Below are 57,671 nucleotides of genomic sequence, written 5' to 3' on the forward strand. Positions count from 1 at the left end.
GGTGACGATCTGCAAGTCTTTGACGCTTTTTCTGTAAAGCTTCAATTTCTGCATCAACACGTGCAATTTTTTCTTCGATAGTGCCATGGTACTCTTCAAGAAGTTCATGTGCTTCTTCTTGACTCGTTGCCATAGGTGCACCACCTGTAAGTGGTTTATTTGCAGTTTCTTTAATATAAACAGCAGTAATAACACCAATTATCCCAAATACAATAAGGTAATATGCAGGAATCATTGGGTTTTGTGTATATTCAACTAAAGTTGCGCTGAGTGTTGGTGTTAAACCTGCAATAACAATTGAAATATTAAATGCAATGGCTAACGCACTGTAACGTACCGCTGTTGGGAATAAAGCAGGCAAGGTTGATGCCATAACCCCAATTAGCATATTTAAAGACAATGCAAGAATGATTAAACCACTAAAAATTAAAGCACTCGTTTGTGATTGTAAAAGTAAAAAGGCAGGGATAGATAAGAAAATTAAGGCAAAACTACCCGCAAAAATAAATGGACGGCGTCCCCAACGGTCACTTAACCAACCAATCAGTGGTTGCACAAACAACATACCCAACATTACAGCAATAATGATTAAATCACTTTCGCCACTCTTGTAGTGTAAATTATGCGTAAAGTAACTTGGCAAGTAAGTAAGTACCATGTAGTAAGTCACGTTAGTACATAAAACAAGACCAATACACACCAATAGGCTACGTTTGTGTGTTGCAATAATTTCTTTAAATGAAACTTTTTTAGGCTCTGTTTTTGCAGCATCTTCACTGTGTTGCTGATAAGCAGGTGTTTCTTCAAGTGAATGACGTAAGTACATTCCCACTAAACCCAATGGAAGCGAAAGAAGAAACGGAATACGCCAGCCCCAATCTGCAAATTTGGCTTCACCCATTGCGTAAGTAAGTAAAGAAACTAAACCTGCACCAAGTAAGAAACCTGCGATAGAGCCAAAATCTAACCAACTGCCCATAAAGCCACGTTTACGGTCTGGTGAGTATTCAGCAACAAAAATAACAGCGCCCGAGTATTCACCCCCTACAGAAATACCCTGAAGAATTTTGACAAGGAGTAATAAAATAGGTGCCCAAATACCAATCGTTTCATAACCTGGAATTAGACCAATTGCACAGGTACTTAAGGTCATTAAAATAATGGTCGTGGCTAGAACTTTTTGACGTCCGTATTTGTCGCCTAAACGCCCAAAGATAAGACCACCTAACGGTCTAAAAACAAAAGGAATAGAAAAAGCACCTAAAGATGCAATAAGCTGCACACTTGGTGAGACATCAGGAAAGAAGATTTTACCTAAAATATAGGCAACATAACCGTAAACACCAAAATCGAACCACTCAATGGCATTACCAAGAGCAGCTGCAGTAATGGCTTGTTTGGTTTTATTATTGTCAATGATGCTAATGTCATCAATTGCAATAGGTTTCCTTTTTTTTCTAAAACCGCGCATGTAAAAATCCTAGTATAAAAAATAATCAATTAAGCATAAAATGATTGGGCATTTATGCAAATACGAAAAAGCGTACAAAAGAACAATTTTTTAACATAGCAAGAGAAAATAAACGTGGCAAATTTTACCTTGTAACATTCATTTTTTCTTGCGATTAAAAAAATATAAATGTTTTCAATTAGTTATAATTATATAAGATACGCAAATATACTGTGTTGGGCTTGCGAAATTTAATGTACTAATAATGTTTAATTTTGTATCATTATCTGATTGTTTTAATTTTTCTTGACATAATAGAAAAAGCAAATTTTTGGGCAAAAAATATAATAAATAAAAAAAGCCCCGATAAATCAGGGCATTTAGCTTATTTTTGGTTTTCAAGTAGTAAAAATTCAACGAGTGCTTTTTGAGCATGTAACCGGTTTTCTGCTTCATCCCATACCACTGCATTAGGATGTTCCAACATATTTTCCGAAATTTCCTCGCCACGATGTGCAGGTAAACAATGCATAAATAAACAATCAGAATGTGCTAAAGACATCAAATGCTCATTAACTTGGTAGCTTGCAAATGCTTGTTCGCGAATTTTTTGTTCTTCTTCTTGACCCATAGAAGCCCAAACGTCAGTGACAATTAAATTGGCATTTACAGCTGCATCTTCTGCTGTATCTACAAGTTCTACACAGTGCGCAAACTCTTTAAGAAATTTTTCTTGTGGTTCATAACCTTTAGGTGTAGCAATTTTGAGTTTAAAACCCCATTGATGTGCAGCTTCAATATATGAATTACACATGTTGTTGCCATCGCCAACCCAAGCAACAGTTTTTCCTTTAATACTACCGCGATGCTCAACAAAGGTTTGTATATCTGCTAAAAGCTGACAAGGGTGGTGATCATCGGTGAGTGCATTAATTACAGGTACTTTAGAATAAGAAGCAAAACGCTCTACAATCTCATGTCCAAAAGTACGAATCATCACAATATCAAGCATGCTTGAAATGACACGTGCAGAATCTTCAATAGGCTCACCGCGTCCAAGTTGTGTATCGCGTGATGATAAGAAAATAGCACTACCACCAAATTGAGTCATTCCAGCTTCAAATGAAATTCGAGTACGTGTACTTGATTTCTCAAAAATCATTCCCATAACCTGCCCAACAAAAGGTTGGTACACTTGTCGGGTATGTTGCAAGCGCTTTAACTCTTGTGCACGTTCAATAATGCGGTTTAATTCTGCCGAAGATAAGTCTCTTAAAGTAAGAAAGTGACGTAGAGCCATTTTACTCCACCAAAGTTAGTTAAACAAAACACTATACTACAATGTTAAACAAGCCAAAAGCCTTATTGGTATTGATGTGCTTTTAGAAAAAAATCAACGGTATACTGAATATAATCTTCTATTTCTTTGAGGTTTTTGGTGATCGGTAAGCCCATCAGTGCTTGCCATTCGTAATGCCATAAACAGCCTAGAAACATTTTGGCAGAGTTTAAGGGGTGGTCGCAAACAAGTTGTCCGTTCTTTGTCGCCCAATGAAGTTTGCGCGCTAAATCTTTTACAATATGTTCGGGACCTTGTTCGTATAAATAGGCTGCAAGTTGTGTATCATGTTTGGCTCTTTCGAGCATTAAGCGCAAAAAATTAATATTTTCTTCTTCAGTAATATGGTTGTAAAAATTCGTTAGAATAACAGTCAAAAATTTTCGAATATCGTTTGATTGGCAGTTAAAATTTTTATAAAGCTCTTGTAAAAAAATATCGCGTCGATAGTCACAAATTGCAGTAAACAGACCCTCTTTACTACCAAAAAATTTATACAAAGAGGCTTTAGAGCCTCCTGCATATTGTACAATGTCATCCAAAGAAACGGCGTCATAACCCTTTTGTAAAAACAGTGTTGTTGCGGCATCTAAAAATGCTAAACAACGTTCCGTCCCCCGTTTTGTTTGAGGTTGGGCTGTTGAGTATGTTTCTCTGTGTTCTACCATGCCAATGAAAATTTATTCAGAATTTAATTGAGTATAGCAAATTCTATAAGTCATCATCATCAGTTTCAATGCCAAGTTCTTTTAGCTTACGTGTAAGGGTATTACGACCCCAACCTAAAAGTTCGGCAGCTTGCCGTTTACGCCCTTGTGTGTGTTGTAATGCAACTTGAATAAGTGTTGTTTCAAATAATGGCGTTGCAGAATCTAAAATTTTGATTTCACCTTTGGTGAGGGCATCTATTGCCCAATGCTCAAGGTGTTCATACCACTGTTGTTTTTGCTGCGGTACAATACGTTCAACCGTGGTGGCTGTACGTTGTTTTAGTTCGTTGGGTAAATCTTCAGGATAAACCTCACGTCCTGTAATCATTACGGTGAGCCAACGGCAGGTATTTTCTAGCTGACGTACATTGCCTTGCCATGGCAGTTGTTGCATATAAGCAATGGTTTCGGGGCGTAAAACTTTAGCACTAACATTGAGTTCTTTGCCTGCTTGGTTTAAAAAGTGTTGTGCAAGCATTGGGATGTCTTCGCTGCGATGGGCAAGTTTTGGAATATGAATCCGAATAACATTTAGACGGTGATAAAGATCTTCTCGGAAGCGCCCATCTTCAACCAATTTCTCAATATTTTGATGCGTGGCTGCCACAATGCGTACATCAACTTTAACAGGAATATGTCCACCAACACGATAAAACTCACCATCAGCAAGTACACGAAGCAGACGTGTTTGTGTGTCAAACGGCATATCGCCAATTTCATCTAAAAATAATGTACCGCCATTGGCTTGTTCAAAACGCCCATGCCGTTGTGTGGTTGCTCCTGTAAATGCCCCTTTTTCATGTCCAAAAAGTTCAGTTTCAATTAAATCTTTTGGAATTGCTGCCATGTTAAGAGCAATAAATGGTTTTGCTTTACGTGGAGAGTGGCGATGTAGTGCATGTGCAACAAGTTCTTTCCCGGTACCTGATTCACCATTGATTAACACGGTAATATGGGATTGTGCAAGACGACCAATCGCCCGAAAAACCTCTTGCATGGCAGGTGATTCGCCAATAATCTCAGTAGATTGTATAGGGGTGGCTTTGGTACTTTCTTGTTGTTTATTGAGATGTAAAATCGCACGGTGTACTAAAGCTAGTGCTTCATCTATATCAAATGGTTTAGGTAAATATTCAAATGCTCCTGTTTGGTAGCTCGACACCGCAGATTCTAAGTCTGAGTGTGCGGTCATAATAATAACAGGTAGGTCAGGGTGGTGGTTTTTGACTTTACTTAAAAAGGTCAGTCCATCAATTCCGGGCATGCGAATATCAGTTAAAATTACATCGGGTTGTTCAAGTGCTAATTGATCTAGTGCACTTTGTGCTTCTTCAAAGCTTGTAACATCTAAGCCTTCTTCTTTAAATGTTTTTTCAAGTACCCAACGCATTGCACGGTCGTCGTCAATTACCCAAATTCTATGGTTCGACATGGTGTTACTCCCAAGGTAAATATAGACTAAAAATTGTTTTTTTAGGTACAGATTGACAAGCAATCATACCGTTGTGTTGATGCATAATATTTTGAGCAATACTTAAGCCTAAGCCGGTACCTTTTGCACGACTAGTCACAAGTGGATAAAAGATAGATTCCAGCATTTCTTCAGGAATACCTATACCGTTATCTTGAATATCAATCCGAATAGCAGAACGGTGTAAAGTCCCGTTAATGGTGACAAGACGTTGAATTCGGGTTTTGAGCGTAAGTTTAGGTTTATGATGGGTAAAAAAATCACTGTGTTCGAGCATGGCTTGAACTGCATTTACACTAATGTTTAAAAAGACTTGAATCAGTTGATCACGGTCGGCTTGAATCTCAGGGAGTGATAGATCGTAATCACGTATCACCGTAATTTTATTTTTTGTTTGGTTAATAATAAGAGAATGCACACGCTCTAAGGGTTCATGAATATTCATGTTTTGGTAGCTTGGTAATTGCCGTGAGCCGAGCATGTTGTCTGCAAGCTTTCTGAGTCGGTCAACTTCGCTGATAATAATATCTGTAAATTCTTGGTATTCTGCATCAAGATTACGAGCGAGTAGTTGCGTGGCACCCCGTATCCCACCGAGTGGATTTTTGATCTCGTGAGCCACACCTCGAATAAGTTGCCGGGTCACTTGATGTTGTTGCGTTAAACTTTCCTCTTTAGAAATTTTACGCATACGTTCAATTGGATTAAGTTCAATAAGTAACCAGTTTTGTAATAAACTAACTGAATAATCGACATACATATCTTTGTGATTTATATAGATCAGTGCTTCACGCCGTGTATAAGCTTGTCCTTTTTCTAATGTTTCTTGTAGTGCATTAAGCGTATCGAAGCTATCATTAGGAGATTGTAAAAAATGCGTTGCATTTAAACCTTTGGCACGCAAAAGACTAATGTCAAACAATGCCTCACAAGCAGAGTTCAAATAAAATATATTGAGTTCTTGATCAACCAAAAGTATCGCTGTTGTTAAATTATCGACAAGTAAGCGGTAATCAATGGGTGGCGTACAATCCATGATATCATCCTTAGAGTTCACTTGTGGCTAAGCAATTTACAAGCCAACATCAGTTTATCTAAAGAGCAATAGCATGATTTAAGAGAAGTTGCACTCTTTTGGGGCGATATATTTTTGTGTTAAAACGTAAGCAACCTTTTGGTGCATTGTAAAATGATTGTTGCCAAAACCTATGCTTTATTCACGAAACATCATACAATACGCGCAATCTAGTGGAGTGCAGAGTTTCATGAAATCCCCCAAAGTCGGTTTTGTTTCTTTAGGTTGTCCTAAGGCGTTGGTCGATTCTGAACGTATTTTAACCCAATTACGTACCGAAGGTTATCAAGTAGCATCAGATTATGATGGTGCTGATCTTGTTGTTGTTAATACTTGTGGCTTTATTGAATCAGCGGTTCAAGAATCGTTAGATGCCATTGGTGAAGCAATGAGCGAAAATGGCCGTGTGATTGTAACAGGCTGTTTAGGTAAAGATGAAGATAAAATTCGTGATATGCATCCTAATGTACTGAAAGTAACAGGTGCAGCGGCATATCAAGACGTAATGGAAGCAGTACATGAATATGTACCTGCACCACCTAAGCATAACCCATTTGTGGATTTAGTTCCTGAACAAGGGATTCGTCTTACGCCAAAGCATTACGCCTATCTTAAAATATCTGAAGGCTGTAATCACCGCTGTACATTTTGTATTATTCCAAGCATGCGTGGCGATTTAGTATCGCGCCCTGTAGGTTCTGTATTAGAAGAAGCTGCGGCATTAAAACGCTCGGGTGTGAAAGAAATTTTGGTTATTTCACAAGATACGTCTGCGTACGGTGTCGATACCAAATACAAACTCGATTTTTGGAATGGCCAGCCTGTTAAAACCAAATTCTTTGATATGTGCGAAGCACTAGGTCAACTTGGGATTTGGGTGCGTTTACACTATGTTTACCCGTATCCACATGTAGATGCTGCGATTGATTTAATGGCACAAGGTAAAATTTTACCGTATTTAGATATTCCTTTTCAGCATGCAAGTCCGCGTATTTTAAAGCTGATGAAGCGTCCTGCGCATAGTGAAAACACGTTAGAGCGTTTGAAAATATGGCGTGAAAAATGCCCTGATTTAGTCATTCGTTCTACATTTGTAGTGGGTTTTCCAGGCGAAACAGAAGAAGATTTTGAAATCTTACTTGAATGGTTAAAAGAAGCAAAACTTGATCGTGTGGGCTGTTTTACCTATTCGCCTGTAGACGGTGCAACTGCAAATGATTTACCTGATCATGTACCAGAAGATGTAAAACAGTCTCGTTACGAGCGTTTTATGGAAGTACAGCAAGCTATTTCAGCAGAAAAACTACAACAACGTATTGGTCAAACAATGACTGTGCTTGTCGATAGCCTAGAAGATGAATTTCCTGTAGCAGTGGCACGTTCATATGCTGATGCACCAGAAATTGATGGTAACGTTTTTGTTGAAGATATTGACAAAACACAAATTAAACCTGGCGCTTTATTAAAAGTAGAGATTACGGATGCAGATGAATACGATTTATTTGCAAAATTAATCGATATTATCTAATTTTTGGAGAAAGACATGGCAGATACAAATAGCCCGCGTTACTCACGAATTTTATTAAAATTATCAGGTGAGGCACTGTCAGGAAATCGTGAAATGGGCATTGATGCTCAAGTTCTCGATCAAATGTCATTATCGATTGCACATCTTGTTGGCTTAGGCGTGCAAGTGGGGATTGTTGTTGGTGGTGGTAACTTATATCGTGGTAGCCAATTACAAAAAGATGGTTTGGTTGGACGTGTAACAGGCGACCAAATGGGTATGCTTGCAACCGTAATGAATGGTCTTGCTATGCGTGATGCGTTAGTACGCCGTAACATCAAAACACGTTTAATGTCTGCATTATCAATTGGTACCGTGGTAGAGCCTTATTCAAGTCGTGATGCAATTCGCCATTTAAATAATGGTGAGGTATGTGTATTTGTAGCAGGCACAGGTAACCCATTCTTCACAACAGATACAGCAGCATGTTTGCGTGGTATTGAAATTGAATCAGATCTAATTTTAAAAGCGACCAAAGTTGACGGCGTTTATAATAAAGATCCAAGTAAGCATGATGATGCTGTAAAATATGATACATTAACATTTGATCAAGTGTTAGATGAAAAATTAGGTGTTATGGATTTAACGGCAATCTGTTTATGTCGTGATCACAATGTGCCATTACATGTGTTTGATATGAATAAAGCAAATGCATTGCTCTCTGTTGTGATGGGTGAAAAAGAAGGCACACACGTAACCAACTAAATTTTAAAGTAAGGAAAATCACATGATTAATGATCTTAAAAAAGACAGTGAACAGCGAATGCAAAAATCGCTTGAATCTTTAGAGCAAGGTTTTGCTAAGGTTCGTACTGGTCGTGCCCATCCTTCTATTTTAAATAATGTGATGGTGCCTTATTACGGTTCAGATGTACCGTTAAATCAAGTGGCAAACGTGGGTGTTGAAGATTCACGTACGTTGCTTGTGCAACCTTTTGAACGTCAAATGGTGTCTGCTATTGATAAAGCCATTCGTGAAAGCGATTTAGGTTTAAACCCAATTACAGCAGATGCCATTCGTGTTCCACTTCCTGCCTTAACAGAAGAAACACGCCGTGATATGCAAAAAGTAGCACGTACTGAAGCTGAAAATGCAAAAATTGCAATTCGTAACATTCGTCGTGATGTTTTAGGTGATATCAAATCATTGCAAAAAGAAAAAGAAATTTCTGAGGATGATGAACGCCGTGCAGGTGATGATATCCAAAAAATGACAGACAAATTTGTTGCAGAAGTAGACAAGCGTTTAGCTGCAAAAGAAGCTGAGTTAATGAAGGTATAATAAATGACGACTGATTTCAGCGTTCATTTACCTCAGCATGTTGCCATCATTATGGATGGCAACAATCGCTTTGCAAAGAAAAAGCAAATGCAGACAGGCGATGGACACAAAGAAGGTAAAATCACATTAGACCCAATTGTAGAGCATTGTCGCAAAATAGGTGTTAAAGCACTCACTGTATTTGCTTTTTCAAGCGAAAATTGGAAACGTCCTCAAATTGAAGTAGATTTATTGATGTATTTGCTTGAACAAACAATTCATGAGCAAATACCTCGTATGATGAAATTTGAAATTGCATTACGTTTTATTGGGGATTTGGCAAAACTTCCACAGCATTTACAAGAACTGGTTCAATACGCAGAACAAAAAACAGCACATTTCACCCAAATGACGTTAACCATTGCGCTTAGCTATGGTGGTATGTGGGATATTGCAGATAGTGCAAAACGTATTGCACAAGATGTTGTTAATCAAAAATTAGATATAGAACAGATTGATGCAACATTATTTGGACAGTATGTATGTTTAGGGGATTTACCACCTGTTGATCTACTGATTAGAACGGGCGGTGATTATCGAATTTCTAATTTTTTGTTATGGCAATGCGCTTACGCAGAGCTTTATTTTACACCATTACTTTGGCCAGAGTTTACTGTAGAGGAATTACAGAAAGCATTCAACGTGTTTTCAGCACGCGAGCGTCGTTTTGGTAAAACTACTGAACAAATCCAACAAGAGAACGATTAAATGTTTGAGCGTATTAAAACCGCATTGGTTTTAGTGGCTATCGTACTAATTTGTATGTTTGCAACAACATCACATTATCCAATGTATGGCTTAATGGTATTGGCAGGAACAATTGCTGGGTATGAGTGGTCAAAGTTAATGCCACAAAACCAAAGTGTACATGCCTACTTAAATGCAGGATTAATGTGTGTTGTTACAGTAATTGCCTTGTACTATTCAGATGTATCTTTATTATTTTGGGCAGCTTCTATATTAGTATGGGGGTTTAGCGTATTTTGGACCAAAAATTTTCCTGAATATGATGGGTGGTACAATAAAGCCTTATATTTAATTGGTGTGGTTTTAATTGCTGCGGCAGTCACGGCAATTTTCTCTGTATGGTCAGTTTCACCTTGGTGGTTAATGTATTTATTTGTACTTGTATGGGGTGCAGATAGTGGTGCGTATTTTGTTGGACGTAAGTTCGGACGGCGTAAAATGGCACCAAGTGTCAGTCCAAATAAATCCATTGAAGGTTTATTTGGTGGCTTAATATTAACATCGCTCATTATTGTAGGCGTACAAAGTTATTATTTACATTTAACTTTAATCCAGCATGTTTTATTTTTTGTATTGTCCTTTATTACGGTTTTAGGTTCAGTACAAGGTGATTTATTTGAGTCTATGATCAAACGTCGTGCAGGGGTAAAAGATTCTGGTAGCATTTTACCAGGTCACGGTGGTGTGTTAGATCGTATAGATTCTTTATTGGCAGCAGCCCCAATTTTTGCGACGGGCATATATTTATTAAAATTAATTGGTGTAGATTTATAAATGTCTCAATCTGTTTGTATATTGGGTGCGACTGGCTCTATTGGCGAAAGTACGTTAAAAGTTTTGCAACAACATCCAGAACAATATTCAGTGTTTGCTGTAACAGCTTATAGCCGTATTCAAAAACTCGTAGAAATATGTAAACAGGTTAAACCAAAAATCGCTGTCGTTCCTGCATGTTATCAAGATGAGCTCGCTATTTTATTAAAACAACACCAACTTGATGTGGAAATTTTAACAGATGACGTAGGCTTACAAACTGTAGCACGCCATCCTGATGTTGATATTGTAATGGCTGCTATTGTAGGGGCGGCGGGACTTTTACCTACACTTTCAGCTGTGAAAGCAGGTAAACGTGTTTTACTTGCTAATAAAGAAGCACTAGTTATGTCTGGTGACTTAATGATGCAAGCTGCACGAGAGCATAAAGCATTATTATTACCTGTCGATTCAGAACATAATGCTATTTTTCAGTGTTTACCGGAGCAGTATTTAAATTTAGATAAAACAGGTAAACCACAACTTGGTGTATCGCAAATTTTATTGACAGCATCGGGTGGTCCATTTTTAAATACACAAAATTTAGATGCAGTGACGCCTGCACAGGCATGTAAACATCCAAATTGGTCTATGGGGCAAAAAATTTCTGTTGATTCTGCAACTTTAATGAATAAAGGACTAGAACTAATAGAAGCATGTCATTTGTTTTCAATTTCAGAACATTTTGTTACAGTTGTTATTCACCCACAAAGTATCATTCACTCTATGGTTCAATATATAGATGGTTCGACTTTGGCACAAATGGGTAACCCTGATATGTGTACGCCAATTGCACATGCGCTTGCTTGGCCACAGCGTATTCATGCGCCTGTATCTGCACTTGATCTATTTAAAAATAATCAGCTTAATTTTGAAGCGCCCGATTTAAAGCGTTTTCCTGCACTACAATTAGCGAGAGATGCAATGAAAACAGGGGGGACAGCACCTGCTATTTTAAATGCAGCTAATGAAATTGCGGTAGAAGCATTTTTAAATCAAAAAATAAAATTTACGCATATTCCGACTGTGGTAGAACATACTTTAAATAAACTTGAGCATAGTGTTGCGTCTGATTTAGAGATTATTTTACAAGCAGATCAACAAGCTCGACATATTGCACACCAATATGTAGGGGAAATTGCTTGAATATTTTATTTATGATTTTAGCCGCAATTTGCTTACTAGGACCATTAATTGCAATACATGAATTTGGACATTATTGGGTAGCACGTGCAGTAGGTGTAAAAGTCCTAACTTACTCTATTGGGTTTGGGCCAAGAATTCTGAGTTGGACATCAAAAAAAACAGGCATTGAATATCGCCTAGCGGCATTACCTTTAGGCGGTTATGTAAAAATGCTAGACGAGCGTGAAGGAAATGTTAAATCTGACGAATTACATCAGGCGTTTAACAGACAATCTGTTTGGAAGCGTATCGCAATCGTTGCGGCAGGTCCTATAATTAATTTATTATTTGCAGTGTTGTTGTTTTGGATCTTGTTTTTGCCTAAGCAAGAGGAATTAAGCACAGTTGTTGGTAAAGTATTTGATCATACCCCCGCGATGCAAGCTGGCTTAAAAGAAGATGATAAAATTATTAGTATTGATGGCAAGCCAACTTCAACTTGGGAAACACTTAATTTTGCCTTAGTTGAACGTGCAGGAGAAACTGGACATATTAATATTCAGGCAGAACACAACGGACAATTAAAGCAATATAGTTTGTCTATAAAAAACTTCCTTAAAGATCAAAATCAATCCGCGTTAGAACAGCTAGGTTTTGTACCTTATCGACCAAAAATAGAACCTATTGTTTCTGTACTAAGTCCAGATGGTGCTGCAATTCGTCAAGGGATGCAAGTAGGCGATAAAGTTATAAAAATTAACAGTATACAAACACATGATTGGTTTGATGTTGTAGATATTGTGCAACGGTCTCCTGAAAAATTACTTAAAGTAGAAGTATTACGTGGTCAAAATATAATTATTCTAGATGTAATGCCTCAGGGTAAGTCTGATGGTATGGGACATACTACTGGAATGCTAGGTGTCCAAAGCAATACCAAATTTATAATACCTGATCAATACAAACAAACGATTCAGTACACACCCGTGCAAGCACTAGAAAAAGCGTTGACCAAAACAACAGATGTTTCTAGTATGATTTTGGGTTCTATGACTAAAATGGTCAAAGGGCTGATTGGTTTAGAAAACTTGTCTGGTCCTGTAACTATTGCTAAGGTTGCAGGGCAAAGTGCTGCGTTAGGTTGGCAAACATTTTTTTCGTTTATGGCTTTAATGAGCATTAGTTTAGGTATTTTAAATCTTTTACCTATTCCAATGCTTGATGGTGGTCATTTATTTTATTATTTTATTGAAGCGATTAGAGGAAAGCCAGTTTCTGAAAAGATTCAGATGATTGGATTTAAAATCGGGATGGTATTGCTAGGTAGCATGATGTTCCTTGCTTTATTTAATGATTTTATGCGTCTATAACAGGATTAATATTCAACTTAGTGGAAAGAATAGGCATGCGTCATACACATATTTTTATGCCTTTGGCACTTGTAAGTGCGATGGCAGCAGTACAACAAGTCTATGCGGCAGATGATTTTATCGCACGTGACATTCAGTTTGATGGTTTAGTGCGTTTAACTCCTGCAAATGTTGCAAGCATGTTGCCAATTAAAACAGGTGACCGTGTCAATGAAATGAGCTTGAATAATGCCATTCATATTTTATATGACACAGGTTTATTTGATGATATTCAAGCTTCAGAACAAGAAAATGGAACGTTAATTTTTAAAGTTGCAGAGCGTCCTGTTATTTCAAAAGTTGAATTCAAGGGCAATAAACTCATTCCAAAAGAAGCTTTACAAGAAGGTCTCAAAAAAATGGGACTTGCTGAAGGTGAAGTTCTAAAGCAAGCAACATTACAAAATATTGAAACAGAGCTTGAGCAACAATATATTCAACAAGGTCGTTATACGGCTGATGTTAAAATTGAAACAACACCACGCCCTAATAACCGTGCTGATGTAACAATTAATTTTGTAGAAGGTAAAGCTGCAAAAGTCATTGATATTAATGTAGTTGGAAATAAAGTTTTTAGTGATAGTGACATTAAACAAGCATTCGCATTAAAAGAAAAAAAATGGTACTCTATTTTATCAAGTAGCGATAAGTTTGCTAAAGAACGTATGGCTGCAAGTTTAGATGCAGTGCGTGCACTTTATTTAGACAATGGCTATGCAAACTTCGCAATTAATTCTTCAGACCTAAATATCAGTAAAGATAAACAAAAAGTTATTATTAACTTATCTATAAGTGAAGGTGAGCAATTTAAAGTAGGTACGACTAAATTTTTAGGCGATACTCTCTTTAAACCAGAAGAGTTGACGTCTGTACAAGTTTACAAAGAAGGCGAAATTTATTCGCAGGCAAAAATTGATGCAGTAAAAAATCTACTTTTACGTAAGTATGGTAATGCAGGTTATTATTTTGCCGAAGTAAATGCTGTACCACAGATTGATAACGATAATAAAGTTGTAAACGTGGTTTATTATATTAATCCGGGACAACAAGTTACGATTCGTCGTATTAATTTTACAGGTAATACAAAAACAGCAGACGAAGTATTGCGTCGTGAAATGCGTCAAATGGAAGGTGCTTTAGCAAGTAACGAAAAAATTGAACTTTCTAAAGTACGCTTACAACGCACAGGTTACTTTAAAAATATTACCATTAAACCTGTTCGTATTGCTAACTCATCTGATGCGATGGATTTAGATGTAAATGTTGAAGAGCAACATTCAGGTAGCAGTACATTAGCTGTAGGTTACTCACAAAGTGGTGGTATTACATACCAAGCGGGAATTAACCAATCAAACTTCTTAGGTACAGGTAACAGTATTGGGTTTGATTTTACACGTTCATCGTATTCAACCTACTATAACTTATCTGTAACAGATCCATATTTTACTATTGATGGTATTAGTGCAGGTTATAATGTTTATTACCGTGAAACAAAACCCTATAGCGATTATCATGTAAGCGACTACTACTCTAAAGCATTAGGGGCAAGTACAAGTCTTTCCTATCCAATTGATGAGAATCAAAGTATTAGTGGATCTATAGGTATAGAACAAAATAAAATCACCACAGATGCATATGGGTCTGTAGCTTACGGTGGTTATCTAATGAACCACGATGGTAAGCAGAGCTCTGATGATGGTGTACCAATTTATTCTGGAACATATTTAAATTATTTAGCTAATTTAGGTTGGTCTTTTAATACGTTAAACCAACCCTTGTTTCCAACATCAGGTCAACTGCATTCAGTAAACTTAGAAATTGCAACACCAGGAAGTGATGCAGATTATCAAAAACTAACATACAGTGGGCAGTTGTTTTTCCCAATTGGTAAAGGTTTTGGGTTGCATGGGTATGGTAAGTTAGGTTATGGACATGATTTACCATTTTGGAAAAATTTCTATGCAGGTGGTTGGGGGTCTGTACGTGGTTACGAAGATAATACTTTAGGGCCACGCTATCCGGGGCAATACTATAGTACTAATCAAACTTCAGATTCTAACAAAGATGCAGTAGGTGGTAATGCGCTTGTTCAGTTTGGTGCTGAGCTAATTTTACCTGTACCTTCTAAAGGGGATTGGGCACGTAACTTACGCCCTACATTGTTTGTAGAGGGTGGGCAAGTATATGACACAGAGTGCAAAAATATTTCAGACTTCTACGATGGCACTACATTAGTAAATGGTAAATCTTACTGTAAGCAGAACAACGAGTTTGATTTGAGTAACCTGCGTTATAGTGCAGGTGTTGGGTTAACGTGGAACACGATGATCGGACCTTTATCAATCAGTTATGCTTATCCATTAAATAAAAAGTCTAATGATGAAACCCAAGCATTCCAATTCCAAATTGGTCGTACTTTCTAAAAAGGATATAAACGTAATGAAAAAATTATTAGTTGCAAGTGTATTGGCAGCAATCGGAACGATAGCATCGGCAGCAAATTACGGTATTGTAGACATGCAACGCGTTGTTGAAAGTAGTACATATTTAAAACAGCAAAATGCAACACTACAACAAACAGTAAAGCCAAACGCAACACGCGCGGAGCAGCTGCAAAGTGAATTACAAGCATTGCAAGAAAAAGCCGCTAATGCAAAACCAAATGAAGTACAACAGCTAAAGACACAGTATGAAGCTAAAGTGCGTGAAATGAACATGTTAGAACAAACTGTACAACAAAAAGTACAGCAAACTTCTCAACTTACAAGTCAAAATTTTACCACTCGTGTACAGCAAGCTGCTGATCAATTACGCAAAGAGAATAATCTTGACCTTGTTTTAAACAAAAATGCTGTACTTGCATATGACAACACAAGTGATTTAACTGATAAAATGATTCAAAAGGTGAATGCAACTAAGTAATCTATGAATCAACAACCACAAAAGTTACAAACGCTAGCTCATCTTGTAAAAGGTGAGTTAGTGGGTCAATCAGACTTTATTGTGCATGGTCTAGCTAGTTTAGAACATGCAACAAATCGTCAAATTTCTTTTGTAAATGGTCAAAAATATATTGATCAAGCAGAAGCATCTCAAGCAGGGGTTCTTATTATAACGAAAGAATTACAACCTCTACTAAAACAAAAAAACTTTATCATTGTAGAAAATCCCTATTTGGCTTTTTCGATACTTACACATATTTTTGAGCTTAAAAAAACTCAAACAGGAATTGAAAGTACTGCAAAAATTCATCCTTCTGCCATAATTTCAGAAAGCGCCTACATTGGGCACTATACAGTAATAGAAGAAAATGCAGTTGTTGGTGATCATACATACATTGCGGCGCATGTAAAAATTGATCAAGGCGTTGAAATTGGTCAACAATGTTTTATCGACTCAAATACTGTGATTACAGGTTTTACAAAAATTCAAAACGAAGTACGTATTCATGCAAATACGGTGGTAGGTGGTGAGGGTTTTGGCTTCGCACCTTATCAAGGACAATGGCATCGAATAGCACAATTAGGATCTGTTAAAATAGGCAATAAGGTCAGAATTGGATCGAACTGTAGTATTGACCGTGGTGCATTAGATGACACAATTATAGAAGATGGGGTTATTATTGATAATCTTATACAGATTGCACATAACGTAAAAATTGGTGCAAACACTGCAATTGCAGCTAAATCGGGCATAGCGGGTAGTACAATAATTGGAAAAAATTGTATTTTAGCTGGTGGCTGTGGTGTTGCTGGGCATCTGAAGATTACAGATAATGTTACATTGACAGGTATGACAATGATAACAAAAAGTATTACAAAACCAGGAACTTATTCTTCAGGTACTGGCTTCTTAGAAAATAGACATTGGCATAAAACTGTAGTTCGTTTAAAACAATTAGCAGATGTGCCATTGACTAAGTTGAGTGAACGCTTAGATCATATACAAACTCAGATTGAGTCAATTGAATCAACATTAAAAACGCGTAAATAGTACTATGACTGAATTAAAAACTCCTGAATTACCAATGCATATCCAGCAAATTCGCGAATATTTACCACATCGCTATCCATTTTTATTGGTAGACCGTGTAACAAATATTGCAGATAACCAAATCGTTGGCTATAAAAATGTATCTATGAATGAAGAGTTCTTACAAGGACATTTTCCAGAATATCCAATTATGCCAGGTGTTTTAATTATTGAAGCCCTTGCTCAAATCTCTGGCATTTTAAGTTTTGTGATGAATGGTGTTAAACCAGAACCAGGTTCACTCTTTTTATTTGCTGGTGCAGAAAAAGTGCGTTTTAAAAAGCAAGTTGTACCAGGTGATCAATTAGAGTTGAAATCTGAATTGGTTATGCAAAAGCGCGGTATTTATAAATATAGTTGTACAGCATCAGTAGATGGAATTGTAGCAACTACAGCTGAAATTATTATTTCTCATCAAAAAGTATAGAGTAGGCATGAGTAATATAAACAATATTCATCCCACTGCCATTATTGACGAGTCTGCTGTAATTGCAGCAGATGTGACAATTGGTCCATATTGTATTATTGGTCCAAATGTAGAAATTGGTAGGGGTACTAAATTACATGCACATGTAGTCGTTGCAGGATATACACGTATTGGAAAAAATAACGAGATTTTCCAATTTGCAAGTATTGGTGAAATTTGCCAAGACTTAAAGTATAAGGGTGAAGAAACTTGGTTGGAAATTGGGGATAATAATATTATCCGTGAACATTCAAGTTTACACCGTGGTACGGTACAAGATGAAGGCATTACACGCATTGGAAACCATAATTTATTAATGGTGAATACGCATATTGCTCATGATTGCCAAGTAGGTAGTCATAATGTGTTTGCAAATAATGTGGGTGTTGCAGGTCATGTACATATTGGTGATTATGTTATTATAGGTGGTAATTCAGGTATTCATCAATTTTGTAAAATTGACTCGTATAGTATGATTGGTGGTGCATCACTTATTTTAAAAGATGTTCCTGCTTATGTTATGGCATCTGGTAACCCAGCGCATGCATTTGGCTTGAATGTCGAAGGTATGAAACGTAAAGGCTGGTCAAAAGAAGTAATTTTAGCATTACGTCAATCATTTAAATTGGTTTATAAAGATGGTTTAACAACCAAAGAAGCGCTTGAACGTATTCGAGAAGAGGTTTTACCCAAAGCCTCTGAAGTACAACTCTTTATAGATTCTATCGAACAATCAAAACGTGGTATTGTCCGATAAATAGAAGAAGCTAAACAGTTAATGTTTAGCTTTTTTATTTTAAATATCCTGCTTCTTGTGATTTAGGATAGTTTTTTAAGAGTTGCTGTTTGTATAAGTTTGCTGAAACAGTATTTTGATCTACATCTTTTTCTATACTGTACAGTTGGTATAAAGCATGAGGTGCTTTAGCCGATTGAGGGAAATGCTTTACAACAATTTCATAGTTCTTTTTTGCTTCATTATAATCTGCGGGTGTAATCGCTAAATTAAATTCTGCTAACCAAAAATGTGCATTACCAATGTAAGGGCTTTGAGGATAATTTTGTATAAATCGTTTCATCGGTTTAATTGCCTGCTCAGCTCCACCTTGTTTATAAGCATCTAATGCAACGGTATAAGCATCTTTTTCTGAAAGCGGTTTCTTTTCGTTTGCTGTTACTTTAGCATTACCTGCATTACCTGCATTACCTGCATTACCTGCATTACCTGCATTACCTGCATTACCTGCATTACCTGCATTACCTGCATTACCTGCATTACCTGCATTACCTGCATTACCTGCATTACCTGCATTACCTGCATCTGCTTCATTGATATTTTCTGAGTTTTCTTCAGGTTTTTGTTCTAAAAGTTGTAAGCGTTGGTCTAAATCTGTGTAGTGGTTTTCTAATTCTTTTTTGAGTTGGTCAATCTGTTGATCGTGTTCTTCTAACGTACCACGTAGTTTTCTTATATCTTCTTCTAATTTTTCATTTTTTTGCATTAAATCCCAATTTAAATTAGTTGGAGCTGTAGGGGTAGCAGTTGTAATTACTTGAGAAGAATTTTCACTTAAATTAACATTTTCAATAGGTGCTGCATGTGTAGTTGTAAAGATAAAAGCAAGTAAACCAAGGGTATTATATTTTAAAAATTGCATAGAGTTATCCGAATGTGCGGCATTACAGGTTGATTTTATTCTATAAGCGTCAGTTGTTTTTTACAAATTGTAAAAGTTCGATTAAGTGTTGCATTAATAGCCAAATAACTTAAGTTTATCTTGCAAAGAAAAACAAAATCTTTATACTTGGCGTTGTAATGATGATCCTGCTGGTTATCTCGCAATTGTACTTTGTGAACCCCGCCAGGACCGGAAGGTAGCAACGGTAGCAAAACTATGATGTGCCGAGTTTTTGCTAGTAGGGTCATCACCATTCTAATTCTTCTAAATTAACTACTTTCATAATAATATCTAAATCAAAACCTCTATATTGTAAAAATCTCACTTGTTTAGCCTTGAGTTTTGGATCTTTAGTCGCTTCCACACCAAATTTTTTAATTTTTAACTTATAGGCTTCTTCAAGCCAATTGGTTTGATTAAGCTCATCAGCCACATAGTCAAGATTAATAGATTTCTGTTGTAAAGTTTGTCTAATACGTTGTGGTCCCTTACCTTTACGAATTTGGCTTCTTACAACCATTTCAGCTACACGTTCATCACTCTGATAATTATATTCAGCTAATTGCTCAACAAGTTCAATGACTTCGTTTCGATCAATTGCATATAAACAAAGTTTTTCAATAAGCTCTGCTTTTGAATACTCACGTTTTGTAAGTACGGCATAGGCGTATGAGCGAAGTTTTGACCCCGTAAGCGTAGGGATAATATCTTTAGGTTTTTTCATCATAGTAAAAAACGCCCCGTAGGGCGTTCTCATTTAATTTTCAACAAACTCAGCTGGTTCACTTTCAGTTTCTTCAATAATGACAGGTGTAAGTAGTTTTTCACGAATAAGCTTTTCTACCTCTTGGGCAATCTCAGAATGTTCTTCTAAATGGCGAATCACATTATTTTTACCTTGCCCAATTTTATTACCTTGATAAGAATACCAAGCTCCTGCTTTATTAATAATTTTCTCTTGAACTGCTAGATCAATTACTTCGCCTAAATGGTTGACACCTTTACCGTATAAAATTTGGAAAAGTGCTTCTCTAAAAGGAGGCGCCATTTTGTTTTTCACAACTTTAATTTTGGTCTCAGAACCAATAATTTCATCAGCTTCTTTGACTTGTCCAATACGACGAATATCTAGACGTACAGATGCATAAAACTTAAGTGCATTACCACCTGTTGTGGTTTCGGGGCTACCAAACATAACACCAATTTTCATACGAATTTGGTTAATGAAAATGACCATACAGTTAGAGCGTTTTGCATTACCTGTAATTTTACGTAAAGCTTGGCTCATTAAACGTGCATGCAGACCCATATGTGAGTCACCCATTTCGCCTTCAATCTCTGCACGTGGGGTAAGGGCTGCAACAGAATCGACAACAATTAAATCTACCGCACCAGAGCGCACCAGCATGTCTGCAACTTCAAGTGCCTGCTCACCGTTATCAGGTTGTGAAACGAGTAAGTTATCAATATCTACGCCGAGCTTACGTGCATACTGTGGGTCTAGCGCATGTTCAGCATCGATAAAGGCACATGTACCGCCAGCTTTTTGGCATTCTGCAATGGCTTGTAATGTCATGGTTGTTTTACCTGATGATTCAGGACCATAAATTTCGACAATACGTCCTTTGGGTAAACCACCAATACCTAAAGCTAAATCAAGCGTTAAAGAACCTGTTGAGATTGCTTCGACTGCTTGAACGGTATTCTCGCCTAAGCGCATTACTGTGTTTTTACCAAATTGTTTTTCAATTTGGCTTAAAGCAGCACTTAGAGCTTTACTTTTATTCTCATCCATTTAACAACCTCAAATGTTCATGTTTTATGGTGCTTATATTGACAGATTTACTTGAGTTTCTCTAGCCTATTTTGAACCAATGCGACAGTTTGTGTCGCACTAAATATCATCACTATATGTCCAATTATCTTGTTTAAATTTATGAATTTGGCGTCTATCTTTTTTACTTGGACGATAGTCTGGTTTTGCTAGATTATGAAGTTTACGCTCAGATGCCATAAGCTCTCGTTTTGCAATACTTTCAGTTGTTTCTTCATATAAGGTTTGAGCAATAGGAGCTGCCCCACGTTGTGCACTCAAAGCTAACACAGTGACAGTTTTTTTATCAAACCCTTGCTGTATAGTAAATTGCATTCCGATACGCACTTCTTTAGATACTTTTACTCGATCATTATGATGGTGGACTTTACCGCCTTCTATAGCTGCTTTAGCAAGTGAGCGAGTTTTAAAAAAGCGGGCAACCCATAACCATTTATCGATACGTTGTGTTTCCATATTACTCCTTTTATTTACTTGCGAGTTCAAGGCAAGTGGTTGCATATTTTTCGGCAAAATTTTGGCTAAGAAGTTGTTTATCTTTTTGCTGAATAGGTTGTTTATAGGCAGCAACAATAATATCGTTATGTAATTTTTGTACATCAGCATTTTTTTGCTGATAAACGGGTGTTAAGGCTTTACTGATTGGTACACCATCTTGACGAGATAGCATAACCTTTTCTGCTAAATCATAAATTTTAGAGCAAATTTTCATTTTTTCTTGAATATTTGATGGTGCAGCAAACACAGAAGTTGGAATCAAAAGAAGAAAGATTAGTTTTTTCATTTTCTATTTTACTTAAATTGCGTTTATATTAATTTAACAGAAAGCGATGAAAAATTAACTATGTTTAGCCCAGTTTTTAAACCAAATGATGATTTTATTGTCCAAATTCAAAAATTATTAGAACAGGCATCTCTTATAGCTTTACAGCATTATCAAACATACAAAATAGGAGCAAATTTTAATATTTATGAAAAATCAGATTTATCACCTGTGACACAAGCGGACTTAGCGATAAATAAATTTCTTTTAAAAGAACTTCAAAAATTAACGCCTTCTATTCCGATTATTTCTGAAGAAGAAGATAATCAACAACGGCAAGATTGGAAAAAATGTTGGTTATTGGATCCTTTAGATGGTACGAAAGAATTTTTGGCGAAGCGTGATCAATTTACAATTAATTTAAGTTTAATTGAAAAAGGAAAAACTATTTTTTCAGCGATTATGATTCCTGTAGAACAGACATTATACATTGGATATCAACAGCAAAAACCATTTAAATATAACGATGGGCAGTGGTTTGAGTTTGATGAATTAAAGCAAAACGAGAAATTGCATATTGGCATTAGCTACCGTAGTGTAAAAGATCAGTATGACAAATTTATTCAAAATTTAAATGAGCCCGTAGAACTGATCAAAGCAGGCAGTGCTTATAAATTTTGTTTGATGTTAGAAGGAAAAATTGATATTTATCCGAGGTTTCATCCAACCAGTGAGTGGGATACGAGCGCGGGTCAAGGGTTGCTTGAAAGTATTGGAGGGGGCTTAGTCAGCTTACAAAACGAACCTTTTATATATAATCAAAGAGATACATTGCTTAATGCAGGGTTTATTGCATATTGTTCAGAAATCCAAAGAACAATTGCATTTAACGCTTTACATAAAAAAAGCCTCTAAAAAGAGGCTTTTTTCATACTACAAATTATTTAGCTAATGCTTTAACTTGAGTATTTAAACGGCTCTTATGACGAGCAGCTTTGTTTTTGTGGATGATGCCTTTATCAGCCATACGGTCGATTACAGGTACAGCTTTGTTGTAAGCTTCTGTAGCAACAGCATGATCACCAGCAGCAATCGCACTTAAAGTACGTTTGATGTAAGTACGAACCATAGAACGCAAGCTTGCGTTATGTTGACGCGCTTTAACGTTTTGACGCGCACGTTTTTTTGCCTGAGCAGAGTTTGCCACTCTTGCACTCCTTGAATTAGATTGGTCTGGGCGGGCTGAAAACTACTTAATTCGTTTTAACCAGCCCGTAAACAAGTGCGATATTTTGATGAAACATCGCGTTGAAGTCAACCCTTATCAGGGTTTGAACGTGTTGAGATGCTAAAAAAAGTATAGAAGATTTAAATAAAAAAGCAATACGCATCATTTAATCAAAATTGTAGTGGTTAGTATTTATGCTAAATCTGATGTGATTCAAAAGGGAGCATGGTACTATCTAGCGATAGTCTTTAAATTAAATCTTGTATTTATGTTTGAAAAACAGATTCAAGCCCTTGCGCTTAAACAGCTTAAAAATAACGAAAAACGTTGGGTAGGTGGACTAGTCGGTTCGGCAGGGTCACTTTTTTTTAAAGAAATTGCTCAAAATACTTCACAGCTTTTAGTGATGGTGGCAAAAAATAATCAACATTTAGCACAATTAGAAAGTGAACTCAGTTTTTATGGTATAGAGCCTACCGTTTTTCCAGATTGGGAAATTTTACCTTACGATCGTTTGTCACCCCATCAAGATATTATTTCTGAGCGTTTGGCAATTTTATCGAATATGCCAACTCAAGGCGTATTATTAGTGACAGCAAATACGCTCATGCAACGTGTTGCGCCTTATAGTTGGGTAAAAGGGGCACATTTTGACATTCAAGTTGGGCAAAAATTTGATTTAGAACAACAAAAAAGACAACTGATTCAAGCGGGCTATCATCTTGTTGATACAGTTTATGACCATGGTGAGTTTGCGGTACGTGGTAGCATCATGGATGTGTATGCATCAGGGCAAGAAGCACCTATCCGTATAGATTTGTTTGATGATGAGATTGATACGCTTAAGTTTTTTGATCCTGAAACACAGCGTACAACACAAAACCTTGATGCGTTTAAAGTATTACCTGCCAAAGAGTTTCCGTTAAAAGAGGGACGGTCTACATTTAGAGATCGTTATGCTGAGCAGTTTCCACGTGCAAATCCTAAAAAAAACCCAATTTATCAAGATGTACTTGAGGGTATTTCGTCATCGGGGATTGAGTTTTATTTCCCGCTTTTTTTTACTGCACAAGAGATGACACAAAGTTGTCTTACGGCTTATTTGCCTGTTGATACGATGATTGTCAGTCATACAGCGTTAGAAGACACTTTGATGCAGTCTTGGCAAGAGGTGCAAACGCGTTATGAGGATCGTCGGCATAATGTAGATCAACCTATTTTGTCACCTGATCATTTATTTCTACAACCGCAAGATACGCTTGGACAACTAAATACATTTAAACGTATTGTTGTGTCTGAAGAGAGTTTTGACGATCGAGCAGGGGTTGTAAACTTACCTACACAGATACCACAAAAATTTCCTGTTGATGCAAAGCTAGATGAACCATTTGCCAAATTAGAGCAATATATTAAACAAGCTCAGCAAGCTGTATTGTTGGTGGCAGAAAGTGCAGGACGTAGAGAAACGCTTAAAGATGCATTGCGTAAAAGTTTAGGGGATATTCCTCAAGTTACTTCTTTTAAAGAGTTTATCAGCTCTAAAAAGAAATTAGCGATTACAAGTGCCCCTTTAGATCGTGGTTTAGAGATTACTGATCAACTTTCGGTAATTTCTGAAAATCAGTTATATGAACACCGAGTTGTGCAACGTCGCAAAAAACGTCAGCAGGAAATTTCTGAAGAGTTTTTGGTTAGAAGCTTAACTGAACTGAGTATTGGTGCACCTGTGGTACATATTGATCAGGGGGTTGGGCGTTATGCAGGTTTAATGACGCTGACCATTGATGATCAAGAACATGAGTTTTTACAACTCAATTATGCTGATGATGCGAAAGTCTATGTACCTGTTTCTAACTTACATTTGATTAGCCGTTATAGTGGTGGTGACCCTAATCTAGCTCCACTTCACAAATTAGGTACGGAAGCGTGGAGCAAAGCCAAGCGTAAAGCCTTAGAGCAAATACATGATGTAGCAGCCGAGCTTTTACATATTCAAGCACGCCGTCAGTCTAAACCAGGATTTGCGTTTGAAATTGATCAAGAGGCGTATCGTCATTTTGCGAATAGTTTTGCTTATGAAGAAACACTAGACCAAGCCAATGCCATTGAAGCCACATTGTATGATATGCAACAAGCACGTCCAATGGATCGCTTGGTCTGTGGTGATGTTGGTTTTGGTAAAACTGAGGTGGCGATGCGTGCGGCATTTGTTGCTGTGCAAAATAGCAAACAAGTGGCAGTGCTTGTACCAACAACATTACTTGCCCAACAACATTATGAGTCGTTTAAAGACCGTTTTGCCGATACTGCAGTACGTGTGGAAGTCTTGTCACGTTTTGGTTCGAATAAAGCCCATCAACGTGTAATAGAAGATTTAGCTGATGGTAAAGTTGATATTGTAATTGGTACACATAAAATCTTACAAGAAAATGTGCAGTTCAAAGATTTAGGTTTAATGGTTGTCGATGAAGAACACCGTTTTGGTGTGCGTGATAAAGAGCGTATTAAGGCGTTGCGTGCCGATGTAGATATGCTGACCCTTACAGCAACGCCAATTCCTCGTACACTCAATATGTCGTTTAGTGGGATGCGTGATTTATCTATTATCGCGACGCCGCCTGCACGTCGTTTAGCGGTTAAAACATTTGTGCAAGAACAAACAGATGCCACCGTAAAAGAAGCAATTTTACGTGAGTTATTACGTGGTGGTCAGGTCTATATTTTACACAATGAAGTGGATAGCATTGAACGTACTGCTGAAAATATTCGTCATTTAGTGCCAGAGGCGCGTGTTGCTGTGGCACATGGGCAGATGCGCGAAAAAGAGCTTGAGCACATCATGCAACAGTTCTATCACAAAGAGTTTAATGTATTGGTGTGTTCTACTATTGTAGAAACAGGGATTGATGTGCCTAATGCCAATACCATTATTATGGAACGTGCCGATAAGTTAGGTTTAGCACAGTTACATCAGCTTCGTGGGCGTGTGGGACGTTCGCACCATCAAGCATATGCTTATTTGCTTGTACCATCCATTAAAGGGTTGAAAGGTGATGCAGAGAAGCGTTTAGATGCCATTCAGCGTGCATCTAACTTAGGTGCAGGGTTTATGCTTGCTACTGAAGATTTAGAGATCCGTGGAGCAGGTGACTTGTTAGGTGAAAAACAAAGTGGTTCTATGCAAGCCATTGGTTATAGCCTATATATGGAAATGCTTGAAAAAGCCACTAAAGCGGTTCAAAAAGGTAAAACACCAAATTTTGATGCGCCGTTGAGTCTTACTGCAGAAATTAACTTACATATGCCTGCACTCATTCCTGATGATTACTTAGGTGATGTGCATCAACGGTTGATGTTTTATAAACGAATTAGCAGTACAGATGCACAAGATAAACTCAATAATATCAAAATGGAACTCATTGATCGTTTTGGCTTATTACCGATGCCTGTTAAACAATTGTTTAGCATTCATCAGATCCGTTTAATGGCAGAGCATTTGGGTATTACCAAGATTGATATTAATACTCAGGGCGGTTATATAGATTTTTCACCTGAAACAACGGTTGAAGCAATGACCATTATTCAGATGATGCAAAAGCAACCCAATCATTACCGTATGGAAGGGGGGCAACGTCTTAAAGTAATGGTTCAGCTTGAAGAATACGATAAGCGTATTGAATTTGTGCAACAACTGTTGAAACAAATAGGTATAAACTGATAGGAAGGCTAAGACCACATAAGTGCAAAAATTTGTACTTATGTTGGTTGATTATGTTACATAGATGATGAAATTTCTAAAGAGTTTGAACCATGCTTTAAAAGCAAAGATTTATATTTTACGGCTGTATCATATGAAAAAATAGCAATAGCACAAAGATATTCAATATTGCATTTATAGAAGTTTAAAATGGGCTCGGCAAAAGATTTAGAATGTTGAAATAGGATTAGTGTTTGATTATACGCAAGTGACTATTGAACATTGATAAGAATAGCAGGAGGCTATATCAAAGATATTCATTGTAATATGGATATGATAGTATTGATGAACACTTATTTTGACGATTAATAAAGATATGTTTAGTCTACATCCACAATTAGCCAAAGATACTTTTTTTGTTGGTGACTTTCCTTTATCAACGTGTCGTTTAATGAATGATATGCAGTTTCCGTGGTTGATTTTAATTCCACGTGTACCAGGCGTTACAGAATTATACGAATTAAGCCAAGCAGACCAAGAACAATTTTTACGCGAATCAAGCTGGCTATCAAGTCAACTTTCTCGGGTTTTTCGTGCTGATAAAATGAATGTTGCTGCGTTAGGTAATGTGGTGCCACAGTTACATTTTCATCATGTTGTACGCTATCAAAATGATATGGCTTGGCCAAAACCTGTTTGGGGTAACGAAGCTGTACCCTACAACAACGAAGTTTTAGCACATATGCGCCAAACGTTAATGCTTGCTTTACGTGGACAGGGTGATATGCCATTTGATTGGAGAATGGACTAATTTAGGTTCATAAAATGTCTTTGGGACGTTTTTTCGTAGAAAGCCTTTATCGTTTTACAGCATATTTTATACTGTGTTTAGGGGTACTTCTTTATTATTTTGCCGTACCCTTTGAGATAGAGCATGCAATTGTACCAATTTATGCCATCGTTGCATTTTTGGTATCAATTCGACTTTACTACACAATTAAAAAAAAATTTAACAAATACTATGCTACTCAAGTTTTATTTATTCTAGATGCAATTGTTGCAGGTGTCGCATTATCTGCAGTGCATTGTAGTATTGAATTTTCTGCATTAATTGTATTAAGTTTAAGCTATTTAAAATATGCATCTAAAATTTTATTTACTGTTTCAAGCTTAGCATTTGTTGCTGGCATTTTAGTTATTTATTTAAATGCCATTTTCTTTTTTGGGTTTGAGAATTATTTTGCAGTTGGTGAACTTAAATTTGTTGTTTATAGCTTTGTTTGTTTTATGCTATGTGCAGCTTTAAGTGTATTTTTATTAAAAAAGCGAATCACTGATTTAGAAACTACAAAAACGTATTATCAAGAACAAATGAATCGTTATGTTCAATTTTCAAACCAATTAAGTTTATATGCGCCAAGGCAACTTTGGCAAGCAATTATGAGTGGGGAAACCCAAGCTAAAATTGAATATAAGCGAAAAAAGATGACCGTTTTCTTTTCAGATATTCAAGGATTTACTGAACTTGCAGAAAAACTTATTCCCGATGATTTAGCTTTTGTATTAAATGACTATTTAAGTCATATGACCGAAATTGCAAAAAAGCATGAAGCTACCTTAGATAAATTTATTGGTGATGGGATTTTAATGTTCTTTGGTGATCCATATTCACATGGAACGGATGAGGATGCTAAACGCTGTGTTGCAATGGCAATTAGTATGCGTCAACAAATGCATATTTTACGTGAACGTTGGAAAAAGATGGGTTTTCCTGAGTTACATATTCGCATGGGAATCAGTACGGGATATTGTCACGTGGGGAACTATGGGTCTGATTACCGTATGTCTTATACACTTATTGGTCATGATGTAAATTTAGCAGCAAGATTACAGGCGGCAGCAAATGTAGATGAAATTTTAATTGCTGATTCCACATATCAACGTATTAACAATGATTTTATTTGTTTACCTAAAAAGAAATTAAGCTTAAAAGGGGTACGCGAGCCGATTCAAACATGGCAGGTAATTGGTCGTTATACTGGTTTAGAGAGTGATATTCAACAGTGGTTTGATTATGAGTATAAAGGTTTTCATCTATTATTAAATTTAAAAGAAGTACAACATTTTGAATATGAGCGTTTAGTTAAAATTCTAGAAAAGACGATTCAACGTTTAAAACTTCAACAAAGTATTACAACAGAAGATGGAGTGGCAAAATTAGGATTGGAAGATGAAGTTATTGAAATTACTCCTAAGAAAGAATCCTAGGAGTAATATTTTCAGTGATTTTCAGATGCATGATTAATTGTATATTTTGGAATTTCAACTTCTAAGTCTTCATCCTCTACAATTACTTGACAAGATAAGCGCGAATCAGGTTCTAAGCCCCAAGCACGATCAAGTAAATCAGCTTCTACATCATTCATTTCTTCTAAACTGTCAAAACCTTTTCGAACAACTAAATGACAGGTTGTACATGCGCATGACATATCACAAGCATGTTCAATTTTAATCCCATTTTTAAGTAGGCTTGCGCATAAATTTGTGTTTTTCTCTACCTCAAATTCAGCACCTTCTGGACAAATTTGGGCATGAGGAAGAACTTTAATACGTGGCATAAGAATTACCTATTATTTAGACCAATCATCTAGTTTAGTGCCTTTTAAGGCTTGGTCAATGTGTTGATTCATACGTAATGCTGCAAAAGCATCACTATATTTTTTGAGCTGTTGCGATGCTTTTTCAATGGCATCTAAGTCAGTATGTTTTAGACTTTCTGAAAGAAGTTGTGTTGCCGATTCAAGCTTATCTTGCTGTACTTGTGTAAGAAGGTTGGCATCTGCAATTAACGCTTGTGTAAGTGCTTCAATTTCGCGTTGCGCTTCTACTTTTGCTTCTTGTAATGCACGAAGGTGCTTATCTTCTTCGGCAAATTCAAAGCCTTCTACTAATAGACGTTCCATATCCTGATCAGATAGACCGTAAGAAGGTTTGATATCAATATGAGCATTTACACCAGAAGTAAGCTCTTTTGCAGAAACAGATAAAAGACCATCTGCATTAACTTGAAACGTTACCTCAATTTTTGCTTGTCCAGCAGTCATAGGTGGAATACCGCGCAAAATAAAACGTCCTAAAGAACGGCAATGCTCCACCAAATCACGCTCACCTTGTACAACATGAATCAACATGGCAGTTTGTCCATCTTGATAAGTTGTAAATTCTTGGCGGCGAGCTACAGGAATAGCAGTATTACGTGAAATTAAACGTTCTACTAATCCACCCATGGTTTCTAAACCCAATGACAGTGGTGTGACATCGAGCAAAAGTGCATCTTCTTGTGCATTACCAACCAATTGGTTTGCTGTGATTGCTGCTCCAATCGCTACGACTTCATCAGGATTAATGGTACATAATGGGGTTTGATTAAAAAATTGTGCTACGACTTTTTGTACAGCGTAAGAGCGAGTAGAGCCACCCACCAAAACTACATTTTGGATATCGTTTAAATCAAGTTTTGCATCTCTTAAAACACGTTGACATACTTGAAGTGTTTTATCTAGTGCAATTTTAATGATTTGTTCAAACGAATTGCGGTCTAAAATTAAAGTTTGCTGTAAGATCGTGATTTCAACGCTTGTTTGTTCAGAAAGCTGTTCTTTAGCTTGACGTGCTGCCATGAGGGCATGTGCATACTGAGCATTATCTAACGTATCAATATTAAGCTGTTTTTTTGCCCATTTAACAATTAAACGGTCTAAGTCATCACCACCAAGTGCTGTATGTCCACCTGTTGCTAAAACCTCAAAGACACCTTGAGTAAATCGCAATATCGAAACATCAAATGTTCCACCGCCAAGGTCGTAAATGACATAGTTTTGATCATGTGTAAGTTGTTTATCTAGTCCATATGCAACCGCTGCTGCAGTGGGTTCATTTAATAAACGTAGAACATTTAAACCTGCTAATTGCGCTGCATCACGTGTTGCTTGGCGCTGTGACTCATCAAAGTAGGCAGGTACAGTAATTACAGCACCATTAATAGGATGTTGGATACTTTGTTCGGCACGTACTTTTAAGCTTTTTAAAATGTCGGATGAAATTTCAACTGGTGTTTTTTGACCAAGTACCGTTTGAAAACTCGGCATTTGATGATCATGCCCAGATAAAACATAAGGATGTTGAAATTTAATATCTGTTTTGGCGCGCCCCATAAAGCGCTTTACAGAAACAATTGTATTTTGTGGTTCAGTTGTTAGATATTCTTTTGCTTGATATCCAACTGTTGGCTTTTGACCATAGTGAACAATAGAAGGCAACAATACACGCCCTTGATCATCTTGCAAGACTTGAGCTTGTCCAGAACGAACAGTAGCAACAAGGGAATGCGTTGTTCCTAAATCAATGCCAATAGCTGTACGGTGTTGATGGGGATCACGCGATTGTCCTGGTTCTGCAATTTGCAAAAGCGCCATGTCGTATCCTTATTAAAAATTAAAATTCGTCGTCTAAATCAAAATTATCATCAAATAAACGATCTTCAGCTTGATCAATATCATTTAAAACCCGTTGGTAAAATTTAAGTTTACGAACGATATCGCGTGCCTCATGCCATTGCTGTTGATTGTATTGATTTTTAAATGTTTCAACCAATTGTTGAGTTGATGAGTGAATTTGATCTTTCAGTATTTTGAGCTCAGAGGCTGTTTGAGCTTCTTCAATTGCTTCGCGAAGCTCTAGTGCATCTTGAAGAAAATCAAGATCATGAATAGACTGTTCCAAGTCTTGATCTTGTTGTACTAAGGTAAGTAAGTAAGCTGCACGACTATCAAGTATATTTAATGTTTTATATGCTTGATTAATTTCACTTGAGCGAATAAGCGCTTCTTCTTTATTTGCAGATTTATCAGGATGATATTGTTGCTGGCATTTCAGAAAATTTGCTTTTAATTGCGTTTGGTCTATATCTAAAGAAACAGGAAGTTCAAATAGCTCAAAATAGTTCATTTTATTTTTCCAACAGTAAATGTTAATAAAACAGTGAAAATCACTGTTTTATTAAGCGTAAAAGACAAATGTTTAGGGATCAAATCGTAAACGATTCGCCACATCCACATTCACCTTTTTTATTTGGATTGTTGAACTCGAAGCCTTCATTTAGCCCATTTTTTACATAGTCCATTTCTAAACCGTTGAGATAAACTAAACTCTTAGGATCTACAAAGATTTTAACGCCACGTTGCTCAAATAATTGGTCATGTTCGTCAACTTCGTCTACAAACTCAAGTACATAAGCTAAGCCAGAACAGCCAGAAGTTTTCACCCCAATGCGAATACCTTCACCCTTACCGCGATTTTGAATGTAATTGCTAATATGAGTGGCAGCATTTTCTGTTAAATTGATCATGAAAACTCCTTATATACCGTTATACGTTCGTTTTTTTATTACGATAGTCGTCAATTGCCGCTTTAATTGCATCTTCAGCAAGTACAGAACAGTGTACTTTTACTGGAGGTAATGCAAGTTCAGTTGCAATATCAATGTTTTTGATTGCTTGTGCCTCGTCAAGTGTTTTACCTTTAAGCCATTCTGTAACTAATGAACTTGAAGCAATTGCAGAGCCGCAGCCATACGTTTTAAAGCGTGCTTCTTCAATAATACCTTCAGGGTTTACTTGAATTTGTAAACGCATCACATCGCCACAAGCAGGTGCACCCACCATACCTGTACCTACGTTTTCTGAGTTTTTGTCTAATACACCAACGTTACGAGGGTTTTCGTAATGGTCAATTACTTTATCGCTATAAGCCATGATTTTACTCCAAACCTAGGGTTTAACCTGGGTGTTATTAGTGTTCTGCCCATTCAACAGTAGAAAGGTCAATACCGTCTTGGTACATATCCCAAAGTGGTGAAAGTGCACGAAGCTTTTCTACCGCAGTTTTGGTAATTGCAATCACATGATCAATTTCTTCTTCAGTTGTATATTTACCAAAGCTAAAACGAATTGAACTGTGTGCAAGTTCATCAGATAAACCAAGCGCACGTAGGACGTATGATGGTTCAAGCGTTGCCGATGTACATGCAGAACCACTTGATACAGCAACATCTTTGAGCGACATCATTAAAGACTCGCCTTCAACAAAGTTAAAGCTTACATTTAAATAGTTCGCTACACTTTGTGTTTCGTGACCATTTAAAAATATTTGCTCTAAACCTTGTAAGCCATTCCAAAGTTTATCACGCAATATGCGTAAACGTTGTTGTTCTGCAACTAAGTTTTTACCTGCAAGTTCAAATGCTTCACCCATACCTACAATTTGATGGGTTGCAAGTGTACCTGAACGCATACCACGTTCGTGTCCACCGCCATGAATTTGAGCTTTTAAACGAGTACGTGGGCTACGGCGAACATAAAGTGCACCGATCCCTTTAGGACCATATGCTTTATGACCTGAGAAACTCATCAGATCAATTTTCATTGTGCTAAGATCAATTTCTACTTTACCTGCAGCTTGAGCGGCATCTACATGGAAAAAAGTTTTGTTCGCACGTGTAAGTTCGCCAATAGCAGCAACGTCAGTGACAGTACCAATCTCGTTATTCACCATCATTAGTGAAACTAAAATCGTATCTGGGCGTAATGCTTTAGCTACCATTTCAGGTGTAATTAAACCTGTTTGTGGTTCTGGCTCAAGGTAAGTAATTTCAAAACCTTGATCTTCTAATTCACGGCAAGGGTCTAAGACTGCTTTATGCTCAATTTTACTGGTAATAATGTGTTTACCTTTTGAGCCATAAAACTGTGCAATTCCTTTAAGTGCAAGGTTATCAGATTCTGTTGCACCCGATGTCCATACAATTTCGCGTGGATCTGCTTTAATCAGGTTAGCCACTTGCTCACGTGCATATTCTACTTTTTCTTCTGCTTGCCAACCGTATGCGTGAGAGCGTGACGCAGGGTTACCAAAAGTACCATCAAAGGTTAAGCATTCCATCATGCGTTCAGCAACCTGAGGATCCACAGGTGTGGTTGCTGCATAGTCAAGATAAATCGGACGTTTCATATTATATACCTGTAGCCGCAAGTAACGAATCATATTGGTTTGAGTTTTGGCGAAGTGCAACGGTTTGTACATTTTCGCGCGCAAGCATGTCTGCCAATGTGATTTTTGCTAAATAGTCGGCAATGTGGTGAGAAAGGTCTCGCCATAAATCGTGAGTAAGACACATTGCACCGTTTTGACAATTTCCTTTATGGTCACAACGAGTTGCATCTACTGTTTCATTTACAGCTTCAATAATTTCTAAAATTGTAATGGCATCAGCGGGTTTAGCAAGGTGGTAACCACCGTTGGCACCGCGAACGCTCGAAACTAAACCATGTCTTTTAAGCTTAGCAAATAACTGCTCGAGATAAGCAACTGAAATGGTCTGGCGAGCTGCAATTTCGGCAAGCGTGATCGTTTGTTCAGATGGCTGCAAAGCTAAATCAAGTAGAGCAGTCACTGCGTAGCGACCGCGAGTAGTTAAGCGCATGATTCGATACACATGTTAAGACTAGATAGGTAAATTTTAAGAATCCTGACTAAAATAGTCAAGTTTTTAATTCATAAAATAATGATACAAAATTATGCCAAGTAATAGAACAATAATAATGCTAAAACTGATATTAATCAGTCGTTGTTGACGCTTTAAATTTTGTAAGCGATTACGGTATTTTTTAACATCTACTTGCAAAGAGTTAATTTTTGAACGCTGATAATCAATTTTTTCGAGTAAAGGCTGAATACGATTTTTTGAAGCAGTTACTTCGCTATTAGGTGATGATAGAAACCATTTATGCCAATCACTGAGTAAATGAGGCAGTGCAAGTTGTGAGAGAAGGTCTCTAAATTGGTCTTTTTCTTGTTGTGAACCATAAATTTTAATACCACGTAAACCACGCTTGTTACCCAATAAAAATGCTTGGGTATAGCCAAATAACGTACTGCTTATTTCTAACTGCGGCTTTTGAGTGGGTGCTTCACTATCAAAAAGTAAACCATGTGGAGTAAATCTGACATAAAAATTAAGATAAGGAATATATAAATTAACCTTAACAACGGTTTGTTGCTGTATAAAATACTGAGCGTGTTGTTTTACAACATCATCATGGCTAAAAATAAAGCTATAAAAAGTTTCTAACGCAATCATGCTCAAATTTAGCAACAAATGTGGCGATTTCTGATTTTGTTGCGTATTTTTCATTATATAAAAATCCTATACATTAAGAATTCCAACATCGACTTATTATAGCTAAATCTAAAGCGTGAATGTTGTAACGTATGTTTAACGAATGAAGCCTTTTGATACAAAGTATCCAAGCACATAATAATAAATATTTAAGGTAATTTTGAATAGATATATACCGTAATGTTGCCAAATACGATAACCCACCCAGTTAAGTAAAAACGCAAAAATAAATGCGCCAATCATATCAAATGGGAAGTGAACACCTAAATAAACACGTGACCAAGCGACACACCACGCTAAGCATAATAAAATACTTCCTGTTATTTTACGCCCAGAAAAAAGGTAGGAAAAAGCAACAGTGCTAAAAATGAGCATGTGATCGCTTGGAAAAGAGCCATTGGCAGCATGGGCAAGGTAGTTTTGTCCAATAGGCATAGCAAAAGGGCGTGGATGATAGAATAACGTAGAGATAAAAAAGCTAATGCTTAAACCAATTGCAGTAATCACAACAGCTTTTAAAGCACGCTCTTTCATCGCTTTATTACCTTGACACCACAAAAATGCAAGAAGCAAAGCTAAGATATAAAGTAGGTCTTGTGCAATAAAGGTTGCAACATGTATTGATAAACTAGAGGCATGAGGCGTGGCATTAATCAAAGAAAAAAGTGCTAAATTCACGGTTTCTAAGGGCATGACCACATCCTAGTCAACAAAAGTTCACCATGATAAGTGAACTTGCATTAAAACAATACTTAATTTGTTTGTTTTATATGCGGTTGCTTTTCTGTATCAGGCTTATTGTATGTATTTGGCACGAGTACGGTATTTTTATTTTCCGAATCTTTATATTTACGGCTACGGTTCGCACGTTCTCTAAAGCCACCTTTGTTAATCAGTTGCATATTTTGATCCTATAAAAAAGCCCGCATCGTGCGGGCTTTTATGTACTTACAGTCCGCTAGATTGGCGAAGTGCTTCAACTTTGTCTGTTTTTTCCCATGTAAAGGCATGGTCAGACCCTTCACGACCAAAATGACCATAAGTTGCAGTCTGTTGGTACATTGGTTGAATAAGGTCTAGCATACGTGTGATACCGTATGGACGTAAATCGAAATGCTCACGTACAAGTGCAATAATTAAAGATTCTTCAACTTTTGCTGTACCAAAGGTATTGATTGAAATTGAAGTAGGTTCTGCAACACCAATGGCATAACTCACTTGAATTTCACATTTGTCTGCTAAACCTGCAGCAACAATATTTTTTGCAACGTAACGTCCTGCATAGGCAGCCGAACGGTCTACTTTTGATGGGTCTTTACCTGAGAACGCACCACCACCGTGACGTGCCATACCGCCGTAAGTATCTACAATAATTTTACGACCTGTTAAACCACAATCGCCAACAGGACCACCAATCACAAATTTACCTGTTGGATTGATATGGAACTTGGTGCTTTCAGAGAACATATCTGCAGGAATAACAGGCTTGATAATCTCTTCAATGACTGCTTCTTTAAGCTGTGATTGACTAATCTCAGGGTCGTGCTGTGTAGACAGTACAACTGCTTCTAAACGCACAGGGCGACCATTTTCATAGGCAAACGTCACTTGGCTCTTGGCATCTGGACGTAACCATGCGAGTTGTCCGTTACGACGTAAAGTCGCTTGACGCTCCATTAAACGATGTGCATAAGAAATTGGTGCAGGCATTAAAACATCAGTTTCACGGCTTGCATAACCAAACATTAAACCTTGGTCGCCTGCACCTTGGTCTTCTGGTTTTTGACGGTCTACACCTTGAGCAATTTCTGGAGATTGTTTACCAATCATATTGATAACAGCACATGTAGAACCATCAAAGCCTAAATCTGAATGATGATAACCAATGCCATTTACTGTTTGGCGTACGATTGCTTCGACATCCACATTTGCAGTTGTTGTGATTTCACCTGCAAGTACCACCGCACCTGTTTTTACTAATGTTTCACAAGCAACCCGTGCATATGGGTCTTCTTTTAAAATCGCATCTAAAATAGCATCACTGATTTGGTCAGCCATTTTATCAGGATGACCTTCGCTTACAGATTCCGAAGTAAAAACAGCGTACTCGCGCATGGAAGTCCTATTAGAGTAAATTTAATTAACAGCGCTATATGTTACATCGACTACGTTAGAAGCACTAGAGCAAGTGAATAAAATTCTCGCAAATGTACTTTATTTTTAGTAAATTTCACCTATTGCATCTAAGACTTTTGGGTGAGAGCAGATTGCGTGTCAATTTCAAAAGGAATAAAATTAAGTTTGCATTAAAACATTAAAAAAACCACGCATATAGGGATATCCTCATGAAATATAAAAAGATATTAGGGTTAATGGCGGTTTCGGCATTGGCATCGGTTGCACATGCAAAAACTTATGTATTGACAGATGTAAATAAAGGAATTGAACAGGGTAATTGGCAAATTGCAGGTCAAAATTTTAAAGTCCAACAGCAAATATTGCATGGTGGTAAACAAGAGGGTAGTAAAGTAATTACCATTACAAGCCCAAATTTTAGCATTGCATTATCGCCAACGCGTGGTATGGGGTTACTTCATGCAGATGGAAATGGTGTGCATTTGGGTTGGAACTCACCTGTTAAAGAAGTAGTGAACCCCGCTTATATGAATTTAGAGAGCCGTAATGGTTTAGGGTGGTTAGAAGGCTTTAATGAAATGGTAGTGCGCTGTGGGTATGAATGGACAGGGCATCCTGTTACTGCAGATGGGCAAATTTATACTTTGCATGGTAAAGCACAAAATACGCCTGCTTCTTATGTAGAAGTCCAAATTGATGATCAAGCGCCACATGCGATTCATATACGTGGTTTAATCAAAGAAAGTACGTTCAAAAAAGCAGATCTGCAAACCATGACAGAATTGACTTACGTGCCGGGAGAGACATCATTTAAATTACATGATGTGCTTACGAACCAAGCAGACTATGCACATGATTATCAAATTATTTATCACAGTAATTTTAGCCAACCAATTTTAGAAGAAGGCGCACAGTTTTTAGCACCTGTGAGCGAGGTAAGTCCATTTAATGATTATGCGGTTAAGGGACTAGATACATGGAAAACGTATTTGGGTCCAACCAAAGGATTTGATGAGATGGTCTTTAATTTAAAACCGCTTGCAGATGCTAAAGGGCAGACTTTAGCAGCATTAATTAATAAAGCAGGGACAAAAGGTGTTTCTATTGAGTTTAATACGTCACAGCTTCCTGTTTTAACTCTTTGGAAAAATACAGATACCTTAAAACAAGGATATGTAACAGGAATTGAACCAGGTACAAGTTATGCTTATCCTGTAACCATTGAGCGTGCACAAAAACGTGTAAAACAATTACAGCCTGGTCAAAGTGTTACGTTTGATTTAACTTATTCATTGTTGAGTAATGCCAATCAGATCAAACAAACTCAACAACGTATTGATAGTATTCAGTCTAAACAAAAAGTAAGTGTTGTAAATACACCAATGGCAAAAGAATAAAAAAAGCGCCGTTAAGGCGCTTTTTTTTAGTTAGCGCGTTGCCAATCTTTTACTTCTTCTTTTTTATTGTGTAAGTAGTTTTTAGATTGGTTATATTTTTGCTTTGAAAAATCTTTGGTTTGCTGCGCTTTATGTTTTACCACTGATTTAGTCTTATCATAGCCATTTACTGTACCTTGTTTAGCGCGTGAAAAATCTTGCTTGGTTTTATTTTTTACTTGGTCATATTTACGATCCGTTGCTTGTTTAGCACTGTCGTACTTATTTTCTACACCATCTTTAAAGTTTGTTGAATGTTCAGATGTGCTTAATTTAGCATTGTTGTATTTATCGGCTGTTGCCTGCTTTAAGTCGCGTGCATCAGTCACGGTTTTATCTTTAATTTGATGATATTTTTGATCTGTTGCCTGTTTAGCACTGTCGTACTTATTTTCTACACCATCTTTAAAGTTTGTTGAATGTTCAGATGTGCTTAATTTAGCATTATTGTATTTGTCTGCTGTTGCTTGCTTTAAGTCATGCGTTTCAGTTACTGTTTTGTCTTTTAAATTTTTAGTGTCTTCAGCAATCGTTTGTCCAGCATGGCGTACATCTTGTTTTGCATTATCGTAATGTGTTGCAACATCACTTTTTAAAGTTTGAATATATGATGGGTTACCTTCAGCAAACGTTGCTGTAGAAAAAAGAGCACCCATAAGTAAAATTGTTGTCTTGTTCATTTTTCTTCCTTAATATACGAGGAAATTAACTTTAGATACCTATCTTGAAGAAAAACAACGCAATAAAAAATAATAAAAATGTATGTTTATGTTGAAAATAAGTAAATGAATTTATTCAATAAATCTAAATTTAGAGATTTTAATGATGATTTTGGACGAAAAAACCACCATTTGACTTTACCCCACCTCATTTTTTTAAGACAATACACGCGTTACTTCCTCAACTTGAATTTTGGACTCTGACCTATGACAACCCCTTTAAATGAACGTCGCATTGCAAACGCAATTCGTGTATTAGCTATGGATGCTGTTCAACAAGCGAATTCTGGGCATCCAGGTGCGCCAATGGGGATGGCAGATATTGCTGACGTCGTGTGGCGTGAATTTTTAGACCACAATCCGACTAACCCACAATGGGCAAATCGTGACCGTTTTGTACTTTCAAATGGTCATGGTTCTATGTTGCACTATGCTTTACTTCATTTAACTGGCTATGATTTATCATTAGAAGACTTAAAACAATTTCGTCAGTTACATTCTAAAACACCAGGTCATCCAGAATTGGGTTATGCACCAGGTATTGAAACTACAACAGGTCCATTAGGTCAGGGTATTGCTAACGCTGTTGGTTTTGCACTTGCAGAAAAAACGCTTGCAGCACAATTTAACAAAGAAGATTTAAGTATTATTGATCATTACACCTATACATTCTTAGGCGATGGTTGCTTAATGGAAGGTGTTTCGCATGAAGCATGTTCTTTAGCAGGTACGCTTGGGCTAGGTAAACTGATTGCTTATTACGATGACAACGGCATTTCAATTGATGGGGAAGTTGAGGGCTGGTTTAGTGACGATACTGAGCAACGTTTTAAAGCATATGGTTGGCAAGTTCTACGTGTAGATGGTCATGACACAGCGGTAATCCGTCAAGCAACGCTTGAAGCAAAACAAGAAACACAAAAACCAACGCTTATTATCTGTAAAACTGTGATTGGTTTAGGTTCTCCAAACAAGCAAGGTAAAGAATCTAGCCACGGTGCGCCGTTGGGTGTAGATGAAATTGTATTGACACGTACGGCATTAGGTTGGGCAGAAACAGAAGCATTTGCTATTCCTGCTGATATTTACAGCGCATGGGATGCTAAGCAACAAGGGCAAAAAAAAGAAGCGGCTTGGAACGAAGTATTTGCACAGTATCAAGCAAAATATCCAACTGAAGCAGCAGAACTTTTACGCCGTATGAATGGCGATGTGCCTGCTGAATTTATTGCTCAAGCAGATGCGTTTATTGCGCAAACAAACGAAAAAGCAGAAACTGTTGCAACACGTAAAGCAAGTCAAAATACATTACATGCTTTTGGTCCATTATTACCTGAATTTTTAGGTGGTTCTGCAGATTTAGCAGGCTCTAACCTAACCCTTTGGAAGGGTTGCCAAGGTGTACAGGATAATCCAGCAGGCAATTACGTATACTACGGTGTACGTGAATTTGGTATGACAGCGATTGCCAATGGTGTTGCATTGCACGGTGGTTTTATTCCTTACGTTGCAACATTCTTAATGTTCATGGAATACGCACGCAATGCAGTACGTATGTCTGCGTTAATGAAACAACGTGTTATCCATGTATATACGCATGACTCTATTGGTTTAGGTGAAGATGGTCCAACGCATCAACCTATTGAACAAATTGCATCTTTACGTAATACACCAAATTTAAATACATGGCGCCCTGCAGACACTGTAGAAACAGCAGTGGCATGGAAATCATCTATTATTCGTAAAGATGGTCCATCTGCTTTAATTTTATCTCGTCAAAACTTAGCATTCCAAACACGTACAGCCGAGCAAATTGCGGATGTTGCAAAAGGTGGTTACGTGCTTGCAGCAGAAAAGGGCGAGCTAAAAGCGATTATTATTGCAACAGGTTCTGAAGTTGAATTGGCAATGCAAGCATATGCACAGTTAGAGGGTGTACGTGTTGTTTCTATGCCATGTGCTGAAGAGTTTATGAAGCAAGATGCTGCTTATCGTGAGCACGTATTACCTACAAACATTCGTGCGCGTGTTGCAGTTGAAGCTGCACATGTAGACTATTGGTGGAAGTTTGTTGGTTTAGATGGCAAAGTGATTGGTATGAGCACTTATGGTGAGTCTGCACCTGCTAAAGCTTTATTTGAACACTTTGGTATTACAACACAAGCGGTTGTAGATGCAGTCAAAGAATTGACAGCATAACAATTAAAAGCCCCTTGCTAGAGGGGCTTTTTTATAGAGGCTTTTAGTGCTTCTAAATTGGTATCAGGTGAACAAAGTTTTATAAATTTATAACTATATTCACGTAATAAGCGTCCTTTACGAATAGCAATCCATGTTGTATTAAACTCAAATAAATTGGTTTTAATTGCAACTAAGTTGTGATCACGCTCTGCGTTATAAGCAATATGACTAATAATTCCAATGCCTAAGCCAAGTTCTACATAGGTTTTAATGACATCAGAATCTAAAGCAGACATTACGATGTTTGGTGTTAAGCGAGCATCAGCAAAGGCTTGGTTTATATTGGTGCGTCCTGTATAGCCTTCGTGATAAGTTACAATAGGGTAGTTGGTTAAATCGGCTAAACTTACTTTATCTTTTAAGCTGAGTGGATGATTTTTTGGCACAATAATAGAATGTTGCCATGTATAGTAGGGTGTTCCTGTTAGTAGTTGTTCTTGAGTCAAGGCTTCTGTAGCAATGCCAATATCTACTTTGCCTTGTAAAAGTAAGTTTACAATTTCGTTTGGGCTTGTCTGTTGTAAAACAAGATGCACATTTGGAAATTGTTGTTTAAATTTTTGAATAATGGGCGGTAAGACATAACGTGCTTGCGTATGGGTGGTAGCAATTATAAGCTCTCCTTGGTTGATAAGCGTAAACTCATCCACAATGCGTTTAATATTGTCGGCATCAATTAAAACTTGTTCAACTGTTGGAAATAAACTTTTTCCTGCTTCGGTTAAATCGAGTAAGCGTTTGCCTTTTCGTATAAATAATTGCACACCCAGTTCTAATTCTAGCTCACGAATATGTTTACTGACATTTGACTGTGAGGTTTGTAGATGTTGCGATGTTTCGGTCAAATTAAACTGTTGTCTGACGGTTTCACGAATAATTTTAAGTTGTTGGAAATTCATGCGAACTCCTTTTCAAACGTATGCAATTGTTTGGCAGTGACCCACACTTTTTGTAAAGGCAAAAATTGCTGTGCTTCTTGTTGAGTGACAATGACTTCAATAGTGTTTTGTTGCGTATCGTTAAGTTCTGCAATAATTTTGCCTGCAACCCATAAATGCCGAATAAACGTTGCTTCAATTGCCTGTGGTGTATGCTTAGTATGAATTTGTAACTCGTGTGGGCGGGCATAGCCATGTTCAAATTGTGTGGCTGCACCTAAAAAGTTAAAAACAAAAGGTGTGGCAGGTTGTTCATAAACCTGTTGCGGAGAGCCAATTTGTTCAATATTTCCTTTATTCATCACTACAATTTGGTCTGCAACTTCAAGTGCTTCTTCTTGGTCATGGGTCACAAAAATAGAGGTAATGTGTAGCTCATCATGTAAGCTTCTGAGCCAACGACGTAATTCTTTACGTACTTGGGCATCAAGTGCACCAAAGGGTTCATCCAGTAGTAAAACACGCGGTTCTACTGCCAAGGCTCTTGCAAGTGCAATACGTTGGCGTTGCCCACCTGAGAGTTGTGCAGGGTAGCGATCTGCTAAAAAATCTAACTGAACAAGCGATAAAAGCTCATGCACGCGAGTTTTAATCTCACTTTCTGATGGGCGTGTTTGGCGTGGACGTACACGTAAACCAAATGCTACGTTATCAAACACACTCATATGTTTAAAAAGAGCGTAATGTTGGAAGACGAACCCAACTTCGCGTTCACGCACATGGGTTTTGGTTGCATCTGTACCCGATAAAATAATTTGCCCTGCATCGGGTTGTTCTAACCCTGCAATAATGCGTAAGAGCGTGGTTTTACCACAGCCTGAAGGACCGAGTAGTGCGACCAGTTGCCCTTCGGGAAAATCTAAAGAAATATGATTGAGTGCATTAAATTGCCCAAAATGCTTTTGAATGTTTTTGACTTGTATACTCATGGGGTATCCTTTTTGTGCTCAATCCACGTTTTAATGAGCAGCGTAAAAATGGCAAGAAATGCAAGTAAGGAAGACACCGCAAACGCTGCACTGTATTGGTAGTCGTTGTATAAAATTTCGATATGAAGAGGAAGCGTATTAGTTTCGCCACGAATGTGTCCTGAAACGACTGACACGGCACCAAACTCTCCCATAGCACGTGCATTACATAAAATAACGCCGTAGAGTAAACCCCATTTAATGTTGGGTAAGGTAATTTTCCAAAACGTAGTCCAACCTGATGCACCTAATAAAATGGCAGCCTCTTCTTCTTCTGTACCTTGCGATTGCATTAAGGGAATAAGCTCACGTGCAACGAAAGGAACAGTGACAAAAATAGTTGCAAGCACAATTGCAGGGGGTGCATACAAAATTTGGATATTATGATCTTGTAACCATTGTCCCCACCAACCTTGCGTACCAAAAATAAGCACTAGCATTAACCCTGCAATCACAGGCGAAACAGAAAATGGCACATCAATAAGCGTGGCAAGCAGTGTTTTACCTTTAAATTGAAATTTGGTGATTGCCCAAGCTGTAGCTGTGCCAAATATGACATTAAGTGGAACCGCTATGACGGCAGTAAGTAATGTCAGTTTGAGCGCCGATCGGGTATCGGCATCAACCAATGCATGAAAGTAGACGTCTAAACCTTGTTTAAATGCTTCAATAAAAATCAAAATTAACGGTAATAACAGCAAACCGATAAAAACCACTAACATCATTGTAATTAGAAGATAGCGAACAAATGCAGGTTCTCGCGTTGCACTACGTTGTTGTAAACTCATGCTGTTCTCCCCAAACGGCGATTAACACGGTTTTGTAAAAGATTAATGGCAAGCAGCACGGTAAAAGAGAGCAATAGCATAATCACGGCAATAGTCGTTGCACCTGCGTAGTCGTATTCTTCTAAGCGAGAAATAATTAACAGTGGGGCAATTTCGGTTTTATAAGGTTGATTGCCCGCAATAAAAATAACAGACCCATATTCACCGACACCACGTGCAAACGCTAAAGCAAATCCTGTTAAAATGGCAGGCACTAGTGTAGGAAAAATCACATAACGAATGGTTTGCCAACGTGTGGCACCTAAAGAGGATGAAGCTTCTTCAAGTTCAGTTTCGATATCTGCTAATACAGGCTGAATCGTACGTACAACAAACGGTAAACCAATAAAAATAAGTGCAAGCGTAATACCTGTAGGGGTATAAGCGACATTAAATAACCAACCATTGGCAGAATAAATAGACGTGAGTGCAATGCCTGCCACTGCTGTAGGTAAAGCAAATGGCAAATCAATTAAGGTATCAATGAGCTTTTTGGCAGGGAAGTCATAACGTACCAAACACCATGCCGTAAGGGTGCCTAACAATACATTTGTGAGTGCTGCACAAAACGCCGTACTAAAGCTTAAAAAAAGTGCATGTAAAATTCGTTGGTCTTTTAAAATATCAAGTAAACCATGCCATCCAATACCAAACGATTTTATAAAAACTGCAGCAAGTGGAATAAGCACAATAATAGACAAGTAAACCACCGAATAGCCTAAGGAAATATTAAATCCTGGCAATACAGTACGGGCATTTTGCATAGCCATCTCCTACTGCTGATTTGCCTTGATAATTTGGTCAAAAATACCGCCATTATCAAAGTGAGTTTTCTGTGCTTTTTTCCAACCGCCAAATTCTTGGTCAATGGTGACTAATTTAAGTGGTTTAAAAACAGTGCTATATTTTTTTAAAATCCCAGGATTGCGTGGGCGGTAATAGTTTTGGGCAATAATATTTTGTGCAAGTGGTGAGTAAAGGAAGTTTAAATAGCCTTTAGCCACCAAGGTATTGCCTTTTTTCTTCGCATTTTCATCAACTAGTGCCACTGTAGGTTCTGCTAAGATAGATAGTGATGGCGTAATAATTTCAAATTGTCCGGGTTGTTCTTTTTGAGCAAGATACGCCTCATTTTCCCAAGCAATTAACACGTCACCAATCTTACGTTCTGTAAAGGTTGTGGTAGAACCACGCGCACCTGAGTCAAGCACTTTGGTATTTTTATAGATTTTACGGACAAATTCTTGTGCAGTCTGATCATTACCATTTGGTTGATGCTTTGCCCATGCCCATGCAGCTAAATAGTTCCAACGTGCACCACCCCCTGTTTTAGGGTTAGGCGTAATAATCGCCACGTCGGGTTTAACCAAATCATTCCAATCACGAATATGTTTTGGGTTGCCCTTACGCACTAAAAATACAATGGTAGAGGTATAAGGCGTTGAGTTTTGAGGCAGTCGCTTTTGCCAATCAAGTGGTAGTTTATGGGTTTTTTCTGCAATTGCATCAATATCTGCGGCAAGTGCAAGTGTCACTACATCTGCATTTAAACCATCTATTACAGCACGTGCTTGTTTGCCCGAACCACCATGTGATTGTTTAAATGTAATAGTTTCACCTGTTTTTTGCTTCCAATACGTGCCATAGGCTTGGTTAATAGATGTATATAATTCACGAGTTGGGTCATAAGAAACATTAAGTAGTTCTTTGGTTGTTGCAAGACTTAAAGATGACCATGTAAGTAAACCTGAAAGTACAGCAAATTGGATTTTATTCATTTTTTTATCCAGTTGGTTGAATACAAAAAAGAATAACCATATTCATTTTTAAACAAAAATAAGAAAAACAGCGTGATTTATAAGAAAAGATTATTTATATAATTGGCATAAGTTATGCACTTTTTGATCTAAATTTAGGCATTTAAAACCTAAGATTATCCAAGTTGTTCATTAAGAAATTTTGAGCAATGAATAGCTCGAAAACTTATTTCAAAACAACATCAAAAGCTCATACGCTTCAATAAAACATGATTGGAGCAAAATATGAGCACCGTTCCTATTTTAGATTTATCTGCATTTGATGATTTAAAAAAACAACCAGAATTTTTAGCACATTTAAAACATACGGCACGTCATATTGGGTTCTTTTATTTAACAGGGCATGGTATTTCTGCACAACGTTTTGAAGAAATACAGCGTGTATCTAAGGCTTTTTTTGCTCAAGACCAAGCAGAAAAAGACCGTATTTTAATAGACCATTCGCCTCATTTTCGCGGCTATACACGTTTAAATACTGAAATTACACGTAATCACCCCGATTTTAGAGAGCAAATTGATTTAGGACCCGAGTTACCTGTAAACACTGAGCAATATCCATTATGGAAACGTTTGCAAGGACCTAATCAGTGGCCAGCCGTACCGCAGTTTCGTTCTATTGTAGAGGCATGGCAAAAGGATTTACGTGTTATTGCTATTAAATTATTGCATGCATTTTTATTGGCACTCGATCTACCTAAAAATGCATTAGATCGTTTTGTGACAGGTACACCTAACGAATCATTAAAAATTATTCATTACCCAAATAATCAACAACATACACAAGGGGTAGGGGCACATAAAGATACGGATATTTTAACATTGCTTTTACAAGATCGTGTAGGTGGCTTACAAGTAAAACATCAAAATGAATGGATAGACGTACCATTTGTAGAGAATGCTTTTGTTGTAAATATTGGCGAAATTTTAGAACTAGCAACCAATGGCTACTTGGTTGCCAATGTGCATCAAGTGGTTTCTCCCAAAAAACAAACAGACCGCTACAGTATTGCTTATTTTCTTGCACCCACACTAGATGCAGGTGAAGTCCCTATTTTAAAGCTTGCACCTCACTTACAAGCACTTGCACAGGGTCCACAAAGTGACCCACTTAATCCATTACTTAAAAACGTAGGTGAAAATGGGATGAAAAGTCGCTTACGTTCACATCTAGCAGTCACGCAACGTTTTTATCCAGAATATGCTCAAGGACAAATAAAATGAAAAGAACAGTACAGCTTTTAACGTTAGGTATTTTGGTGATTGGCATTGTGGCATGTTCGTTTTTTTCTAAAACTACCGAAAATAAACAAATTGTGTTGGGTTCTACAGGTTCAGATGCTCAAATTTGGAAATTTATTGCACAGTCAAAGGCGGCTAAAGATGAGCATTTAAATATTGTAGTCAAAGAAATTAATGATGGTGTGGCACTAAATAATGCAACCCTAGAAAATGAAATTGATGTGAATGCGTTTCAATCTTGGGGATATTTCAAAGTTTATAATCAGGCACATCAGCAACAACTCCAAGCCATTGCAACCACGTATTTGGAACCAATGGGGCTTTATTCTAAAAAATATAAATCGCTTAAAGATTTGCCAACAGGTGCAAGTGTTGTTATTCCAAGTGACCCTGCCAATACTGTGCGTGCATTAAAACTGTTACAAAAGGCAGATTTAATTCAACTGACACAAAATTTTAATGCACTTACAGGCAATGTACAGGATATTGTGAGTAATCCTAAGCAACTTAAAATTACTTTAGTACAAGGAGGGACAGCCCCACGTGCCCTAACAGATGTAGATTTAGTGGCAATTGGCAATACAGATGCTTTAGAAAGTGGACTAGATGTGACACATGATGCCCTTTTTTATGAAAAAGTAGACCAAAGTGTTGGGGACAACATCAATATCTTAGTAGTAAATAAACAAAAAGCTCAAGATCCCGACTTACTTAAACTTGCAAAACTGTATCATCAGCCTTTTGTAAAAGATTATATCCAAAAGCATTTTAAAGGTACTAAGATTGACGTTAATCAACCTTTGATTTAGACCATAAAATGACACACACAACAACCATCAAAGCAGAGGTTGTCATAATCACAGCGTGCCAACCGCCTGCTTGCCAACTTAGCCCCATCAGTGAACCAATGGTACTTGAGCCTAAATAGTAAAATAACAAATATAAAGAAGTGGCATGACCTTTATAAGTTTGTGCAGTAATACTCACACGACTACTTGCCATGGTATGTGCCATAAAAAAGCCTGTGGTTAAATGTGCAATACCCACTAAAATCCAAAATAAAGACGTATTAAGTGTGAATAAGCTGCCAATAAAAATAAGAAAAAAGCCTAAGTAAAGTGTTTTTAATTGTCCAATATAGTCTGCAATTTTGCCTGTTAGGGAAGACGAAACAATACCAAATACATAAAATAAAAAAATCAGGCTCACTTGTGTGGTATTTAAATGATAAGGCGTGCTCGACAAACGAAATGTCATGTAATTAAAAATACCTGAAAAAATACTGGTCAGTAAAAAACCTAATCCATAGAGTTTAAGCAGAGTTGGCGTGGCTAAATGATTTTTCCAAATATTAAAATGAAAAAATAAACTTTTACCTTTATGTGCTGTAAAATTTTTAGATGCAGGGAGTAAATAATAAAAGCTAAAAGCACAGCAAAAACATACAACCCCTAAAATACCCAATGCCATCCGCCAAGATAAATATTGGGTAATGATGCCCATACCTACACGTCCGACCATGCCACCAAATGCAGAACCACTGACATATAAACCAATAATTTTACTAATATGTTCTGGATGTACTTCTTCTGATGCCCATGCTAAAGCTACCGCAGGGATACCGCCTAAAATAAAACCTTCCAATGTGCGTATAAGTAAAAAACTTGACCAACTTGGCACAAGGGCACATAAAAAATTAAGTAAAGCAGCAATTAAAATACAGCAAAACATAAAGCCTTTACGCCCAAGTGCTTGAGAAAAAGCACTTGAAAGTAAAATAGAAAGTGCAAGCAAACAGGTGGTTAAAGATAAAGCCAATGAGCTTTGTGTTGCACTCACGGAAAAGGTTCGTGTAAGTTCAGGCAGTAAAGGCTGTATGCAATACACCAAAGAGAAGCTCGTAAAGCCAAGCAGAAAAAGTGCTAAACCTGCTTTTAAAAATTGTTTTGAGTTTGGCAAAATCCACATGGTCATCAAGGGGAGTTAAAACGGCATAGGGTACAAAACTTTATCTTTTTGTGGAAGAGATAAGAAAAAATGCACCAAAAACTAAAACAGATGTTGCACCTACAACGGCATTCCAACCGCCGTATTGCCAAAAAAGCCCAATAAAAGAACCCACAATACTAGAGCCTAAATAGTAAAATAAAAGATAAAGCGATGTAGCATGACCTTTATTGGTTTTTGCACTCATGCTCACACGGCTACTTGCCATTGCATGAGAAATAAAAAAGCCTGTTGTAATAATACCTACGCCTAGAATAATCCAAAACAATGAACTTAATAGCGTAATTAAACTGCCGAATAGCATTAAAATAAAACCTAGATAAAGTGTAGGTTTAGTACCAATACGTTGTGCAATTTGCCCTGCTAATGAAGAAGATAAAATACCAAAACTATAAGACAGAAAAATTAAACTGACTTGCGTTTGGCTTAAACTATACGGTGCTTCAGAAAAACGAAAAGTAATATAATTAAACAGGGCTACAAAAATACTTGTAAGTAAAAAGCCTAAGCAGTAAGTTTTAAATAATGGTACTGAAGTTAAATGGCTGTGCCATGCTGTAAGATGAAATTTAAAATTAATCCCTTTTTTAGCAACAAAATTTTTAGATTGAGGAAGCAAAAAATAAAAAATAATGGCACAAATTAAACAGAGTATTCCTAAGATACCTAATGCCATTCGCCATGAAAAATACTCTGTCAGTAATCCCATACCTACACGGCCCATCATGCCACCAAAAGCTGTTCCACCAATATATAGACCCATTGTTTTACTAAGGTTTTCGGGATGGATTTCTTCTGCAATCCATGCCATTGCCACCGCAGGTACACCACCTAAAATAAATCCTTCTATTGCACGTAAAACAAGCAAGCTATTCCAATTAGGTGCAAAAGCACAGGCTAAATTTAACAATGCTGCTATTGCCATTGAACAGAACATAAGTCCTTTACGACCAAGTGCTTGAGAGAACGCACTCGACAATAAAATAGAAACTGCTAGAAAACCTGTGGTGAGAGAAAGTGCCAAAGAACTTGAACTTGCACCAATATGAAAACTTTTTGTAAATTCAGGGAGTAAGGGTTGCACACAATAAATAAGAGAAAAACTTGCAAAACCCAATAGAAATAAAGCGAATCCTGCTTTATAAAATGTCCGAGAACCTTGCAAAATCCAACTTTGTGTGGCGGTAGTCATAGCATTATCTTTGTGAGGAACATACTATAAAAATAGCACTGCATTTTTTATATATAAAATATATTTAATTGGATGGAGTGATATATTTTATATATGCTGTAAAATGTAGTTATGTTTTAACCGAAATCAATAAAATATGGATATCCGTCACATTCAGTATTTTACTGCCGTTGCAGAAGAAAAAAGTTTTACAAAAGCGGCTTTACGGCTTGGTATTCAGCAGCCGCCTTTAAGCATGCAAATTAAAAAATTAGAAGAAGAATTAGGAAGTTTATTGTTTTTACGCACATCAAACGGTGTTCATTTAACCCAAGCAGGTCAACATTTTTTAAAAATGGTACGTCCTATAGAACAACAACTTAAGAATGCAGTTCGTCAGGTAAAAGAAGTTGCAAATGGCGAAATTGGGCAACTCAGGTTAGGGTTTACGGGTACATCCATTTTGCATCCACTTATTCCACAGGCAATTAAAACGTATAAAAAACAATACCCTCATGTAGAGCTTGCATTAACAGAAGAAAACTCTTTATTGCTAATGGAAAAGGTACAACAAGATGAATTAGATATTGCCATTATCCGTCCTGCTTATGCATTACCAACATCTTTAAAAGTACAAATGTTATTAGAAGAAGAACTTGTGGCAGTATTGCCTCAGAATTATCCTTATGATCAACAACTTCTCGATTTAAAAGATTTTAAAAATGAAAGCTTTATAATATCGCCGTATGGTGTAAGTGCAGGGCTGTATGATGCAACTTTAAGAGCATGTGAATTACATGGGTTTCAACCAAAAATTGGGGCAAAAGTGCCCCAAATTGTCTCAATTTTATCTTTTGTTGCCGCAAACTTAGGTATTGCCCTTGTGCCTAGCTCAACTGAACAACTTAAAATTGATGGTGTGCAATATAAATCTTTAAAAAACTCTCAGGCTAAAATTGGATTAGCCCTTGTTTATAAAGAAGATTATCATGCACAAACTGCAATTAATTTTGCAAGTATTATTCATTCACTACGCCATCAATCCATGTAAAGAGTTCTTTTAAATCATAATCGCCACTATGAGGACGTCCCCAAGGTAGGGCAAAATCAACTTGGTAGCCTTTATTTTGTAAAGTTGTAGCCAAAATAGTCGGAACAGCTAAGCTTGTATCTTTATCGTATGCACCATGACGGATACGCCAATGCTGTGATGTACTGGCTTGTGTCATATACTGTAGTGGATTCATCATTTTAATGATGTGTGCATCTGCCATTGTTGCATTAGCATTGGTACGGTGTTGATATGAATATTCAGTAAAATGCTGTTTATCTATAGTTTTTGTACCAAATTCTTGATTTTCACCTGAAGATAAATCTAAAGCATCAAAAGCAGGTGGCGTTTTTTGACGTTGTAAATAGCCTAAGTATTGGTTGTAATCAATATCTACAACCCTACCATTTTGTTGTTTTATCCAAGAGTATTGCGATAAATTCTCACCATTATTTATAGCGGTTTGAGCTGACTGTATCACATAGCTTTTGATGAGTTGTTCAAATGACCCGTGTCCTTGCTGATCTAAAGTAAGTGATTGTCCTTGTTTATTTTTAAGATTTAATTGATTAACGTATTGCGGAAATAATTGACTCAATTCATTAGAAGTTTGAATTTGTGCCGTTGTTAATGTACCTGCTGTTTCTTTACGCTGTACTTTGTAATCTAACATGCTAATGTCAATTTTTTTATAGTTGTGGATTTGGTTAAATTGCCATTCATATGCCATGTCAGCATGGTCTAAATCTGTAATTGGGCAGTATGCCGAAACAGCAAAAATTTTGTCGCTTGTAGGAGCAGCACCCAATTTTTTTAAGTAGGGTAAATAATCTGGGTTGTCACCTGTTGCACCTAAAAGTACAGACATTGCACCGCCTGCACTTGTACCATTTGAAACAATTTTTTCTGCATTTCCTGGCATATACTTGTCGTTATATTTTAAGTAACGCACCGCTGCTTTTAGATCGACAATTGCAGCAGGTGCTTTACCCAAAGCAGATGTACGTCCACGTGCACCTGCCGATGCAACCACATAACCATGTGCAAGGGCTCGAACAGTTGTATCGCCACGTTGTGATACAAGTGGGGTAGGTTTAGCAGGCATATAACCGCCTACATCATTGGGGAAGAAAATAGGGGCATTTTGAGCATTGTAACGCCCAATATTTTTTTGTTGAAAATACGCTTCAGGAATATAGATATTCATTACTTCATATTCAGGATCAACGGGTTTTTTAACATAGCTGATATTTTCGTAAGCACGTACTTGCAATGACTGACCATCTACCTGAATGGTTTGTACGCTATAGTTTTTGGTAGCATCAAATTTTAAACCTTTGGCATAGACACTTGCCGAAAGTAAAGATAACGATAAAACACCTAGAATTTTCATTTCTGTTCCATTTTGCATTTTTGACTATTTTGAACATAAATAAGAGAAAATTTAAGTATTGTTTGTAATAAAGCGTAACTTACAGATGAATTTCAAATCAAAAGCCTTTTAATATACAAATAAATAAAATTGTGGTGAAAAAAATGAATAAAACAATAAATATTGTAGGTGCACGTCAAAATAATCTGAAAGATATTTCTTTAAAAATTCCCAAGCATCAAATTGTGGCATTTACAGGTGTTTCAGGATCAGGAAAATCATCACTTGTTTTTCAAACTATTGGTGCAGAAGCACAACGCCAAATGAATGAAACACAAGATAGTTTTGCCCGTAATCGGATGCAACAAGCAGGAATTGCAGATGTTGATAAAATCGAAAATTTAAATGTGCCTATTATCATTAATCAAAAACCGATTGGTGGAAATATTCGTTCTACTGTAGGTACGATTACGGATATTTACGCGAGTTTACGGTTGCTGTTTTCGCGTATGGGTACGCCGTTTGTGGGGTATTCACAAGTATTTTCGTTTAACCATCCGCAGGGTATGTGCCCACGCTGTGAAGGATTGGGTGTAGAACAGACGATTAATGTTGAGAAAATTTTAGATAAAAATAAATCTTTAAATGAAGAAGGTGCAATTAATTTTCCAACGTATCAGCCCCATGCTTGGCGTTGGTTGCGTTATGCAGACTCAGGTTATTTTGATTTAGATAAAAAATTAAAAGATTACACCGTAGAAGAATGGGAACTTTTTTTACATGCACCCCAACATAAACCTAAGCACCCTACAAAAAACTGGAAAAAAACAGCACTTTATGAAGGATTGCTCACCCGTTTTGAACGAAATTTTTTAACAGGTGAAGCACAAGAGCGTACACGCTATAAAAAACGTTTGGAAAGTTTAATTGAAACCAAACAATGTACGCTGTGTCATGGACAACGTCTTAATGAAAAATCGTTATCTTGTACCATTGAGGGGCACAATATTGCACAGTGTACGGCAATGTCTGTTACTGAGCTTCAAACATTTATTGAGCAACTTGACCATCCAAAATACAACACTATTTTACAGGAGATCAAAAATAAACTGCATTATTTAGATTTAGTGGGACTCAGCTATTTAACACTCAATCGTATTACGCCTACATTATCTGGTGGTGAGTCACAGCGTATTAAAATGGTGAAGCATTTAGGCAATAGTTTGGTCGATCTGCTTTATATTTTTGATGAGCCAAGCGTTGGATTACATCCGCACGATTTACAAAAGATCATTCAAATTATTCGTAAACTACGTGATAAAGGTAACAGTATTTTATTGGTAGAACATGACCCTGATTTAATTGAAATTGCAGATCATGTGATTGATATTGGTCCTGCTTCGGGTAAGCAAGGTGGGCAGATCATGTACGAGGGCGATTTTGAGCATTTAAAGCATTCAAAAGGACTGACAGGGCAGTTTTTTTTAAAGTCAAAACATTATAAAAAAACACCTCGTACAGCAAATGAGTTTATTGAAGTTAAAGACGCAAATTTATTTAATTTAAAGAATGTGAGTGTTCGTATTCCAAAGCGTTGTTTAACAGTGGTAACAGGTGTTGCAGGTTCGGGCAAAAGTACGCTTATGACCAAAGTCTTGCCACAGCAATATTCTGATGCGAAAATCATCGATCAATCTCCTATTCATGCGAGTATTCGCTCTACTTTACTCACGTATTTAGATTTGTTTGACTTAGTTAGACAATACTATGCTAAAGCCAATAAAGTGAGTGCTAAATTATTTAGTTATAACAGTGATGGTGCATGTAGTAACTGTAAAGGCACAGGAATAGAAAAAATAGAGATGGCATTTTTAGAAGATGTGTCCATGACGTGTGAAGTATGTGGTGGTTCGGGTTATAAACAAGAGGTTTTGGAGTATAAGTATCAAAATAAAAATATTGCACAGTTAATGAATATGACGGTGGCAGAAGCAACTTCATTTTTTGATGAACTAAAAATAAATGAGCAATTCAAACTTTTAAAAGAGCTGGGTTTGGATTATTTAACCTTAGGCCAACGTTTAAGCAGTTTTTCTGGCGGGGAACGCCAACGTTTAAAATTGAGCCGTGAACTTGAAAATACCAATAATGTAATTGTGCTTGATGAGCCAAGTACAGGGCTCCATCCATCAGATACAGTAAAATTACTGAGTTTAATGGATAAAATTATTGAGCGCGGGAATACGCTCGTGGTGATTGAACATAATCTTGATATTATGGCACAAGCCGATTGGATTATTGATATTGGACCTTTAGCAGGTAAGCAAGGTGGTGAACTAATTTATGAAGGAACACTTGCACCATTTTTAAGAAGTGACTCTGTCACGGCACAATATTTGAAAGACTATACTTAAATTTTTGAAAATAGTTTTACATAAATAGGTAAAAAACATAGTTCTACAAGTGTCTGCGTTAAAATAACTGCAGGCACAATTGGCATGGCATTTGGTACAGCAAGTGCTATAGGTAAAATAATAAAAGAATTACGATATGATGATGAAAACAAAATAGCGCGATGTGAATATGCATCTAATTTAAAAGTTTTTGCCATAACATAACCCAAACATGGGGCAAAAATAGCATAAAGAAGATAAAATGGTAGAGCAGTGAGCGCTGCCGTTTTTGCAAGCTCAATTTGTGGCATAACACTACCTATAACAATAAAAATAACTAACGCCGTAGCAGGTACAGGCATTGTATTTAAACATGCTGTAAGTTTTGGAATACGTGGACTAATCAGTTGTGTTATTAAAACCAATATTAGAGGAATAAAGATAAAAAAAACGAGAGTATGTAAAAACGGTAAAAAACTGATAACTGTTGAACCGTTTTGTTCTAAGAAAAGATGCATATAAAATGGAACAATAAACATTTGTACAATGAGTAATACAGGTGTAAAGGCGAGTAATAACCTTGAATTACCATTGCCTATACCTGTAAAGCTAATCACGTAGTCTACACACGGCGCGAGTAATACAAATACAATAGCAAACTGTATGAGTGGATCAGTAGGTAAAAAGAAACTTAGAATACCGACAAAAATAGGAACAGCAATAAAGTTAGTCACAAACAATGCGCTAATAAACCGCAAATTTTTAAACGCATGATGAAGCTGTATAATCGGAATTTGTAAAAACGTAACAAAGAGCATAAATCCTAAAGCTACATTCATAAAAGTGGTTAAGTTAGGTTGAATAAATAGACCTAATAAAATGGCTAAAAAATAAATAATGACTTGATAGCGCTCTAAAATCTCTTGCATAATTTTGTTCTAAAGTAGGTGTTTATGTAGGATTACCGGTGCATTGAGCAAAAAGTTTAATGGCATCATCACAATACTTACAGTGTCCCTGACAACAATCATGCATTAAAAAAGCGACTAAATCAGAAAGTGCAGGAAATATGGCACAATAAATAATCTGTCGTCCTTCACGGCGACTTACAATTAATCCTGCATTTTCTAAATGGTTAAGATGAAAAGAAATGCGCGAGTGTGCATTGGTGTTTAATGATTTACTAATGTCACCTGCTGATAAGCCTTTTGCGCCTGCAACCACTAAAATGCGCACAATTTTTAAGCGTGTTTCTTGAGACAAAGCTGTAAATGCCTTTAAAGCTTGTGTTTCTAACATAACTAATTTGAATATTTCAATAATTATTGAAATATACGTAAAGAGTTATAAAATTGCAAATTTAAGGTGTTGAGAGAAGCTAATAATTTATGTGATATACTGAATTTAATTCAATTTACAAGATGTGGAAGAATGTTGGAAATACGTCATTTAAGAACGTTGCTTGCATTAAGAGAGCATGGCTCGTTAGTGGCGGCTGCAAACGATTTATGTTTAACGCCTTCGGCAATTTCCCATCAACTTAAAGAATTAGATCATTGGTATGGAGTTGAAATTGTAAATCGCCGTAGTCGTCCTGTGCAGTTTTCTAATGTAGGTCAGCGTTTACTTAAACTTGCAGATGATATTTTGCCTCAAATTCAGCTTACACAAAGCGATATTACGCGTATTGTGCATGGGCAAACAGGGCGAATTATTTTTTCTTCGGAATGCCATAGTTGTTTTGATTGGCTTATGCCACTGCTTAATCAATATCGTCAGCAATATCCTGATGTAGATTTAGATTTCGCTTCGGCATTTCAAACCAATCCGCATGAGTTATTGCAAAATGGCGAATTTGATTTGTTAATTACTGCAGATCCAATTGCACTAAAAGGGATTGAATATTTTCCTATTTTTGAATATGAATCACGCTTAGTACTATCTAATACACATCCTTTAGTACGTGCAGAACATGTAACGGTTCAAGATCTTGCAGAACAAACATTAATTACTTATCCAGTAGATAAACACCGCCTTGATATTATGGCGCACTTATTTATTCCTGCAAATATTCAGCCTAAAAAAATTCGTACTACAGATTTAACGCAAATGTTGATCCAGTTAGTTGCAAGTGGACGCGGAATAGGTGCATTACCTGATTGGGTTGTGAATGAATATGAACAAAAAGGATGGGTAACCAGTCGTCGTTTGCAGTGTGTGTCTGCAAATGGACTACGCCGTACCTTATATGCAGGTTATCGAACTGAAGAAAAAGACAAAAATTATTTTGAAGGTTTTTTAAAGCAACTTGAGCGTTTTTCAAAAAACCGTACGCAATATTACAATACTTAATCTGTTTTACGGTTTATAAATAAACAGTGAAAGTATCCCTGC

57 protein-coding genes and 1 other RNA gene (2 of these 58 only partly in view) are annotated in these 57,671 nt (G+C 37.0%); 24 read left to right on the forward strand and 34 right to left on the reverse strand.

Translation table 11 applies throughout. The features are described 5' to 3' along the window. The 5 genes from proP to glnL form a co-directional block, all read right to left on the reverse strand. On the reverse strand, positions 1-1,471 hold the 5' portion of the coding sequence (proP, locus tag PCI70_RS01355; RefSeq protein ID WP_269913551.1) for a glycine betaine/L-proline transporter ProP. It extends 14 nt beyond the left edge of the window; 1,471 of the gene's 1,485 nt are visible here — the first part of the coding sequence; it begins with the start codon at positions 1,469-1,471; its stop codon lies off the left edge, out of view. Between the two features lie 364 nt (positions 1,472-1,835). After that, a complete protein-coding gene (gene argF, locus PCI70_RS01360) occupies positions 1,836-2,750 on the reverse strand; it encodes an ornithine carbamoyltransferase (protein WP_269913552.1) in 915 nt (304 codons plus the stop codon). 62 nt (positions 2,751-2,812) lie between these two features. Then, positions 2,813-3,457: a TetR/AcrR family transcriptional regulator gene (locus PCI70_RS01365; RefSeq protein ID WP_269913553.1), complete on the reverse strand. Its 645-nt coding sequence runs from the start codon at positions 3,455-3,457 to the stop codon at positions 2,813-2,815. Positions 3,458-3,500: 43 nt separating this feature from the next. Next, complete coding sequence (gene glnG, locus PCI70_RS01370) at positions 3,501-4,931, reverse strand: nitrogen regulation protein NR(I) (RefSeq protein WP_269913554.1); 1,431 nt, start codon at positions 4,929-4,931, stop codon at positions 3,501-3,503. Between the two features lie 4 nt (positions 4,932-4,935). Continuing rightward, complete coding sequence (gene glnL / locus PCI70_RS01375; protein WP_269913555.1) at positions 4,936-6,006, reverse strand: nitrogen regulation protein NR(II); 1,071 nt, start codon at positions 6,004-6,006, stop codon at positions 4,936-4,938. 229 nt (positions 6,007-6,235) lie between these two features. On the opposite strand from glnL, the gene rimO reads away from it, so the two are divergent. The 12 genes from rimO to lpxA are packed head-to-tail and all read left to right on the forward strand — an operon-like array spanning position 6,236 to position 18,282. Then, entirely contained in the window at positions 6,236-7,573 is a 1,338-nt protein-coding gene (rimO, locus tag PCI70_RS01380) for a 30S ribosomal protein S12 methylthiotransferase RimO (protein ID WP_269913556.1), read from the forward strand. A 15-nt stretch (positions 7,574-7,588) separates the two neighbouring features. Beyond that, complete coding sequence (gene pyrH, locus PCI70_RS01385) at positions 7,589-8,317, forward strand: UMP kinase (protein ID WP_269913557.1); 729 nt, start codon at positions 7,589-7,591, stop codon at positions 8,315-8,317. A 22-nt stretch (positions 8,318-8,339) separates the two neighbouring features. Then, a complete protein-coding gene (frr, locus tag PCI70_RS01390) occupies positions 8,340-8,894 on the forward strand; it encodes a ribosome recycling factor (RefSeq protein WP_269913558.1) in 555 nt (184 codons plus the stop codon). A 3-nt stretch (positions 8,895-8,897) separates the two neighbouring features. Then, positions 8,898-9,641, forward strand: a complete 744-nt coding sequence (gene uppS, locus PCI70_RS01395) for a polyprenyl diphosphate synthase (protein WP_269913559.1) — start codon at positions 8,898-8,900, stop codon at positions 9,639-9,641. Continuing rightward, a complete protein-coding gene (locus PCI70_RS01400; RefSeq protein WP_269913560.1) occupies positions 9,642-10,454 on the forward strand; it encodes a phosphatidate cytidylyltransferase in 813 nt (270 codons plus the stop codon). Then, positions 10,455-11,639 (forward strand): 1-deoxy-D-xylulose-5-phosphate reductoisomerase, encoded by a 1,185-nt coding sequence (gene ispC / locus PCI70_RS01405; protein ID WP_269913561.1) that lies wholly within the window; start codon positions 10,455-10,457, stop codon positions 11,637-11,639. It abuts the gene before it with no gap. Beyond that, positions 11,636-12,988, forward strand: coding sequence for an RIP metalloprotease RseP (gene rseP, locus PCI70_RS01410; RefSeq protein ID WP_269913562.1), 1,353 nt, complete (start codon positions 11,636-11,638; stop codon positions 12,986-12,988). Before ispC ends, rseP begins: the two co-directional genes overlap by 4 nt. A 35-nt stretch (positions 12,989-13,023) precedes the next feature. Beyond that, positions 13,024-15,450: an outer membrane protein assembly factor BamA gene (bamA, locus tag PCI70_RS01415; protein ID WP_269913563.1), complete on the forward strand. Its 2,427-nt coding sequence runs from the start codon at positions 13,024-13,026 to the stop codon at positions 15,448-15,450. 16 nt (positions 15,451-15,466) lie between these two features. Continuing rightward, positions 15,467-15,949 carry an OmpH family outer membrane protein gene (locus PCI70_RS01420; protein ID WP_269913564.1) on the forward strand — a complete coding sequence of 161 codons (483 nt, stop codon included), beginning with the start codon at positions 15,467-15,469 and terminating at the stop codon, positions 15,947-15,949. 3 nt (positions 15,950-15,952) lie between these two features. Then, positions 15,953-17,020: a UDP-3-O-(3-hydroxymyristoyl)glucosamine N-acyltransferase gene (lpxD, locus tag PCI70_RS01425; RefSeq protein ID WP_269913565.1), complete on the forward strand. Its 1,068-nt coding sequence runs from the start codon at positions 15,953-15,955 to the stop codon at positions 17,018-17,020. A gap of 4 nt (positions 17,021-17,024) precedes the next feature. Beyond that, on the forward strand, positions 17,025-17,486 hold the full coding sequence (gene fabZ, locus PCI70_RS01430) for a 3-hydroxyacyl-ACP dehydratase FabZ (protein WP_269913566.1): 462 nt from the start codon (positions 17,025-17,027) through the stop codon (positions 17,484-17,486). A 7-nt stretch (positions 17,487-17,493) separates the two neighbouring features. Next, positions 17,494-18,282 carry an acyl-ACP--UDP-N-acetylglucosamine O-acyltransferase gene (gene lpxA / locus PCI70_RS01435; RefSeq protein ID WP_269913567.1) on the forward strand — a complete coding sequence of 263 codons (789 nt, stop codon included), beginning with the start codon at positions 17,494-17,496 and terminating at the stop codon, positions 18,280-18,282. A gap of 34 nt (positions 18,283-18,316) precedes the next feature. Here the strand turns inward: lpxA and PCI70_RS01440 are convergent, their stop codons facing one another. After that, positions 18,317-19,183 carry a YbgF trimerization domain-containing protein gene (locus PCI70_RS01440; RefSeq protein ID WP_269913568.1) on the reverse strand — a complete coding sequence of 289 codons (867 nt, stop codon included), beginning with the start codon at positions 19,181-19,183 and terminating at the stop codon, positions 18,317-18,319. Positions 19,184-19,351: 168 nt separating this feature from the next. On the opposite strand from PCI70_RS01440, the gene ffs reads away from it, so the two are divergent. Beyond that, positions 19,352-19,448: signal recognition particle sRNA small type (ffs, locus tag PCI70_RS01445), an RNA gene on the forward strand. Positions 19,449-19,451: 3 nt separating this feature from the next. Here ffs and PCI70_RS01450 read toward each other — a convergent pair. The 4 genes from PCI70_RS01450 to PCI70_RS01465 all read right to left on the reverse strand — a co-directional run bounded on the left by PCI70_RS01450 (position 19,452) and on the right by PCI70_RS01465 (position 21,822). After that, entirely contained in the window at positions 19,452-19,931 is a 480-nt protein-coding gene (locus PCI70_RS01450; RefSeq protein WP_269913569.1) for a regulatory protein RecX, read from the reverse strand. 30 nt (positions 19,932-19,961) lie between these two features. Then, entirely contained in the window at positions 19,962-20,999 is a 1,038-nt protein-coding gene (recA, locus tag PCI70_RS01455) for a recombinase RecA (protein WP_269913570.1), read from the reverse strand. Positions 21,000-21,098: 99 nt separating this feature from the next. Then, positions 21,099-21,494, reverse strand: a complete 396-nt coding sequence (locus PCI70_RS01460; protein ID WP_269913571.1) for an RNA-binding S4 domain-containing protein — start codon at positions 21,492-21,494, stop codon at positions 21,099-21,101. Positions 21,495-21,504: 10 nt separating this feature from the next. Next, the gene (locus PCI70_RS01465; RefSeq protein WP_269913572.1) at positions 21,505-21,822 is read right to left on the reverse strand and encodes a hypothetical protein; all 318 of its coding nucleotides are present in this window, start codon (positions 21,820-21,822) and stop codon (positions 21,505-21,507) included. 60 nt (positions 21,823-21,882) lie between these two features. Here PCI70_RS01465 and PCI70_RS01470 point away from each other — a divergent pair, with 60 nt between their 5' ends. Then, on the forward strand, positions 21,883-22,716 hold the full coding sequence (locus PCI70_RS01470) for a 3'(2'),5'-bisphosphate nucleotidase CysQ family protein (RefSeq protein WP_269913573.1): 834 nt from the start codon (positions 21,883-21,885) through the stop codon (positions 22,714-22,716). A gap of 25 nt (positions 22,717-22,741) precedes the next feature. Here the strand turns inward: PCI70_RS01470 and rpsT are convergent, their stop codons facing one another. Further along, positions 22,742-23,008 (reverse strand): 30S ribosomal protein S20, encoded by a 267-nt coding sequence (gene rpsT / locus PCI70_RS01475; protein ID WP_269913574.1) that lies wholly within the window; start codon positions 23,006-23,008, stop codon positions 22,742-22,744. Positions 23,009-23,297: 289 nt separating this feature from the next. Here rpsT and mfd point away from each other — a divergent pair, with 289 nt between their 5' ends. The 3 genes from mfd (at position 23,298) to PCI70_RS01490 (ending at position 28,994) form a co-directional block, all read left to right on the forward strand. Further along, on the forward strand, positions 23,298-26,747 hold the full coding sequence (gene mfd / locus PCI70_RS01480; RefSeq protein WP_269913575.1) for a transcription-repair coupling factor: 3,450 nt from the start codon (positions 23,298-23,300) through the stop codon (positions 26,745-26,747). 355 nt (positions 26,748-27,102) lie between these two features. Next, a complete protein-coding gene (locus PCI70_RS01485; protein WP_269913576.1) occupies positions 27,103-27,537 on the forward strand; it encodes an HIT domain-containing protein in 435 nt (144 codons plus the stop codon). A 14-nt stretch (positions 27,538-27,551) separates the two neighbouring features. Beyond that, positions 27,552-28,994 (forward strand): adenylate/guanylate cyclase domain-containing protein, encoded by a 1,443-nt coding sequence (locus PCI70_RS01490; RefSeq protein ID WP_269913577.1) that lies wholly within the window; start codon positions 27,552-27,554, stop codon positions 28,992-28,994. Between the two features lie 11 nt (positions 28,995-29,005). On the opposite strand, the gene fdx is transcribed toward PCI70_RS01490, so the two are convergent. The 11 genes from fdx to metK form a co-directional block, all read right to left on the reverse strand. Beyond that, positions 29,006-29,344, reverse strand: a complete 339-nt coding sequence (gene fdx / locus PCI70_RS01495; protein ID WP_269913578.1) for an ISC system 2Fe-2S type ferredoxin — start codon at positions 29,342-29,344, stop codon at positions 29,006-29,008. Positions 29,345-29,356: 12 nt separating this feature from the next. Then, complete coding sequence (hscA, locus tag PCI70_RS01500) at positions 29,357-31,201, reverse strand: Fe-S protein assembly chaperone HscA (RefSeq protein WP_269913579.1); 1,845 nt, start codon at positions 31,199-31,201, stop codon at positions 29,357-29,359. A gap of 19 nt (positions 31,202-31,220) precedes the next feature. Beyond that, positions 31,221-31,733: a Fe-S protein assembly co-chaperone HscB gene (gene hscB / locus PCI70_RS01505; RefSeq protein ID WP_269913580.1), complete on the reverse strand. Its 513-nt coding sequence runs from the start codon at positions 31,731-31,733 to the stop codon at positions 31,221-31,223. Between the two features lie 79 nt (positions 31,734-31,812). Continuing rightward, positions 31,813-32,133, reverse strand: a complete 321-nt coding sequence (gene iscA / locus PCI70_RS01510) for an iron-sulfur cluster assembly protein IscA (RefSeq protein ID WP_269913581.1) — start codon at positions 32,131-32,133, stop codon at positions 31,813-31,815. 19 nt (positions 32,134-32,152) lie between these two features. Then, positions 32,153-32,539, reverse strand: coding sequence for a Fe-S cluster assembly scaffold IscU (iscU, locus tag PCI70_RS01515; protein WP_269913582.1), 387 nt, complete (start codon positions 32,537-32,539; stop codon positions 32,153-32,155). A gap of 37 nt (positions 32,540-32,576) precedes the next feature. Beyond that, positions 32,577-33,794 (reverse strand): IscS subfamily cysteine desulfurase, encoded by a 1,218-nt coding sequence (locus PCI70_RS01520; RefSeq protein ID WP_269913583.1) that lies wholly within the window; start codon positions 33,792-33,794, stop codon positions 32,577-32,579. Between the two features lies 1 nt (position 33,795). After that, complete coding sequence (locus tag PCI70_RS01525) at positions 33,796-34,266, reverse strand: Rrf2 family transcriptional regulator (protein WP_269913584.1); 471 nt, start codon at positions 34,264-34,266, stop codon at positions 33,796-33,798. Between the two features lie 66 nt (positions 34,267-34,332). Beyond that, the gene (locus tag PCI70_RS01530) at positions 34,333-34,977 is read right to left on the reverse strand and encodes a hypothetical protein (protein WP_269913585.1); all 645 of its coding nucleotides are present in this window, start codon (positions 34,975-34,977) and stop codon (positions 34,333-34,335) included. An 81-nt stretch (positions 34,978-35,058) separates the two neighbouring features. Beyond that, complete coding sequence (locus tag PCI70_RS01535) at positions 35,059-35,655, reverse strand: phosphatase PAP2 family protein (RefSeq protein ID WP_269913586.1); 597 nt, start codon at positions 35,653-35,655, stop codon at positions 35,059-35,061. A 59-nt stretch (positions 35,656-35,714) separates the two neighbouring features. Further along, complete coding sequence (locus PCI70_RS01540; RefSeq protein WP_269913587.1) at positions 35,715-35,864, reverse strand: hypothetical protein; 150 nt, start codon at positions 35,862-35,864, stop codon at positions 35,715-35,717. A 46-nt stretch (positions 35,865-35,910) separates the two neighbouring features. Continuing rightward, positions 35,911-37,077: a methionine adenosyltransferase gene (gene metK, locus PCI70_RS01545; RefSeq protein ID WP_269913588.1), complete on the reverse strand. Its 1,167-nt coding sequence runs from the start codon at positions 37,075-37,077 to the stop codon at positions 35,911-35,913. Positions 37,078-37,307: 230 nt separating this feature from the next. On the opposite strand from metK, the gene PCI70_RS01550 reads away from it, so the two are divergent. Continuing rightward, complete coding sequence (locus PCI70_RS01550) at positions 37,308-38,495, forward strand: aldose 1-epimerase family protein (protein ID WP_269913589.1); 1,188 nt, start codon at positions 37,308-37,310, stop codon at positions 38,493-38,495. A gap of 26 nt (positions 38,496-38,521) precedes the next feature. Here PCI70_RS01550 and PCI70_RS01555 read toward each other — a convergent pair whose 3' ends face one another. After that, positions 38,522-39,214 carry a hypothetical protein gene (locus PCI70_RS01555; RefSeq protein WP_269913590.1) on the reverse strand — a complete coding sequence of 231 codons (693 nt, stop codon included), beginning with the start codon at positions 39,212-39,214 and terminating at the stop codon, positions 38,522-38,524. Positions 39,215-39,460: 246 nt separating this feature from the next. On the opposite strand from PCI70_RS01555, the gene tkt reads away from it, so the two are divergent. Next, a complete protein-coding gene (gene tkt / locus PCI70_RS01560; protein ID WP_269913591.1) occupies positions 39,461-41,452 on the forward strand; it encodes a transketolase in 1,992 nt (663 codons plus the stop codon). Positions 41,453-41,469: 17 nt separating this feature from the next. Here the strand turns inward: tkt and PCI70_RS01565 are convergent, their stop codons facing one another. Genes PCI70_RS01565 through PCI70_RS01585 form a run of 5 tightly spaced genes read right to left on the reverse strand, consistent with a single transcriptional unit; the run spans position 41,470 to position 46,005 of the window. After that, positions 41,470-42,393: a LysR substrate-binding domain-containing protein gene (locus tag PCI70_RS01565; protein ID WP_269913592.1), complete on the reverse strand. Its 924-nt coding sequence runs from the start codon at positions 42,391-42,393 to the stop codon at positions 41,470-41,472. Next, positions 42,390-43,361, reverse strand: a complete 972-nt coding sequence (locus tag PCI70_RS01570) for a sulfate/molybdate ABC transporter ATP-binding protein (protein ID WP_269913593.1) — start codon at positions 43,359-43,361, stop codon at positions 42,390-42,392. The genes PCI70_RS01565 and PCI70_RS01570 overlap by 4 nt, the downstream gene beginning before the upstream one ends. After that, a complete protein-coding gene (gene cysW, locus PCI70_RS01575) occupies positions 43,358-44,188 on the reverse strand; it encodes a sulfate ABC transporter permease subunit CysW (RefSeq protein WP_269913594.1) in 831 nt (276 codons plus the stop codon). The genes PCI70_RS01570 and cysW overlap by 4 nt, the downstream gene beginning before the upstream one ends. After that, positions 44,185-44,991 (reverse strand): sulfate ABC transporter permease subunit CysT, encoded by an 807-nt coding sequence (gene cysT / locus PCI70_RS01580; protein WP_269913595.1) that lies wholly within the window; start codon positions 44,989-44,991, stop codon positions 44,185-44,187. Before cysT ends, cysW begins: the two co-directional genes overlap by 4 nt. A 9-nt stretch (positions 44,992-45,000) precedes the next feature. Further along, positions 45,001-46,005, reverse strand: coding sequence for a sulfate ABC transporter substrate-binding protein (locus PCI70_RS01585; protein ID WP_269913596.1), 1,005 nt, complete (start codon positions 46,003-46,005; stop codon positions 45,001-45,003). A 264-nt stretch (positions 46,006-46,269) separates the two neighbouring features. On the opposite strand from PCI70_RS01585, the gene PCI70_RS01590 reads away from it, so the two are divergent. Next, the gene (locus PCI70_RS01590) at positions 46,270-47,265 is read left to right on the forward strand and encodes an isopenicillin N synthase family dioxygenase (RefSeq protein WP_269913597.1); all 996 of its coding nucleotides are present in this window, start codon (positions 46,270-46,272) and stop codon (positions 47,263-47,265) included. Further along, a complete protein-coding gene (locus PCI70_RS01595) occupies positions 47,262-48,092 on the forward strand; it encodes a MetQ/NlpA family ABC transporter substrate-binding protein (protein ID WP_269913598.1) in 831 nt (276 codons plus the stop codon). The genes PCI70_RS01590 and PCI70_RS01595 overlap by 4 nt, the downstream gene beginning before the upstream one ends. On the opposite strand, the gene PCI70_RS01600 is transcribed toward PCI70_RS01595, so the two are convergent. After that, entirely contained in the window at positions 48,073-49,257 is a 1,185-nt protein-coding gene (locus PCI70_RS01600; RefSeq protein ID WP_269913599.1) for an MFS transporter, read from the reverse strand. The genes PCI70_RS01595 and PCI70_RS01600 overlap by 20 nt on opposite strands. 34 nt (positions 49,258-49,291) lie before the next feature. After that, on the reverse strand, positions 49,292-50,482 hold the full coding sequence (locus tag PCI70_RS01605; protein WP_269913600.1) for an MFS transporter: 1,191 nt from the start codon (positions 50,480-50,482) through the stop codon (positions 49,292-49,294). Positions 50,483-50,618: 136 nt separating this feature from the next. On the opposite strand from PCI70_RS01605, the gene PCI70_RS01610 reads away from it, so the two are divergent. Further along, positions 50,619-51,512 carry a LysR family transcriptional regulator gene (locus PCI70_RS01610; protein WP_269913601.1) on the forward strand — a complete coding sequence of 298 codons (894 nt, stop codon included), beginning with the start codon at positions 50,619-50,621 and terminating at the stop codon, positions 51,510-51,512. Here PCI70_RS01610 and PCI70_RS01615 read toward each other — a convergent pair. Continuing rightward, complete coding sequence (locus PCI70_RS01615) at positions 51,481-52,923, reverse strand: subtype B tannase (RefSeq protein WP_269913602.1); 1,443 nt, start codon at positions 52,921-52,923, stop codon at positions 51,481-51,483. The two genes, PCI70_RS01610 and PCI70_RS01615, sit on opposite strands and share 32 nt — an antisense overlap. Before the next feature lie 125 nt (positions 52,924-53,048). Here PCI70_RS01615 and PCI70_RS01620 point away from each other — a divergent pair, with 125 nt between their 5' ends. Next, positions 53,049-55,298, forward strand: a complete 2,250-nt coding sequence (locus PCI70_RS01620; RefSeq protein ID WP_269913603.1) for an excinuclease ABC subunit UvrA — start codon at positions 53,049-53,051, stop codon at positions 55,296-55,298. On the opposite strand, the gene PCI70_RS01625 is transcribed toward PCI70_RS01620, so the two are convergent. Next, complete coding sequence (locus tag PCI70_RS01625; protein WP_269913604.1) at positions 55,295-56,206, reverse strand: arsenic resistance protein; 912 nt, start codon at positions 56,204-56,206, stop codon at positions 55,295-55,297. The two genes, PCI70_RS01620 and PCI70_RS01625, sit on opposite strands and share 4 nt — an antisense overlap. Before the next feature lie 22 nt (positions 56,207-56,228). Beyond that, complete coding sequence (locus tag PCI70_RS01630) at positions 56,229-56,576, reverse strand: ArsR/SmtB family transcription factor (protein WP_269913605.1); 348 nt, start codon at positions 56,574-56,576, stop codon at positions 56,229-56,231. Positions 56,577-56,708: 132 nt separating this feature from the next. On the opposite strand from PCI70_RS01630, the gene PCI70_RS01635 reads away from it, so the two are divergent. Beyond that, entirely contained in the window at positions 56,709-57,629 is a 921-nt protein-coding gene (locus PCI70_RS01635; protein WP_269913606.1) for a LysR family transcriptional regulator, read from the forward strand. A 6-nt stretch (positions 57,630-57,635) separates the two neighbouring features. Here PCI70_RS01635 and PCI70_RS01640 read toward each other — a convergent pair whose 3' ends face one another. After that, positions 57,636-57,671: the 3' portion of a DUF441 domain-containing protein gene (locus PCI70_RS01640; protein ID WP_269913655.1), read on the reverse strand. The gene runs 417 nt beyond the window's last position; the window shows 36 of its 453 coding nt (coding positions 418-453); its start codon lies off the right edge, out of view; the stop codon is at positions 57,636-57,638.

It is taken from the genome of Acinetobacter sp. HY1485, assembly GCF_027568475.1.
In the GTDB taxonomy this organism is placed as follows: Bacteria; Pseudomonadota; Gammaproteobacteria; order Pseudomonadales; family Moraxellaceae; genus Acinetobacter.

Excerpts from the sequence above, each read along its gene's own strand:
- PCI70_RS01565 (WP_269913592.1), bottom strand. The coding sequence starts at position 42,393 with ATGAATTTCCAACAACTTAAAATTATTCGTGAAACCGTCAGACAACAG.
- PCI70_RS01540 (WP_269913587.1), bottom strand. The coding sequence starts at position 35,864 with ATGCAACTGATTAACAAAGGTGGCTTTAGAGAACGTGCGAACCGTAGC.
- tkt (WP_269913591.1), top strand. The coding sequence starts at position 39,461 with ATGACAACCCCTTTAAATGAACGTCGCATTGCAAACGCAATTCGTGTA.
- PCI70_RS01635 (WP_269913606.1), top strand. The coding sequence starts at position 56,709 with ATGTTGGAAATACGTCATTTAAGAACGTTGCTTGCATTAAGAGAGCAT.
- PCI70_RS01630 (WP_269913605.1), bottom strand. The coding sequence starts at position 56,576 with ATGTTAGAAACACAAGCTTTAAAGGCATTTACAGCTTTGTCTCAAGAA.
- PCI70_RS01590 (WP_269913597.1), top strand. The coding sequence starts at position 46,270 with ATGAGCACCGTTCCTATTTTAGATTTATCTGCATTTGATGATTTAAAA.
- PCI70_RS01610 (WP_269913601.1), top strand. The coding sequence starts at position 50,619 with ATGGATATCCGTCACATTCAGTATTTTACTGCCGTTGCAGAAGAAAAA.
- PCI70_RS01615 (WP_269913602.1), bottom strand. The coding sequence starts at position 52,923 with ATGCAAAATGGAACAGAAATGAAAATTCTAGGTGTTTTATCGTTATCT.
- PCI70_RS01595 (WP_269913598.1), top strand. The coding sequence starts at position 47,262 with ATGAAAAGAACAGTACAGCTTTTAACGTTAGGTATTTTGGTGATTGGC.
- PCI70_RS01450 (WP_269913569.1), bottom strand. The coding sequence starts at position 19,931 with ATGATGAAAAAACCTAAAGATATTATCCCTACGCTTACGGGGTCAAAA.
- recA (WP_269913570.1), bottom strand. The coding sequence starts at position 20,999 with ATGGATGAGAATAAAAGTAAAGCTCTAAGTGCTGCTTTAAGCCAAATT.
- uppS (WP_269913559.1), top strand. The coding sequence starts at position 8,898 with ATGACGACTGATTTCAGCGTTCATTTACCTCAGCATGTTGCCATCATT.
- fabZ (WP_269913566.1), top strand. The coding sequence starts at position 17,025 with ATGACTGAATTAAAAACTCCTGAATTACCAATGCATATCCAGCAAATT.
- bamA (WP_269913563.1), top strand. The coding sequence starts at position 13,024 with ATGCGTCATACACATATTTTTATGCCTTTGGCACTTGTAAGTGCGATG.
- PCI70_RS01605 (WP_269913600.1), bottom strand. The coding sequence starts at position 50,482 with ATGACTACCGCCACACAAAGTTGGATTTTGCAAGGTTCTCGGACATTT.
- glnL (WP_269913555.1), bottom strand. The coding sequence starts at position 6,006 with ATGGATTGTACGCCACCCATTGATTACCGCTTACTTGTCGATAATTTA.
- cysT (WP_269913595.1), bottom strand. The coding sequence starts at position 44,991 with ATGCAAAATGCCCGTACTGTATTGCCAGGATTTAATATTTCCTTAGGC.
- iscU (WP_269913582.1), bottom strand. The coding sequence starts at position 32,539 with ATGGCTTATAGCGATAAAGTAATTGACCATTACGAAAACCCTCGTAAC.
- argF (WP_269913552.1), bottom strand. The coding sequence starts at position 2,750 with ATGGCTCTACGTCACTTTCTTACTTTAAGAGACTTATCTTCGGCAGAA.
- hscA (WP_269913579.1), bottom strand. The coding sequence starts at position 31,201 with ATGGCGCTTTTGCAAATTGCAGAACCAGGACAATCGCGTGATCCCCAT.
- PCI70_RS01440 (WP_269913568.1), bottom strand. The coding sequence starts at position 19,183 with ATGCAATTTTTAAAATATAATACCCTTGGTTTACTTGCTTTTATCTTT.
- PCI70_RS01365 (WP_269913553.1), bottom strand. The coding sequence starts at position 3,457 with ATGGTAGAACACAGAGAAACATACTCAACAGCCCAACCTCAAACAAAA.
- PCI70_RS01550 (WP_269913589.1), top strand. The coding sequence starts at position 37,308 with ATGAAATATAAAAAGATATTAGGGTTAATGGCGGTTTCGGCATTGGCA.
- PCI70_RS01600 (WP_269913599.1), bottom strand. The coding sequence starts at position 49,257 with ATGACCATGTGGATTTTGCCAAACTCAAAACAATTTTTAAAAGCAGGT.
- lpxD (WP_269913565.1), top strand. The coding sequence starts at position 15,953 with ATGAATCAACAACCACAAAAGTTACAAACGCTAGCTCATCTTGTAAAA.
- PCI70_RS01535 (WP_269913586.1), bottom strand. The coding sequence starts at position 35,655 with ATGCCCTTAGAAACCGTGAATTTAGCACTTTTTTCTTTGATTAATGCC.
- PCI70_RS01420 (WP_269913564.1), top strand. The coding sequence starts at position 15,467 with ATGAAAAAATTATTAGTTGCAAGTGTATTGGCAGCAATCGGAACGATA.
- PCI70_RS01570 (WP_269913593.1), bottom strand. The coding sequence starts at position 43,361 with ATGAGTATACAAGTCAAAAACATTCAAAAGCATTTTGGGCAATTTAAT.
- lpxA (WP_269913567.1), top strand. The coding sequence starts at position 17,494 with ATGAGTAATATAAACAATATTCATCCCACTGCCATTATTGACGAGTCT.
- mfd (WP_269913575.1), top strand. The coding sequence starts at position 23,298 with ATGTTTGAAAAACAGATTCAAGCCCTTGCGCTTAAACAGCTTAAAAAT.
- PCI70_RS01400 (WP_269913560.1), top strand. The coding sequence starts at position 9,642 with ATGTTTGAGCGTATTAAAACCGCATTGGTTTTAGTGGCTATCGTACTA.
- PCI70_RS01525 (WP_269913584.1), bottom strand. The coding sequence starts at position 34,266 with ATGCGCTTAACTACTCGCGGTCGCTACGCAGTGACTGCTCTACTTGAT.
- PCI70_RS01555 (WP_269913590.1), bottom strand. The coding sequence starts at position 39,214 with ATGAACAAGACAACAATTTTACTTATGGGTGCTCTTTTTTCTACAGCA.
- pyrH (WP_269913557.1), top strand. The coding sequence starts at position 7,589 with ATGGCAGATACAAATAGCCCGCGTTACTCACGAATTTTATTAAAATTA.
- PCI70_RS01465 (WP_269913572.1), bottom strand. The coding sequence starts at position 21,822 with ATGAAAAAACTAATCTTTCTTCTTTTGATTCCAACTTCTGTGTTTGCT.
- PCI70_RS01585 (WP_269913596.1), bottom strand. The coding sequence starts at position 46,005 with ATGAATAAAATCCAATTTGCTGTACTTTCAGGTTTACTTACATGGTCA.
- glnG (WP_269913554.1), bottom strand. The coding sequence starts at position 4,931 with ATGTCGAACCATAGAATTTGGGTAATTGACGACGACCGTGCAATGCGT.
- fdx (WP_269913578.1), bottom strand. The coding sequence starts at position 29,344 with ATGCCACGTATTAAAGTTCTTCCTCATGCCCAAATTTGTCCAGAAGGT.
- rimO (WP_269913556.1), top strand. The coding sequence starts at position 6,236 with ATGAAATCCCCCAAAGTCGGTTTTGTTTCTTTAGGTTGTCCTAAGGCG.
- cysW (WP_269913594.1), bottom strand. The coding sequence starts at position 44,188 with ATGAGTTTACAACAACGTAGTGCAACGCGAGAACCTGCATTTGTTCGC.
- hscB (WP_269913580.1), bottom strand. The coding sequence starts at position 31,733 with ATGAACTATTTTGAGCTATTTGAACTTCCTGTTTCTTTAGATATAGAC.
- PCI70_RS01460 (WP_269913571.1), bottom strand. The coding sequence starts at position 21,494 with ATGGAAACACAACGTATCGATAAATGGTTATGGGTTGCCCGCTTTTTT.
- metK (WP_269913588.1), bottom strand. The coding sequence starts at position 37,077 with ATGCGCGAGTACGCTGTTTTTACTTCGGAATCTGTAAGCGAAGGTCAT.
- PCI70_RS01520 (WP_269913583.1), bottom strand. The coding sequence starts at position 33,794 with ATGAAACGTCCGATTTATCTTGACTATGCAGCAACCACACCTGTGGAT.
- frr (WP_269913558.1), top strand. The coding sequence starts at position 8,340 with ATGATTAATGATCTTAAAAAAGACAGTGAACAGCGAATGCAAAAATCG.
- iscA (WP_269913581.1), bottom strand. The coding sequence starts at position 32,133 with ATGATCAATTTAACAGAAAATGCTGCCACTCATATTAGCAATTACATT.
- PCI70_RS01485 (WP_269913576.1), top strand. The coding sequence starts at position 27,103 with ATGTTTAGTCTACATCCACAATTAGCCAAAGATACTTTTTTTGTTGGT.
- PCI70_RS01620 (WP_269913603.1), top strand. The coding sequence starts at position 53,049 with ATGAATAAAACAATAAATATTGTAGGTGCACGTCAAAATAATCTGAAA.
- PCI70_RS01470 (WP_269913573.1), top strand. The coding sequence starts at position 21,883 with ATGTTTAGCCCAGTTTTTAAACCAAATGATGATTTTATTGTCCAAATT.
- PCI70_RS01625 (WP_269913604.1), bottom strand. The coding sequence starts at position 56,206 with ATGCAAGAGATTTTAGAGCGCTATCAAGTCATTATTTATTTTTTAGCC.
- PCI70_RS01530 (WP_269913585.1), bottom strand. The coding sequence starts at position 34,977 with ATGAAAAATACGCAACAAAATCAGAAATCGCCACATTTGTTGCTAAAT.
- ispC (WP_269913561.1), top strand. The coding sequence starts at position 10,455 with ATGTCTCAATCTGTTTGTATATTGGGTGCGACTGGCTCTATTGGCGAA.
- PCI70_RS01490 (WP_269913577.1), top strand. The coding sequence starts at position 27,552 with ATGTCTTTGGGACGTTTTTTCGTAGAAAGCCTTTATCGTTTTACAGCA.